This is a genomic window from Tamaricihabitans halophyticus, assembly GCF_004340875.1.
Lineage (GTDB): Bacteria > Actinomycetota > Actinomycetes > Mycobacteriales > Pseudonocardiaceae > Tamaricihabitans > Tamaricihabitans halophyticus.
Window position 1 is genome coordinate 572,527 of the sequence record NZ_SLXQ01000001.1, and the last position, 55,830, is coordinate 628,356.

General features: G+C 66.1%; 60 protein-coding genes and 1 riboswitch (2 of these 61 cut by a window edge). Of the genes, 34 read left to right on the top strand and 26 right to left on the bottom strand.

Going from position 1 to position 55,830, the window contains the following annotated elements:
• The 3 genes in view from EV191_RS02685 to EV191_RS02695 are tightly spaced (each overlapping or abutting the next) and all read right to left on the bottom strand, a layout consistent with a single transcriptional unit that may run on beyond the window.
• Positions 1–520, bottom strand: partial view of a hypothetical protein gene (locus EV191_RS02685; protein WP_132875175.1) — the 5' portion only. Its footprint begins 776 nt before the window's first position; the window shows 520 of its 1,296 coding nt (coding positions 1–520); its start codon is at positions 518–520; its stop codon lies off the left edge, out of view.
• On the bottom strand, positions 520–1,128 hold the full coding sequence (locus EV191_RS02690; protein ID WP_132875176.1) for a DUF3558 family protein: 609 nt from the start codon (positions 1,126–1,128) through the stop codon (positions 520–522). The genes EV191_RS02685 and EV191_RS02690 overlap by 1 nt, the downstream gene beginning before the upstream one ends.
• Positions 1,129–1,599, bottom strand: a complete 471-nt coding sequence (locus tag EV191_RS02695) for a hypothetical protein (RefSeq protein ID WP_132875177.1) — start codon at positions 1,597–1,599, stop codon at positions 1,129–1,131.
• Positions 1,600–2,221: 622 nt separating this feature from the next.
• On the opposite strand from EV191_RS02695, the gene EV191_RS02700 reads away from it, so the two are divergent.
• The 3 genes from EV191_RS02700 to EV191_RS02710 are packed head-to-tail and all read left to right on the top strand — an operon-like array spanning position 2,222 to position 6,313.
• Complete coding sequence (locus EV191_RS02700) at positions 2,222–3,025, top strand: phosphatidylserine decarboxylase (RefSeq protein ID WP_132875178.1); 804 nt, start codon at positions 2,222–2,224, stop codon at positions 3,023–3,025.
• 1 nt (position 3,026) lies between these two features.
• Positions 3,027–4,007 carry a CDP-diacylglycerol--serine O-phosphatidyltransferase gene (pssA, locus tag EV191_RS02705; protein ID WP_132875179.1) on the top strand — a complete coding sequence of 327 codons (981 nt, stop codon included), beginning with the start codon at positions 3,027–3,029 and terminating at the stop codon, positions 4,005–4,007.
• Positions 4,008–4,057: 50 nt separating this feature from the next.
• Positions 4,058–6,313, top strand: coding sequence for an AAA family ATPase (locus EV191_RS02710; protein ID WP_132875180.1), 2,256 nt, complete (start codon positions 4,058–4,060; stop codon positions 6,311–6,313).
• Between the two features lie 25 nt (positions 6,314–6,338).
• On the opposite strand, the gene EV191_RS02715 is transcribed toward EV191_RS02710, so the two are convergent.
• Positions 6,339–6,992 (bottom strand): LytR C-terminal domain-containing protein, encoded by a 654-nt coding sequence (locus EV191_RS02715; protein ID WP_132875181.1) that lies wholly within the window; start codon positions 6,990–6,992, stop codon positions 6,339–6,341.
• Positions 6,989–7,312 carry a DUF3263 domain-containing protein gene (locus EV191_RS02720; RefSeq protein ID WP_132875182.1) on the bottom strand — a complete coding sequence of 108 codons (324 nt, stop codon included), beginning with the start codon at positions 7,310–7,312 and terminating at the stop codon, positions 6,989–6,991. The genes EV191_RS02715 and EV191_RS02720 overlap by 4 nt, the downstream gene beginning before the upstream one ends.
• Positions 7,313–7,512: 200 nt before the next feature.
• On the opposite strand from EV191_RS02720, the gene EV191_RS02725 reads away from it, so the two are divergent.
• The 5 genes from EV191_RS02725 to EV191_RS02745 all read left to right on the top strand — a co-directional run bounded on the left by EV191_RS02725 (position 7,513) and on the right by EV191_RS02745 (position 12,560).
• Positions 7,513–8,085 carry a peptide deformylase gene (locus EV191_RS02725; protein ID WP_132875183.1) on the top strand — a complete coding sequence of 191 codons (573 nt, stop codon included), beginning with the start codon at positions 7,513–7,515 and terminating at the stop codon, positions 8,083–8,085.
• A gap of 176 nt (positions 8,086–8,261) precedes the next feature.
• Entirely contained in the window at positions 8,262–9,905 is a 1,644-nt protein-coding gene (gene thiC / locus EV191_RS02730; protein WP_132875184.1) for a phosphomethylpyrimidine synthase ThiC, read from the top strand.
• The gene (gene thiD / locus EV191_RS02735) at positions 9,902–10,744 is read left to right on the top strand and encodes a bifunctional hydroxymethylpyrimidine kinase/phosphomethylpyrimidine kinase (RefSeq protein ID WP_132875185.1); all 843 of its coding nucleotides are present in this window, start codon (positions 9,902–9,904) and stop codon (positions 10,742–10,744) included. Before thiC ends, thiD (EV191_RS02735) begins: the two co-directional genes overlap by 4 nt.
• 67 nt (positions 10,745–10,811) lie before the next feature.
• The gene (thiD, locus tag EV191_RS02740; RefSeq protein ID WP_132875186.1) at positions 10,812–11,657 is read left to right on the top strand and encodes a bifunctional hydroxymethylpyrimidine kinase/phosphomethylpyrimidine kinase; all 846 of its coding nucleotides are present in this window, start codon (positions 10,812–10,814) and stop codon (positions 11,655–11,657) included.
• Positions 11,658–11,759: 102 nt separating this feature from the next.
• Positions 11,760–12,560, top strand: a complete 801-nt coding sequence (locus tag EV191_RS02745) for an ion transporter (protein WP_424565432.1) — start codon at positions 11,760–11,762, stop codon at positions 12,558–12,560.
• Positions 12,561–12,569: 9 nt separating this feature from the next.
• Here the strand turns inward: EV191_RS02745 and EV191_RS02750 are convergent, their stop codons facing one another.
• From EV191_RS02750 to thiO, 4 genes are all read right to left on the bottom strand, one after another.
• Complete coding sequence (locus EV191_RS02750; protein WP_132875188.1) at positions 12,570–13,013, bottom strand: MarR family winged helix-turn-helix transcriptional regulator; 444 nt, start codon at positions 13,011–13,013, stop codon at positions 12,570–12,572.
• A gap of 134 nt (positions 13,014–13,147) precedes the next feature.
• Complete coding sequence (gene thiG, locus EV191_RS02755; RefSeq protein WP_132875189.1) at positions 13,148–13,903, bottom strand: thiazole synthase; 756 nt, start codon at positions 13,901–13,903, stop codon at positions 13,148–13,150.
• A 3-nt stretch (positions 13,904–13,906) separates the two neighbouring features.
• Entirely contained in the window at positions 13,907–14,107 is a 201-nt protein-coding gene (thiS, locus tag EV191_RS02760) for a sulfur carrier protein ThiS (protein WP_132875190.1), read from the bottom strand.
• Entirely contained in the window at positions 14,108–15,241 is a 1,134-nt protein-coding gene (thiO, locus tag EV191_RS02765; RefSeq protein WP_132875191.1) for a glycine oxidase ThiO, read from the bottom strand.
• Positions 15,233–15,344: riboswitch (TPP riboswitch) on the bottom strand. (Overlaps the previous gene by 9 nt.)
• A gap of 64 nt (positions 15,345–15,408) precedes the next feature.
• Between thiO and thiE the strand changes: the two genes are divergently transcribed.
• The gene (gene thiE / locus EV191_RS02770; protein ID WP_132875192.1) at positions 15,409–16,077 is read left to right on the top strand and encodes a thiamine phosphate synthase; all 669 of its coding nucleotides are present in this window, start codon (positions 15,409–15,411) and stop codon (positions 16,075–16,077) included.
• Between the two features lie 47 nt (positions 16,078–16,124).
• Here the strand turns inward: thiE and EV191_RS30890 are convergent, their stop codons facing one another.
• Positions 16,125–17,426, bottom strand: coding sequence for a hypothetical protein (locus tag EV191_RS30890; RefSeq protein ID WP_132875193.1), 1,302 nt, complete (start codon positions 17,424–17,426; stop codon positions 16,125–16,127).
• A 148-nt stretch (positions 17,427–17,574) separates the two neighbouring features.
• On the opposite strand from EV191_RS30890, the gene EV191_RS02780 reads away from it, so the two are divergent.
• Complete coding sequence (locus EV191_RS02780) at positions 17,575–18,522, top strand: threonine ammonia-lyase (protein WP_132875194.1); 948 nt, start codon at positions 17,575–17,577, stop codon at positions 18,520–18,522.
• A 12-nt stretch (positions 18,523–18,534) separates the two neighbouring features.
• Here EV191_RS02780 and EV191_RS02785 read toward each other — a convergent pair whose 3' ends face one another.
• Positions 18,535–19,287: a GntR family transcriptional regulator gene (locus tag EV191_RS02785; protein ID WP_132875195.1), complete on the bottom strand. Its 753-nt coding sequence runs from the start codon at positions 19,285–19,287 to the stop codon at positions 18,535–18,537.
• Between the two features lie 247 nt (positions 19,288–19,534).
• Between EV191_RS02785 and EV191_RS02790 the strand changes: the two genes are divergently transcribed.
• A complete protein-coding gene (locus EV191_RS02790) occupies positions 19,535–20,551 on the top strand; it encodes an SIS domain-containing protein (RefSeq protein ID WP_132876107.1) in 1,017 nt (338 codons plus the stop codon).
• Positions 20,548–21,495, top strand: a complete 948-nt coding sequence (locus tag EV191_RS02795) for an N-acetylglucosamine kinase (RefSeq protein WP_132875196.1) — start codon at positions 20,548–20,550, stop codon at positions 21,493–21,495. The genes EV191_RS02790 and EV191_RS02795 overlap by 4 nt, the downstream gene beginning before the upstream one ends.
• 5 nt (positions 21,496–21,500) lie before the next feature.
• Here EV191_RS02795 and EV191_RS02800 read toward each other — a convergent pair whose 3' ends face one another.
• Entirely contained in the window at positions 21,501–22,211 is a 711-nt protein-coding gene (locus EV191_RS02800; protein WP_243658719.1) for a DUF3159 domain-containing protein, read from the bottom strand.
• Between the two features lie 194 nt (positions 22,212–22,405).
• Between EV191_RS02800 and EV191_RS02805 the strand changes: the two genes are divergently transcribed.
• From EV191_RS02805 to EV191_RS02815, 3 genes are all read left to right on the top strand, one after another.
• A complete protein-coding gene (locus EV191_RS02805) occupies positions 22,406–23,239 on the top strand; it encodes an SGNH/GDSL hydrolase family protein (RefSeq protein ID WP_132875197.1) in 834 nt (277 codons plus the stop codon).
• Between the two features lie 147 nt (positions 23,240–23,386).
• Complete coding sequence (locus tag EV191_RS02810; RefSeq protein WP_132875198.1) at positions 23,387–24,133, top strand: OmpA family protein; 747 nt, start codon at positions 23,387–23,389, stop codon at positions 24,131–24,133.
• A gap of 8 nt (positions 24,134–24,141) precedes the next feature.
• Positions 24,142–24,432 (top strand): hypothetical protein, encoded by a 291-nt coding sequence (locus EV191_RS02815; protein ID WP_132875199.1) that lies wholly within the window; start codon positions 24,142–24,144, stop codon positions 24,430–24,432.
• 277 nt (positions 24,433–24,709) lie between these two features.
• Here the strand turns inward: EV191_RS02815 and EV191_RS02820 are convergent, their stop codons facing one another.
• The 6 genes from EV191_RS02820 to EV191_RS02845 all read right to left on the bottom strand — a co-directional run bounded on the left by EV191_RS02820 (position 24,710) and on the right by EV191_RS02845 (position 32,049).
• On the bottom strand, positions 24,710–27,529 hold the full coding sequence (locus EV191_RS02820) for an AfsR/SARP family transcriptional regulator (RefSeq protein WP_132875200.1): 2,820 nt from the start codon (positions 27,527–27,529) through the stop codon (positions 24,710–24,712).
• 503 nt (positions 27,530–28,032) lie between these two features.
• The gene (thpD, locus tag EV191_RS02825; protein WP_132875201.1) at positions 28,033–28,938 is read right to left on the bottom strand and encodes an ectoine hydroxylase; all 906 of its coding nucleotides are present in this window, start codon (positions 28,936–28,938) and stop codon (positions 28,033–28,035) included.
• Between the two features lie 104 nt (positions 28,939–29,042).
• On the bottom strand, positions 29,043–29,438 hold the full coding sequence (locus tag EV191_RS02830; RefSeq protein WP_132875202.1) for an ectoine synthase: 396 nt from the start codon (positions 29,436–29,438) through the stop codon (positions 29,043–29,045).
• Between the two features lie 63 nt (positions 29,439–29,501).
• Positions 29,502–30,752, bottom strand: a complete 1,251-nt coding sequence (gene ectB, locus EV191_RS02835; RefSeq protein ID WP_132875203.1) for a diaminobutyrate--2-oxoglutarate transaminase — start codon at positions 30,750–30,752, stop codon at positions 29,502–29,504.
• Positions 30,753–30,838: 86 nt separating this feature from the next.
• Positions 30,839–31,375: a diaminobutyrate acetyltransferase gene (ectA, locus tag EV191_RS02840; protein WP_132875204.1), complete on the bottom strand. Its 537-nt coding sequence runs from the start codon at positions 31,373–31,375 to the stop codon at positions 30,839–30,841.
• Between the two features lie 167 nt (positions 31,376–31,542).
• The gene (locus EV191_RS02845; protein ID WP_132875205.1) at positions 31,543–32,049 is read right to left on the bottom strand and encodes an ATP-binding protein; all 507 of its coding nucleotides are present in this window, start codon (positions 32,047–32,049) and stop codon (positions 31,543–31,545) included.
• A 204-nt stretch (positions 32,050–32,253) separates the two neighbouring features.
• On the opposite strand from EV191_RS02845, the gene EV191_RS02850 reads away from it, so the two are divergent.
• The gene (locus EV191_RS02850; RefSeq protein ID WP_243658799.1) at positions 32,254–33,057 is read left to right on the top strand and encodes an enoyl-CoA hydratase/isomerase family protein; all 804 of its coding nucleotides are present in this window, start codon (positions 32,254–32,256) and stop codon (positions 33,055–33,057) included.
• A 9-nt stretch (positions 33,058–33,066) separates the two neighbouring features.
• On the opposite strand, the gene EV191_RS02855 is transcribed toward EV191_RS02850, so the two are convergent.
• The gene (locus tag EV191_RS02855; RefSeq protein ID WP_165912793.1) at positions 33,067–33,915 is read right to left on the bottom strand and encodes a phytanoyl-CoA dioxygenase family protein; all 849 of its coding nucleotides are present in this window, start codon (positions 33,913–33,915) and stop codon (positions 33,067–33,069) included.
• A gap of 73 nt (positions 33,916–33,988) precedes the next feature.
• Between EV191_RS02855 and EV191_RS02860 the strand changes: the two genes are divergently transcribed.
• The 11 genes from EV191_RS02860 to EV191_RS02910 all read left to right on the top strand — a co-directional run bounded on the left by EV191_RS02860 (position 33,989) and on the right by EV191_RS02910 (position 43,581).
• The gene (locus EV191_RS02860) at positions 33,989–34,447 is read left to right on the top strand and encodes an Lrp/AsnC family transcriptional regulator (RefSeq protein ID WP_132875208.1); all 459 of its coding nucleotides are present in this window, start codon (positions 33,989–33,991) and stop codon (positions 34,445–34,447) included.
• Between the two features lie 110 nt (positions 34,448–34,557).
• Complete coding sequence (locus EV191_RS02865) at positions 34,558–35,349, top strand: ABC transporter ATP-binding protein (RefSeq protein WP_243658720.1); 792 nt, start codon at positions 34,558–34,560, stop codon at positions 35,347–35,349.
• Positions 35,346–36,197: an ABC transporter permease gene (locus EV191_RS02870; protein WP_132875209.1), complete on the top strand. Its 852-nt coding sequence runs from the start codon at positions 35,346–35,348 to the stop codon at positions 36,195–36,197. The genes EV191_RS02865 and EV191_RS02870 overlap by 4 nt, the downstream gene beginning before the upstream one ends.
• Positions 36,198–36,202: 5 nt before the next feature.
• On the top strand, positions 36,203–37,243 hold the full coding sequence (locus EV191_RS02875) for an ABC transporter substrate-binding protein (RefSeq protein ID WP_165912794.1): 1,041 nt from the start codon (positions 36,203–36,205) through the stop codon (positions 37,241–37,243).
• Entirely contained in the window at positions 37,240–38,445 is a 1,206-nt protein-coding gene (locus EV191_RS02880; RefSeq protein ID WP_132875211.1) for a CaiB/BaiF CoA transferase family protein, read from the top strand. Before EV191_RS02875 ends, EV191_RS02880 begins: the two co-directional genes overlap by 4 nt.
• The gene (locus EV191_RS02885; RefSeq protein WP_132875212.1) at positions 38,442–39,287 is read left to right on the top strand and encodes an HpcH/HpaI aldolase/citrate lyase family protein; all 846 of its coding nucleotides are present in this window, start codon (positions 38,442–38,444) and stop codon (positions 39,285–39,287) included. Before EV191_RS02880 ends, EV191_RS02885 begins: the two co-directional genes overlap by 4 nt.
• Positions 39,274–40,071 carry a cyclase family protein gene (locus EV191_RS02890; RefSeq protein WP_132875213.1) on the top strand — a complete coding sequence of 266 codons (798 nt, stop codon included), beginning with the start codon at positions 39,274–39,276 and terminating at the stop codon, positions 40,069–40,071. The genes EV191_RS02885 and EV191_RS02890 overlap by 14 nt, the downstream gene beginning before the upstream one ends.
• Positions 40,068–41,444: an MmgE/PrpD family protein gene (locus tag EV191_RS02895; RefSeq protein WP_132875214.1), complete on the top strand. Its 1,377-nt coding sequence runs from the start codon at positions 40,068–40,070 to the stop codon at positions 41,442–41,444. The genes EV191_RS02890 and EV191_RS02895 overlap by 4 nt, the downstream gene beginning before the upstream one ends.
• Before the next feature lie 73 nt (positions 41,445–41,517).
• Positions 41,518–42,192 (top strand): TetR/AcrR family transcriptional regulator C-terminal domain-containing protein, encoded by a 675-nt coding sequence (locus EV191_RS02900; protein WP_132875215.1) that lies wholly within the window; start codon positions 41,518–41,520, stop codon positions 42,190–42,192.
• Positions 42,193–42,367: 175 nt separating this feature from the next.
• Positions 42,368–42,697: a hypothetical protein gene (locus EV191_RS02905; RefSeq protein ID WP_132875216.1), complete on the top strand. Its 330-nt coding sequence runs from the start codon at positions 42,368–42,370 to the stop codon at positions 42,695–42,697.
• Entirely contained in the window at positions 42,694–43,581 is an 888-nt protein-coding gene (locus EV191_RS02910) for a hypothetical protein (protein ID WP_132875217.1), read from the top strand. Before EV191_RS02905 ends, EV191_RS02910 begins: the two co-directional genes overlap by 4 nt.
• 5 nt (positions 43,582–43,586) lie before the next feature.
• Here the strand turns inward: EV191_RS02910 and EV191_RS02915 are convergent, their stop codons facing one another.
• From EV191_RS02915 to EV191_RS02925, 3 genes are read right to left on the bottom strand one after another with little or no spacing between them, the layout of a single operon-like run.
• Positions 43,587–45,131 carry an AMP-binding protein gene (locus EV191_RS02915; protein ID WP_243658800.1) on the bottom strand — a complete coding sequence of 515 codons (1,545 nt, stop codon included), beginning with the start codon at positions 45,129–45,131 and terminating at the stop codon, positions 43,587–43,589.
• 5 nt (positions 45,132–45,136) lie between these two features.
• On the bottom strand, positions 45,137–45,685 hold the full coding sequence (locus EV191_RS02920) for a cupin domain-containing protein (RefSeq protein WP_165912795.1): 549 nt from the start codon (positions 45,683–45,685) through the stop codon (positions 45,137–45,139).
• Positions 45,686–45,725: 40 nt separating this feature from the next.
• Complete coding sequence (locus EV191_RS02925; RefSeq protein WP_132875219.1) at positions 45,726–46,730, bottom strand: fumarylacetoacetate hydrolase family protein; 1,005 nt, start codon at positions 46,728–46,730, stop codon at positions 45,726–45,728.
• Between the two features lie 177 nt (positions 46,731–46,907).
• Between EV191_RS02925 and EV191_RS30005 the strand changes: the two genes are divergently transcribed.
• Entirely contained in the window at positions 46,908–47,954 is a 1,047-nt protein-coding gene (locus EV191_RS30005; RefSeq protein WP_165912796.1) for a uroporphyrinogen decarboxylase/cobalamine-independent methonine synthase family protein, read from the top strand.
• 88 nt (positions 47,955–48,042) lie between these two features.
• Complete coding sequence (locus EV191_RS02930; protein ID WP_165912797.1) at positions 48,043–48,690, top strand: TetR/AcrR family transcriptional regulator; 648 nt, start codon at positions 48,043–48,045, stop codon at positions 48,688–48,690.
• A 35-nt stretch (positions 48,691–48,725) separates the two neighbouring features.
• Here the strand turns inward: EV191_RS02930 and EV191_RS02935 are convergent, their stop codons facing one another.
• Positions 48,726–49,628, bottom strand: coding sequence for an SDR family oxidoreductase (locus EV191_RS02935; RefSeq protein ID WP_132875221.1), 903 nt, complete (start codon positions 49,626–49,628; stop codon positions 48,726–48,728).
• A 75-nt stretch (positions 49,629–49,703) separates the two neighbouring features.
• Here EV191_RS02935 and EV191_RS02940 point away from each other — a divergent pair, with 75 nt between their 5' ends.
• Positions 49,704–50,333, top strand: coding sequence for a TetR/AcrR family transcriptional regulator (locus EV191_RS02940; RefSeq protein WP_165912798.1), 630 nt, complete (start codon positions 49,704–49,706; stop codon positions 50,331–50,333).
• 21 nt (positions 50,334–50,354) lie between these two features.
• Here EV191_RS02940 and EV191_RS02945 read toward each other — a convergent pair whose 3' ends face one another.
• Positions 50,355–50,822, bottom strand: a complete 468-nt coding sequence (locus EV191_RS02945; RefSeq protein WP_132875223.1) for a MarR family winged helix-turn-helix transcriptional regulator — start codon at positions 50,820–50,822, stop codon at positions 50,355–50,357.
• Between the two features lie 68 nt (positions 50,823–50,890).
• Between EV191_RS02945 and EV191_RS02950 the strand changes: the two genes are divergently transcribed.
• Complete coding sequence (locus tag EV191_RS02950) at positions 50,891–51,277, top strand: tautomerase family protein (protein WP_132875224.1); 387 nt, start codon at positions 50,891–50,893, stop codon at positions 51,275–51,277.
• Positions 51,278–51,309: 32 nt separating this feature from the next.
• On the opposite strand, the gene EV191_RS02955 is transcribed toward EV191_RS02950, so the two are convergent.
• Complete coding sequence (locus tag EV191_RS02955; RefSeq protein WP_132875225.1) at positions 51,310–52,491, bottom strand: MFS transporter; 1,182 nt, start codon at positions 52,489–52,491, stop codon at positions 51,310–51,312.
• Between the two features lie 100 nt (positions 52,492–52,591).
• Here EV191_RS02955 and EV191_RS02960 point away from each other — a divergent pair, with 100 nt between their 5' ends.
• Complete coding sequence (locus EV191_RS02960) at positions 52,592–53,227, top strand: CGNR zinc finger domain-containing protein (RefSeq protein WP_165912799.1); 636 nt, start codon at positions 52,592–52,594, stop codon at positions 53,225–53,227.
• A 29-nt stretch (positions 53,228–53,256) separates the two neighbouring features.
• On the opposite strand, the gene EV191_RS02965 is transcribed toward EV191_RS02960, so the two are convergent.
• Positions 53,257–54,663, bottom strand: a complete 1,407-nt coding sequence (locus EV191_RS02965) for a mannitol dehydrogenase family protein (RefSeq protein ID WP_132875227.1) — start codon at positions 54,661–54,663, stop codon at positions 53,257–53,259.
• A 109-nt stretch (positions 54,664–54,772) separates the two neighbouring features.
• On the opposite strand from EV191_RS02965, the gene EV191_RS02970 reads away from it, so the two are divergent.
• Together EV191_RS02970 and EV191_RS02975 are read left to right on the top strand one after the other, a co-directional pair.
• Positions 54,773–55,693: a DUF6772 family protein gene (locus EV191_RS02970; RefSeq protein ID WP_132875228.1), complete on the top strand. Its 921-nt coding sequence runs from the start codon at positions 54,773–54,775 to the stop codon at positions 55,691–55,693.
• Positions 55,690–55,830: the 5' portion of a hypothetical protein gene (locus tag EV191_RS02975; RefSeq protein WP_132875229.1), read on the top strand. It continues 192 nt past the right edge of the window; the window shows 141 of its 333 coding nt (coding positions 1–141); its start codon is at positions 55,690–55,692; its stop codon lies beyond the right edge, outside the window. Before EV191_RS02970 ends, EV191_RS02975 begins: the two co-directional genes overlap by 4 nt.

The window sequence follows — 55,830 nt, forward strand, 5'->3', positions numbered from 1 at the left end:
GGAACTGCGTGGGGGCTTGGAATCCGGTGTCGTCACTGAAATCCGAGTATCGCTGATACCGCTCGACGTTTTCCTGTGCTTTGGCGTTGTGCTCCGAAACCGCCTTCTCCGTATCGGTATCCCACGGAGTCATCGAATCCCACACACCCGTTTCCGGCGGGTTGTCCGGCAGGTCGTGCATGGAATTGACCGTTTGCGAGAACGACGCACCCTGATTCTCGTGCAAACTGTGCGTAATCCCCAACGAGTCGGAAGCCTCCGCGCTCCCCTGAATCAACGGTTTGGTGACCGAATTGGCTCCCTCGGCGGCCGAACCCTGCCAACCGGACTCAATCTTTCCCGCGACCCGCGCAATAATGTCGTTAACGTCGGTCTGTACCTGCTGCTGCTCCCGGGCAACCTCCCGCGCGGCGTCCATCGCGCCCGTGCCCGGGCCCGCTTTCAGGATCTTCGCCAGCTGCGGACCCGAAATCCCCGTTATCGCCGAAGCGAGCTGACCGAACAGTCCACCCTCACTCATCACGCACCCCCAGCCTTCCAGGTTTCCACAACCATCTCGACCACCCGCCGAGTCGCCACACAGGGATCCTCTTTGCCTTCCTTGTTCAACGACTGGGTGATACTGATCTGCACAATCGACTCATCCGTCACCCCAACCGCGACATCGCAACGAGTAATATTCTCAGGGTTGTCTGTGGCTCGAGCGACTAACGGATAGCCCCGGACCGGTTCCATTGGTTCAAAGTAGGCATGCTGGTCCCGGTTCGCGTACTCCTGCGCCATGCCCTTCGCGCCCTTAACGGTGTAGTACACGGAGACGGAGGCGACCCCATCCGACTTCCAGCGACACACCGGGCCGAAGATGTCGTCTTTCGCCTCGCCGGTGGTGTTCACGCCGAGATCGTCGAGTTGGGATACAGTCAATGAACTGCAAGGATCCTGCTCGAATTTCGCCAGATCTAGCGGATCTTGCACCTTTGGAACCTCGTCGCCAGGTTGCTCAGCCGCCGACGAACTCGGAGGATTCTCAGCCGTGTCCACCGGTTGGCCAGCTTCGGTCTGCGTACAACCCGCCACTGCAGTGGCACACACGGCCACCACACCCGCTACGGTCGCCGCTATTCGCACCTAAATTTCCTCTCCGGAATCACCGAACGAGCCCTTCGCGTCTTGCTCAGTCCTCAGATACTCCGGAAGCGCCTCTTCAACGGCTTTCAGGAAGGTCCGGACGACGTTGATTTGCTGCGGCAACGAGTGCTCGGCGTAATCCCGACCCGAGTCCTCCAAGATGCCAGCCACCTTGACGCTTGCTGGATCATCAGCCGGCGGCGTGATGCTCGCGAGGACACGCGCATTCTCCTGTAAAGGCTCAAGCTTATCCAGCGCCATGCGCAGATCGTCGCGGATGCTGATCAGGTCAGCTTCGCTGAACTCGAAATGCCCACCGGCCGGCTTCGGGTTACTCGCGTTCTGGCCGGAATGACCGAACGGGTTCAGCCCGATCGCCGCCCCCAACGCCACGCCAGCTGGACCACCAACAGCACCACCTGCGGCCGCACCAACGGCGGCCCCGGCAGCCGCACCAACCTCATCAGTCATACCCGTACTTCCTCCCGCACCCGCGCGATGGCGGACCGTAACCCCGTCATCACGCAAGCTACCAGCCCAGATCGGCGCCGTGGGGCAAAATGCTCGCCTTCGCATTCGACGATCACGCGCCCCGGTTAGCCGCGCAACTCCTACATTCCTAGCTATGCGGGAGCGAGATTCCTAGCTATGCGGGAGCGAGGAAGATCAGCTCCGGCGTCCCTCATCGGGGCGTAGACGATTCCCGCCGACTGCCAGCCGAGGCGCGCCACCGCAGGCGTGCGCCGCCCCGTGCATTCTCAGCGACCATCAGCATCGCGACGAAGGCCTGCCCGAAAAGCCGTACTCGGTCACGCAGTAGCCGCTCACCTCTCCCGCTGACTGCGCTGGCGTATTCCGAATGCGTTGCGCATATCGACGTACCGCGCCACCCTGCATGAACTCCGAGCAGACCGTCACCAGAATATTACGAACCGTGCATCGTCGTGCCGCGCCGAATGCGCCCTATCCACGCTGGCCGCTTTCTGGCGCTGACGGCGACTCGCGTAGCGTGTGCCGCGCTGTTTCACGGACAATGCGGTAGACGCCGCCGCACACCGGTAGGTGCGGCCCCGGAAGGCGGATCGACGAGTAGATGAGTTCTGCACCCAGTGGCGACTTGCCAGCTGACAACGATTCCTTCATCGATAAAGAAGGCATCGACAAAGAGCAGCCGCGGCCCGGCTCGCATCTAGGGCACCTTGTCCAGCTGAGCAAGGAGATGGTGCCACCGATGCACCCGGCTGGACGGCCGTTCGTACTCGGGGCCGCGCTCGGCACCCTGCTACTTCGCCGCTTCTCCCGGATCGCCGGCATCCTCGGCGCCATCACCACGGCTTGGGTCGCCTGGTTCTTCCGCGAGCCGCGCAGGGTCGCTCCGGAACGCGCCGGTGCCGTCGCCGCCCCGGCCGACGGCACCGTTGCCGAGATCGTGGACGCGCCCCCACCAGCCGAGCTGGGTATCGGCACCGCGCCGATGCGCCGGATCAGCGTCTTCCTCTCGGTATTCGACGTGCATGTGCAGCGCATCCCGATGACCGGCGAGGTCACCGATGTGCGGTACCGCCCAGGCAAGTTCCTCTCCGCCGATCTGGACAAGGCGAGCGAGGAAAACGAGCGCAACACCCTGCTGCTGACCACCGAAACGGGTGAACAGCTGGTCGTGGTCCAGATCGCCGGGCTGGTCGCTAGGCGGATTCGCTGCGACGTGGCGGCCGGTGCCCGAGTGGGGCGCGGCGAAACCTACGGCTTGATCCGGTTCGGCTCCCGGGTCGACACCTACCTCCCGCTGGACTCGCGCGTGCTCGTACACGCCGGACAGCGCACCATCGGTGGGGAAACAGTGCTCGCCGAACTGCCGATCACCGGAACCTCGGCGGCGAACGGGACGGATGGCTGAAATGGCCCGCACCGCACCGGGCGTACGACTACTGCCGAACGCGATCACCGTACTGGCGCTGTGCGCCGGCCTTTCCGCCGTACAGTTCGCGCTCGCCAACAACTACGAGCTGGCGATCGCGGCGATCGTAGTGGCCGCGGTGCTGGACGGGCTGGACGGCAGAATCGCCCGGCTGCTCGATGCGACCAGCAAGATGGGCGAGGAGCTGGACTCACTCTCCGATGCGGTGTCCTTCGGGGTCGCCCCCGCGCTGGTGCTCTATGTCTGGATCCTGCACGACTACCGGGTCGGCTGGATCGTCGCGCTGATTTTCGCGGTGTGCATGGTGCTGCGGCTTGCCCGATTCAACACCCTGCTCGACGACACCGAAAAACCGGTGTTCACCAAGGAGTTCTTCGTCGGCGTGCCCGCACCGGCCGGCGGCCTACTCGCACTGCTGCCGCTGATGCTGAGCATGCAGATCGGCGACGGCTGGTGGTCCGGTCAGATCGCCGTGCACGTGTGGACCATCGGGATCGCGATGCTGCTGATCAGCAGGGTGCCCACGCTTTCGGTGAAGACCGCGAAGGTGCCGGCGAAGGCGGTGGCACCACTACTGGTCGGCGTGGGGCTACTCGCCGCGGCGATCATCCAGTTCCCGATGACCGCGCTGACCATCGTGGCGCTGCTCTACGTCGCGCATATCCCGTACGCGGTGCGCAGGTACCGGTGGCTGGCCAACCACCCAGAGGTATGGGACGTACCACCGAAGGAGCGCAGGGCGATCCGCCGCAAGCGCAGCGCGAACCGGCTGGGGCTGCGTTCACCACTGCGTGGCCGGGTAGCCGGGGCAGCACGCAGGGCAGTACGCCGGCCACGGGGTAGGGAGCAGGCGCATATGCCGGAAACCACCGTGCGCCCAGGAGCCCAGCAGCCGGTAACCAGGGAACACAAGCGCCGCTCCTGGCGGCGGACCGGGCTGCGGCGCAACAACAACCCCTAGAGAACAACGCGGTCACGGGGCGCGCTCGCCAGCAGCGATAGGGTGGGCGCGTGACTTCCGCGCAGATCACGCTGACCGTACGGCACTCCCCCTCCGCAGTGGACACCCGACGCGGAGTGGTGCGGCTGCACCCCGAAGTACTCGACGCGCTTGGCCTGCGGCAATGGGACGCGGTGCGGCTGACCGGCGCCAGGGTGAGCGTGGCGCTCGCCGCCGAGGGCGACCCCGCCGGCGCCCCCGGCGTGGTACTCACCGACGACATCACCATGTCCAACGTGGGTGTCACCGAGGGCGGCGAACTGGTACTCGCGCCGGCCGACGTCCGGCCCGCGCAAACGATCACCGTGTCCGGCTCGCGGATGGCGAGCAAATCCCTTGCCCCGGAAACGGTCCGGCTCGCCCTGCTCGGCAAGGTACTCACCGTGGGCGACGCGGTTTCCCTGCTCCCGCAAGATATCGCGCCACCACCCGGCGCGGATGTGGCCGGCGCGCGCAGCAAACTCGCCGCAGCCGTCGGCGCGAGCTGGACCAGCGAGCTGCTCACCGTCACCACGACCGAGCCGGCCGATGCGGTCGTGGTCAAACCAACCACCGTGCTTGCCTGGCGCGACGGCGCCCGGACCGGCGAACAAGCCCGGCCAGCGCCACCCACGATCCAGACCCCCGCGCCACAGGCCAGCCCGGCCCAACCAATGACGGCCGCCGCGGCCGCACCGGCCGAGCCACCGCATCCACCCGTGCCACTGGCCGATCTGGTTGGCGCGCAGGAAGCCGCGCGCACGCTCATCGAATGGCTGGAACTCGCCTACCAGCACCCGGAACTGCTCGAAAAGCTCGGCGCGGCACCTCGACTCGGCGCGCTGATCACCGGCCCGGAAGGCGTCGGCAAGGCCACGCTGGTCCGCTCAGCCACGCACGCGAGCAACGCCGCACTGGTGGAACTCGCCGCGCCGACCCTCGCCTACCTCGAACCCAACGCCGCCGCGCGCCAGCTAGCCGAGATCGTCGCGCACGCCGTCAGCACCGCGAGCAACACGCCGACCGTGCTACTCGTGACCGATGTGGACGCGCTGTTGCCAGCCACCGACCCGCCACCGGTTGCCACGGCCGTGCTCGACGCGCTACGCGAAGCGCTGCGGACCCAGCGACTTGCCGTGGTCGCCACCAGCGCGCACCCGGAATCGGTGGACCCCCGGCTACGTGGCGTTGACCTACTCGACCGCGAACTCAGCCTGCCGCTGCCCGAAGCGAAGACCCGGATCGAACTGCTCCGGGTGCTACTCAGAGACGTACCCGTGGAATCCGATGTGGACCTTTCACTGGTCGCCGAGCGGGCGCCGGGGTTCGTCGCGGCCGACGTCATCGCGCTGCGCAGGGAAGCCGCGATCCGCGCCGCGCTGCGCCAGCGCGAGGCAGACCAGCCGCATATCGCCCAGCAGGACCTGCTCGGCGCGCTGGAAACCGTCCGCCCCACCTCGATGTCCACTTCGGACACCTTGCAGACCGGCGGCCTTGACCTGGACGATGTCGGCGATATGGCCGAGGTCAAACAATCGCTCAGTGAGGCCGTGCTCTGGCCGCTGCAGTACCCGGACTCGTTCCAGCGGCTCGGCGTCGATCCGCCACGTGGAGTGCTGCTCTACGGCCCGCCGGGGTGCGGCAAGACCTTTCTGGTGCGCGCGCTCGCCGGCACCGGCAAACTCAACGTGTTCTCGGTCAAGGGCGCCGAGTTGATGGACAAATGGGTAGGCGAGTCCGAGCGCGCCGTCCGCGAGTTGTTCCGGCGCGCTGCCGAGGCCGCGCCGGCAATGATCTTTCTGGACGAAGTGGACGCGCTGGCGCCGCAACGTGGCCAGTCAAGTGATTCCGGCGTCGCCGACCGTGTGGTAGCGGCGCTACTCACCGAGCTGGACGGGATTCAGCCGCGCAGGGACGTGGTGATCCTTGGCGCGACCAACCGGCCGGATCTGGTCGACCCTGCGCTGCGCCGGCCGGGCAGGCTGGAGCGGCTGGTCTACGTCCCGCCACCGGATGCCGAAGCACGGGCGGACATCCTGCGCGCCGCGGCGAAGAACACCCCATTGGGCGCGGATGTGCGACTGGACGAGCTGGCCGAAAGCCTGGACGGCTACTCCGCAGCCGACTGCAGCGCGCTGATCAGGGAAGGCGCACTGACCGCGATGCGGGAAACGCTGGATGCCGCGGAGGTCACCGCCGCACACCTGGCGACCGCAAGGGAAGCAGTACGCCCTTCGCTTGATCCCGCCCAGCTGGCCCAGCTCGCTGGCTTCGCGGACCGCCACTGACCGGTCGACCGACGAAGGCTGGCGGCTACTTCTCGCCTTCGTAGTTGCTCGTCACGATGACGATAACCCCGGACCCGGAATCCTTGATGCCGTCGAACCGAGGCTCCGCGCGCAACCCGAAGTTGAACGCGAGCTGTTTGGCCGCGGCCTCTTCCGAGGTGCCCGGCCGGAAGTAGGCGGTGCTCTCCGGAATCGTGCCGCTGCCGTAGTTACCCACCTGAGTAACGTTCCAGCCCGCGCCCCGGAAGTCGCTGGCCGCGTTGTCCGCCAGCCCCCTGATCGTGCTGTTGTTGTAGACCCGCAGCGGGACATCGGAATGCGCCCGCTGACCATCGCCACCGTTACCGGCTTGCTGGTCCGCCGCGGAGCCGTCCGACTCGTCCCCGTCGTCCTGCCCGCCGTTGCCACCATTGCCCTGACCATTCGGGCGCGACTCACTCGGGCTCGGTCGCGCCGACTCGTTCTCGCTCGGTGCGGTCGGCTTCGGCCCGTCCGATTCGGTCGCGCTCGGTGGCGCGGTAGCCGCCGGCGGCTGATTCGTCGGCGCCGCGGCATCCTCCGAATCGTCACCGCTGGTAAGCGCGGTGACGCCGCCGATGACGAGCGCGAGTCCAGCGATACCGAGCAGCACCAGGCCAGCGGCGCGGGCCGGACGCGACAACGCGGAAGGGTCAGTCATGTCAGCTCGATCCCCAACCTGCGCGCGACGCGCGTCCGCTGCCTGCTCGCCCGCGTCCGCCGCAATCGTTTGACTAGCATCGGGTCTGTCCGCACCGCTTCGGGCTTGTCCAGCAGCGCGTTCAGTACCTGGTAGTACCGGGTTCCGGAGAGGTTGAACCGCTCCCGGATCGCCTGCTCCTTCGCGCCCTGGTACCGCCACCACTGGCGCTCGAAGGCGAGGATTTCGCGCTCCCGAGTGGTCAACCCATCACTGGGCGCCTCATCGTGCGCCGATGGCAGCGGTTCACAGGACCGAGCCTCGGACTCCGCGAGGTCCATCTGGCTCCTTGGCGACGGTCGGGGACGGGTATCGGGTGAATCACACGAAGGTGATCCACGCGCGTCATTACACCACGTGACCCCGACAGAGCCAGCGTTATCCTCCGGCGCGTCCGGGTGACAACCTTCGCGAGTCACGCATACCGGCTGTTGACCAAGCGCCCGTTAGCCGCGGACCGTCGGGCACTACCCTTTCCGGTATGGCCGTACACCCCATCCGGATCGCCGGGGATCCGGTACTGCACCAGCCGACCCGCGAAGTGACCGAGTTCAACGACGAGCTGCGCACGCTCATCGACGATATGTTCGAGACGATGGAAGCGGCGAACGGCGTCGGGCTCGCCGCGAACCAGATCGGGGTGGACCTCCGGCTGTTCGTCTACGACTGCCCGGACGACACCGGCACGCGGCACCGCGGCCTGGTGGTGAACCCGGCACTGAAGACCGCCGAGATCCCGGAGACCATGCCGGATCCCGAGGACGATCTCGAGGGCTGCCTTTCGGTGCCCGGCGAGGGCTACCCGACAGGCAGGGCGAGCGAGGCAAGCGTCACCGGCTTTGACGCGCACGGCGCGCCGATCACCGTGGATGGCACCGGCTACTTCGCCCGCTGTCTACAGCACGAGACCGACCATCTGGACGGCTACCTGTACCTGGATCGGCTGATCGGCCGGCACGCAAGGGAGGCCAAGCGGATGCTCAAACGAAACAAGTGGGGGCGGCCCGGCCTTTCCTGGGATCCCGCGGACGCCAGCGATCCGCACCACGAATAGGCAAGGGAACCCGAAAGCGCCCTTGGCAGGACGGAACACGGTAGCTATCGTCGACGACGTCAACTGAACAACGCGGGAGCTCGCGCTATGGCGGGCTGAGAGGGTGGCTGGCGCCCAGCCGGTGCCACCGACCGCAAGAACCTGACCGGGTAATGCCGGCGTAGGGAGGCAAAGTCGTGACGGCACTTGACGATCGCTCCGTTCGTCCCACAATCACCACGGGCCCGATTTCCGGCTCGCACAAGGTTTATGTGGGCGCCGATCAGGTACCGCGGCGCAGGGTCGAGCTGACCAATGGCGAACACGTCGACCTGTACGACACCTCGGGCCCGTACACCGATCCCGAAGCCACCATCGATCTCCACAATGGACTACCGAAACGGCGCGCTGGCTGGATAGCCGAGCGCGCACCACTAGATGGCGCGGTGAGCCAGCTTGCCTACGCCAAAGCCGGGGTGATCACCCCGGAAATGCGATTCTGCGCGCAGCGAGAAGATCTGGACCCCGAGTTCGTTCGCGCCGAAGTCGCGCGCGGGCGCGCGGTGATCCCGGTTAACCGCAACCATCCTGAGTCGGAGCCAGCGATCATCGGGAAGAACTTCCTGGTGAAGGTGAACGCGAACATCGGCAACTCGGCGGTCTCCTCCTCGATCGAAGAGGAGGTGGAGAAGATGGTGTGGGCGACCCGCTGGGGCGCGGACACCATTATGGACCTGTCCACGGGCAAGCGGATCCACGAGACGCGCGAATGGTTGTTGCGGAACTCGCCGGTTCCGGTTGGCACGGTGCCGATCTACCAGGCGCTGGAGAAGGTCAACGGCGAACCGGAAAAGCTCTCCTGGGAGGTCTACCGGGACACCGTGGTCGAACAGTGCGAGCAGGGCGTCGACTACATGACCGTGCACGCCGGCGTGCTGCTTCGCTACGTGCCACTGACCGCCAACCGGGTAACCGGGATCGTGTCCCGCGGCGGTTCGATCATGGCCGCATGGTGCCTCGCGCATCACCGCGAGTCCTTCCTGTACACGCATTTCACCGAACTCTGCGAGATACTGCGGCAATACGATGTGACCTTCTCGCTCGGCGATGGCCTGCGGCCGGGCTCCATCGCGGACGCCAATGACCGGGCACAGTTCGCCGAGCTGGAAACCCTCGGCGAACTGTCGCAGATCGCACGGGACAACGACGTGCAGGTCATGATCGAAGGCCCCGGCCACGTACCGATGCACAAGATCGCGGAGAACGTCCGGCGCGAGGAAGAACTGTGCGGTGAAGCGCCCTTCTACACGCTCGGTCCACTTGCGACCGATATCGCGCCTGCCTATGACCACATCACCTCGGCGATCGGCGCGGCCCAGATCGGTTGGGCGGGTACCGCGATGCTTTGCTATGTCACCCCGAAGGAACACCTCGGGCTACCGAACCGGGACGATGTGAAAACCGGCGTGATCACCTACAAGATCGCCGCGCACAGCGCGGACCTGGCAAAGGGGCACCCGCACGCACAGGAATGGGATGACGCGCTTTCCAAGGCACGCTTCGAGTTCCGCTGGCACGACCAGTTCAACCTCGCGCTCGACCCGGACACCGCGCGTGCCTATCACGACGAGACGCTGCCGGCCGAACCAGCGAAAACCGCGCATTTCTGCTCGATGTGCGGCCCGAAATTCTGCTCGATGCGAATCACCCAGGACATCCGCGACTACGCCAACGAACATGGACTGTCCACTGTAGAAGCTATCGAAGCTGGTATGCGGGAGAAATCCGAGGAGTTCGCCGAGCAGGGCAACAAAGTCTATCTACCCGTGGTGAAACAATGACGGGCTATACGCCACCAACCGCGCTGACCATCGCCGGATCGGATTCCGGCGGTGGCGCGGGAATCCAAGCCGACCTGCGCACGTTCTTCGCCTGCGGGGTACACGGGATGACCGCGATCACCGCGGTCACCGTGCAGAACTCGGTTGGCGTCGAAGGGTTCTCGGAGATCCCCACCGACGTGGTAACCGCGCAGATTCGGGCCGTCACCGGCGATATCGGGGTGGCGGCAGCCAAGACCGGCATGCTCGCCACCGCCGAGATCATCCAGGCGGTCGCCGCCACCTGCCGGGACGTGGGGATCGGTCGCGCCGGGCAAACTCCGCTCGTGGTGGACCCGGTCGCGGCTTCGATGCATGGCGACGCGTTACTCAGGGCGGAAGCCCTGGAAGCGATCCGGGCCGAGTTGCTGCCGCAGGCGAGCCTGGTAACCCCGAATCTGGACGAGGTTCGGCTACTCACCGGGCAGGACGTGCACTCGGCGATGGAGCAGCGAGACGCGGCCGTCGCGCTGTATGCCCTGGGACCGGAATGGGTACTGGTCAAGGGCGGCCATATGCGCGATGACGAGAAATGCGTCGACCTGCTCTACGACGGCAGCGAGTTCGTGGAGCTCAGCGGTGCTCGCTACGAGACCAACAACACGCACGGCGGCGGCGACACACTGGCCTCGGCGATCACATCGGCGCTCGCGAACGGACTGGCCATGCCGGATGCGGTGCGCTTCGGCAAGCGATTCATCGAACGCAGCGTGGCCGAGGCCTACCCGCTCGGCCGCGGTGTCGGCCCGGTCTCGCCGTTCTGGCGGCTCCCGCCGACCAACGAGTTGTCGCCACCGTGAACGCGACATTCCCGACAGTTGCCCGGGCCGGCCGCGCTGGCCAGGCAGCGGCGGTGACACTGGAGGGATGACACCAGCCCAAGCACCGCCGGCCGCGCTGACCATCGCCGGCTCCGATTCCGGTGGCGCGGCCGGTTTACAGGCCGACCTCCGCACCTTCCTGACCTGCGGCGTGCACGGTCTGGTCGCGGTCACCGCGGTCACCGTGCAGAACACTCTCGGCGTGCACGGTCGCTCGGACGTCCCCGCCGATATCGTCGCGGGCCAGATCGAAGCGGTCGCCGCGGATATGGCCGTCGGCGCGGCCAAAACCGGCATGCTGGCTTCCGCGGAGATCATTGGTGCCGTGGCCGAGGCCTGCGACCGGGCGAATATTGGCGCTGGCGCCGAAATCCCGTTCGTCGTTGACCCGGTGGCCGCGTCGATGCACGGCCACCCGCTGTTCGACGAGGCCGGCCTGACCGCCCTGCGCGATCTGCTGCTCCCCCGCGCCACCGTACTCACGCCCAATCTGGACGAAGTACGGCTGCTCACCGGGATCGAGGTCAGCGAACGAGCGCAGATGCGCGCGGCCGCGGTCGAACTACATGCCCTCGGGCCGCGTTATGTGCTGGTCAAGAGCGGCCACCTGACGGCAGACGCGGAATGTATCGATCTGCTCTACGACGGCAGCGAGTTCGTGGAACTTCCCGGCCCTCGGCATGACACCATGCACACCCATGGCGCGGGGGACACGATGGCCGCCGCCCTCACCGCTGGCCTGGCACGGGGTATGTCCGTGGTCGATGCCGCCCGGTTCGGCAAGTGGTTCGTCGGCAACGCCGTGGCGCACTCCTACCCGATGGGCGCCAAGGTTGGCCCGGTATCCGCGTTCTGGCGGCTGGCCGAAGAAGATCAGCAGGCGACCGGATAGCGATCCCGCGCACGTCTGCGGGAAAAGCGCCGCGGCCGACGCGGCGGTCCCGCTACGATCACCCAGCCGGATCAGCACCGCACAGGAGACGTACGAGTGAGCATGCGCGAACGGGTACTCCGGTTCGTGGAGCATTCCGCATTTCAGCGGTTCATCATCGCGGTAATCATCGCGAACGCCGCCACGCTCGGGTTGGAGACCTCCTTCTCTACCGAGACCAGAACCGGCGAGCTACTGTTCGTCGCCGACCGGGTGGCCCTGACGATCTTCGTGATCGAGCTGGCGCTGCGGCTCTACGCACATCGCTGGCGGTTCTTCCGCGATCCATGGAGCGTCTTTGATCTGGTGATCGTGCTTATCGCGTTGGTGCCGGTATCCGGCCCGTTCGCGGTGATGCGCGCACTGCGGATCCTGCGCGTGCTGCGGCTGATCTCGGTGGTGCCTTCGATGCGCCGGGTGGTGACCGGGCTGCTCAAGGCGATCCCCGGGATGGCCTCGATCGCCGCGCTACTCGCCCTGATCATCTACGTCTCCGGGGTGATCGCCACCAAACTCTTCGGCGATATCGCCCCCGAGTACTTCGGCAACCTCGGCCAGTCGCTTTTCGCGCTGTTCCAGGTGATGACCGGCGAGGGCTGGCCGGATATGGCCGACGCCGTGATGGCTGAGGCACCGTTGGCCTGGATCTTTTTCGTCGGCTACATCCTGGTTTCCAGCTTCGCGGTGCTGAACCTGTTCATCGCGGTGGTGGTGAGCGCGATGGAGGAGCAGGTCACCGAGGAGGCAAGGCAGGAAGAAAACGTGCACGCCGCGGAGCACACCGCGCAGAACGAGCAGATCCTCACCGAACTCCGCGAACTCCGTGCCGAGCTGGCCGAGCTCCGCGTGCGGCGCCCGAACTAGCGCACTTCCTCAGCGCGGTTCGGGCTCGTCGGAGAGCAAGGCTTCGAGGGCGGGAAGCGCCGCGGCCAGCGCGTCGAGCTGCTCCGGCCGTAGCCGGTCCAACCGGTTGGCCAGCTCGTGAATCCTGGTCGAGCGCAGCCCGGAGACGATCCTCGCGCCCTCCTCGGTCGCGGTGGCCAGCCAGGCCCGCCGGTCCGCCGGATCCGGATCCCTGGTGACATACCCCAGCTCGACAAGGGAGGTCACGATGCGCGACATCGTGGCCGCGGCGACGCTTTCCTTGGCGGCCAGATCACCCAACCGCATCGACCCCTGGCTGGCCAACGTGGCCAGCGCGGAAAGCGAACCCTGCCCGGGCCCGGTGGTGACGGTCTGCCGAAGCGACCGGGTCAACCGGACAACGGCGAAATACAGCCGGTCGGTGAAGTCATGCTCGGCGTCCGACGTGGTCACAGCACGCCTCCCTAGGCTGCCTCGGGCGCCATCGGCACCACGGAACTACGAATTTGGTTCCCGAAGAATGCCAGACAGCCCACTCGATACCCCGCATCCGGGTGGTTCGACGCGTTGCCCACCTTGCTGACGCGTTACCTCGGCGGGCTCGAGGCCCGCGCCCAGAACCGCTGCGGGATCCGCCCCGCGCCCCTGGCAAGCCGGCCGGCGCGCACCCCATCGCGCATCGCCTCGGCCATTCGCTCCGGATCCTGCGCCCTGGTAACCGAGCTGGCCAGCAGCACCGCATCGCAACCAAGCTCCATCGCCAGCGCCGCTTCGGAGGCGGTACCGATTCCCGCATCGAGTACGACGGGAACGTTGGCCCTTGCCACGATCAGCTCGATATTGTGCGGGTTCCGGATGCCGAGCCCGGTGCCGATCGGCGAACCGAGTGGCATCACCGCGGCGACACCCGCCTCGGCTAGCCGCAGCGCGAGCACCGGATCGTCGTTGGTGTAGGCGAGTACCGTGAAACCGTCCTGCACCAACTGTTCGGCGGCCTCAAGCAGCTCCACCGGGTCGGGCAGCAGGGTCCGCTCGTCGGCGACGACCTCCAGTTTGATCCAGTTCGTGTCCAGCGCCTCGCGCGCCAACCGCGCGGTCAACACCGCCTCCGCGGCCGACTGGCAGCCCGCCGTGTTCGGCAGCGGCGTGATATCCAGCCTGCGCAACAGATCCAGCACGCCGGTGCCGCCCTCGGTATCGGCGCGGCGCATCGCCACGGTGGTCAGCTCGGTCCCCGAGGCCACCAGGGCGCGCTCGAGCACGGCGAGATTCGCCGCGCCCCCGGTGCCCATGATCAGCCTGGACGAGAACTTGCGGTCCGCGATCACCAATGGATCCGGCACGACTCAACCTCCCTGTACCGCGGTGAACACTTCGATCCGCGCTCCGTCTGGCACGTCGGTACTCGCCCATGCGGAACGCCGGACCAGCTGACCGTCGAGGGCAACGGCCACCCCGGAGTCCGGGTACCCGCGCTCTCGCAGGACGTCCTCGACCGTGCCGCCCTCGGCCAGCTCGACCTCGACGTCGTTCACTTTCGCCCGCATCTAGCCATCCTCCCTCGAACGACGCCAGCGCTCCGGACTTGCCGCGGCGACCGCCTCCGGCACCGGGACGCCAGCCAGATAGTCGAGTACCGCCGCCGCGGTGACCGGCGCGAGCAGCAGGCCGTTGCGGTGGTGCCCGGTCGCGGCGAGCACCCCTGGCTCCAGCCAACCGATCGTCGGCAGGTTGTCCGCACTGCCGGCCCTCGGCGCCGCGGCGCACTCGAGGAGTTCGTATTCCCGAATGCTCGGCAGTACCCGCTCGGCGTCCGCGAGCAGATCCCGCACACCGCCCGCGGTCACCAAGGTGTCGAAGCCGGCCTCGTACTGCGTGGCGCCAAGCACCAGCTCGCTGCCATCCTTGGGCACCAGATAGATCGGCCGAGCAGACACCGCGGCTCGTACCGTCCTCGCCGGTGGCGGTAGGCAGCCAGGGCGCGCCCGTAGCCGCAGGATCTCGCCCTTGAGCGGTCGCACCACGCCGGCCAATGCCTCGTGCAGGCCGGCACTCCATGCGCCAGCGGCAAGCAGCACCACCTCACAGTCCACACGGGAGCCATCGGCGAGCCGCACCGAGCCAGGGCCCACCGATTCGGCTGGCTGGGACCGAAAGACCACCCCGGCACCGGCCGCGGCCTTGCCGAGCGCCCGCAGCAACAGTTGCGCGTCCACCGAGTACTCGCCGGGAACGTGCAGTCCACTTCGGATGGCCGCCCCGACTCCCGGTTCCAGTGCGCGCAGCTGCCGCCCGGTCAACCGCTCCACCTGGCGATCCTGCGTAGCCAGATAATCAGCCAGTGTCGTCAGCTGCTCGCGATCCGCGCTGTCGTAGCCGACCAGTACGGTACCCTCGGCGCGCAGCCCGAGCTCGCCACCAACCGAGGCGAGCTCGGCCGCGAACTCCGGCCACTGCCGCAGGGACAGCTCGCCGAGCCGGAGGACGTCCTCCTCGCCCGGCCATGCCTCGCTGATCGGTGCCAGCATGCCGCCGGCAACCAGGGAAGCGCCATCGCCAGCGGCCGGATCGACCAGCGTCACGGCATACCCGGCGCGTGCCGCCCGCCATGCGGTGGCAAGACCGATCACGCCGCCGCCGACGATGGCAAGCCGAGTAGCGGTTTGACTCTGTTTTGACATTTCCCAACTCCCTGCGCCGGCATGACCCGGATCAGGTTCAACGGTCGGAGCCAGCAAAAGCTCCCTCTCAGCCCGGTCCCGCCAGGCTCCCGTGCACCACGACCAGCATAACGCGTCAACCGCGCGGAAGGCGAACACGCGCGAGCGCCCAAGGTAGGGTCGCGGGCGTGCCTGGATTGGACGCTACGCAGATCCGCCGCAAACTGGCCGACGCCCGGCTGTACCTGTGCACCGACGCGCGCACCGAGCGTGGTGACCTCGCCGAGTTCGCCGAAGCCGCGCTCGCTGGCGGGGTGGACATCCTGCAACTGCGCGACAAGTCGGCGGGCGCGCCGCTGGAAGCGCGTGCCGAGCTGGCCGCGCTGGAAGTCCTCGGCGAGGCCTGCGCCCGGCATGGCGCGCTACTCGCGGTGAACGATCGAGCGGATATCGCGCTCGCGGCAGGGGCCGACGTGCTGCATCTCGGGCAGGACGACCTGCCGGTATCGGTCGCCAGGCGAGTGGTCGGCGAGCACGTGGTGCTCGGCCGCTCCACCCACAGCGCTGAGCAGGCTAGCGCGGCCGCCACGGAACCGGGCGTGGACTACTTCTGCACCGGTCCCTGCTGGACCACCCCGACCAAGCCAGGCCGGCCAGCGGCCGGCCTGGACCTGGTGCGCGAAACCGCGGCCAGCGGCGCCACCCGGCCGTGGTTCGCCATCGGCGGGATCGACGCGGCCCGGTTGCCCGAGGTGCTCGCCGCCGGCGCGGACCGGGTCGTGGTGGTACGCGCGATCACCGAAGCCGAAGACCCCCGTGCGGCCGCCGACTGGTTCCGCACACGACTGCGGGGCTGAGCCTCGGTAGGCCCAGCCCCGCTTCGTTTCCCTGCTATCCAGTGCCGTCACTCGTTCGGCAACGGCCCCTGGTCCTGCTGCTGCTCCGGCTGTGGAGCTGGTTGCGGTGCCGGCTGGGGGTTCGGCTCCTGACCCTCGGTTGGCTCCGGCTCTTCGGTCGGCTGCGGCTCCTCGGTCTGTTCCGTTTCCTCCGGCGCCTCGCTCTGCTGCGGCTGCTGGTCCTGCTGCTCGGTCGGCTGCTCCGGCTGTTCGCTCGGCGTGCTGCCGTCCTGCGGCGCCGGCTGCTGCTGCTCGGGCTGCTGGTCGGTCGGTTCTGTCGAGTCGCCCCGGTTGAACATCCCGCCAATTGAGGTCCGCGAGTCGTTCCCGGAGATCGAGTTACCCGTGATGCCCTCAAAACCGGTGACAGCCAACATCGCGATCCCGAAGCCAAGCAACGCCGTCGCGATGATCAGCGGCCACTTGAGCTTCTTGGGCATCCGGCGCTTACCGTTACCCGGCTCCGCTAGGTCGGCTGTCTCCAGCGCGGTGGTCGGCTCCCCGCCGCGCGCGGCGGCGCTCGGCACCCCCGCCAACTGGCCCTGCTTTCCGACGTACTGCGTGGCCGCACCGAGGTGCTGCGTCTGGTCGGCACCCGGTGCCACCGGCCGGAAGACCCTAGTGTGCTCCGCGTCGGCAAGCGAACGCTGACCCGGCTGACGCTGCGTAGCCGAGTCGGCAGGAGATTGACGTTGGGTAGCCGGATCCACCGGAGACTTGCCAGTGACACCGGGCAGGGCCGTGGTTGGCGGCGGCTGCCCTGGCCCGCGTGGGGCGGTGCCCCGCTGGGTACCCGGTCCCCGCCACTGCTGTCCGTGCTGTCCTGGTTGACCCTGTCCTGGTATTGGCTGGCCCTGCCCTGGTTGACCGCTGCCAGGCAACGGCCGATACCCGCCCTGCCGCGGCGGATCCACCGGCGCCGCTACTCGGGTTCCGGGTTGCTGGCCGCCCTGCGCTGAACCCTGCGGGGCCGAACTCTGCGGGGCCGCCTTACTCGGCACCTTCAGGGTGGTGCGCACTGGCACCTTCGCGAGGTTGTCCTTGACCTTGTCCTTGGTGCGTTCCATGGACCGCTGGTAAAGCGAATGGCCCACGGTGGTGATCATGCTCGCCACACCCGCACCAAGCACCGTGCCGTACACACCGAGCAACGAACCGACGAAGGCAGCCGTGACGGCGGCAAGCGCGGCCGCCGTCACCTGGATCGGCGAAATGCCAATCTTTTCTGAAGTTTTCTCCTTCTCGCCGGCACTCTCGTCCGCCACATCAACGGCGCCGCCGGCTTTGTCCGTACGCATCTTGTCGTTCAACTCGCTGTCGGCACTCCTTCCCCTCCCGCCAGTCCTAACTGTTATGACGTTTTCCGAGTTCCCCGCGTTAGCAACAGGTGACCGCCGACACGGCGATGGTCCATAGTGGACAAATGCCCAGTTCCGGCGAATCGGGCACAATGGCATTGTGCAGCTAATTACCGTCGACGACATCACCGACGCGAGGGAACGGTTGGCCGGCATCGCCGTGCGCACCCCACTATTAAGCGTCCCAGAAAACTCCCGGAATCGCTTGTGGATCAAGCCAGAGAATCTGCAGCCGGTCGGCGCATTCAAGATCCGCGGCGCGCTGAACGCGATCGGCAAACTTCCCGAACCGGTGCGCCAGCGCGGCGTGGTGGCTTGGTCCAGCGGAAACCACGCACAGGCTGTCGCCTATGTGGCAAGGGAATTCGGCATTCCGGCGACAATCGTGGTGCCCGATTCGACGCCACGCATCAAGATCGAATCCACCCGCGCGCTCGGCGGTACGGTCGTCGAAGTACCGATGGCGGAGCGGGAATCCCGCGCCTACCAACTCGTCAGTGAACTCGGCGCGACGCCGATTCCGCCGTTCGACCATCCAGATGTGATCGCGGGGCAGGGCACCGTCGGCCTCGAAATCGCCGAACAACTGCCCGATGTCGACGTGGTCTTGATCCCGGTGAGCGGCGGCGGGCTCGCCTCCGGCATCGGCACCGCCGTACGAGCGCGGTGTCCCCGGGCCCGGATCTACGGCGTTGAGCCGGAACTCGCCGCGGACGCGGCGGCCAGCCTGCGCGCGGGCGAGTTGATCCGCTGGGCACCGGAGGACCGCGCCCGGACCATCGCGGACGGGTTGCGGGCCGAACCGTCCGAACTCACCTTCGCGCATCTGCGCAGCGTTCTGGACGGCATGCTCACCGTGACCGAGGAGGAGATTCGGGCCGCGCTCAAGCTACTGATCGAGCGGACCCGCACGATCGTGGAACCGTCCGGCGCGGTCGCCGCGGCCGCCTGTCTCTTCCACGGCGCCGAGCTGCCCACCGGGCAGACCGTGGCGGTCGCCTCCGGCGGAAACATCGACTCCGGCCTGCTCCGCGAGATACTGGACTGATCCGACGAGCGGTTACGGACGGTTCAGCGTGGTGACGAACTTGTAGCGGTCTCCGCGATAAACCGAACGTACCCACTCCACCGGTTTACCGCCGACGGCAAAGGAGTGCCGGGAAAGCAGCAGCGTCGGCATGCCGACGTCGGCCCCGAGCAGCTCGGCTTCCTCGGGGCCGGCCAAGGCCGTCTCGATGGTCTCCTCCGCATGCCCCATCTGGACGCCGAACTGCTCGCGCAGAACCTCGTAGAGCGAACCGCCCGCGCTCACGTACTTGCGCAAACCACGAAACCGCCCGGAAGGCAGGTGCGAGGTCTCGATCGCCATCGGCTCGCCGTCCGCCAACCGCAACCGGCGCATCCGCAGCATCTTCGCGCCGTTGCGCACCCCGAGCAGCTTCGCCAGCTCCCCCTCGGCCGGCTCCTCGGCGATATCGAGCAATCGAGAAGAGGGGCGTTTGCCTTGCGCGCGCATATCCTCGGTGTAGGAGGACAGCTGCAGCCGCTGCGCAACCTTCGGTTTCGCGACGAAGGTGCCCTTACCCTGCACGCGGTGTAGCCGCCCCTCCACGGTGAGATCGGCAAGTGCCTGGCGCACCGTGGTACGCGAGACATCGAAGGCGGAGGCGAGTGCCCGCTCTGTCGGAATCGGCGAACCGGGAGTCAGCGTCGCGATCAGCTCGACCAGGTGCCGCTTGAGCCGCCAGTACTTCGGCTCACGGAGCGTTCGCGCGCCAGCATCGGGCGTCACGGTGGTAGAGGCTTCCAGCATCGCTAATCTCCTCGACTCGACCGGCCAGCTGGACCACACCGACCCTTGCCAGCTTTCCGCGCTCCCGCCCAGGATGCCTTGCCAGTACCTCGGCGGGCGAAGAATGTAGGAAGAACGTGATTCGCGCTACGTCCGCCAGCCACGGTAGCATTGGTCTAGACCAAGCCATAGCAGTTACCGGGGCCGGTAGATACTTCTGAGGAGACCGATGACGAGCATTTCGCCCGATGTGACACCCGGTAAACACATGGCGGCGGAGATCGCCGAACAACCGGCCGTGCTATCCGGGCTCTACGCCAACCGGGCGGAGATCGCCCAGCTGGCCGAGGCGATTCGACGGCACCGGCCACGGTTCGCGCTGCTCGCCGCCCGTGGCTCGAGCGATCATGCCGCGCTGTACGCGAAGTACCTGGTCGAAGTGCTGCTCGGACTGCCGGCCGGTTTGGTGTCCCCGTCCACCATCACGCTCTACGAAGCCGAGCCGGATCTGCGCGATGTACTGCTGATCGCGGTCAGTCAGAGCGGCGGTTCGCCGGATCTGCTCGCGGTTACCGAAACCGCGCGGGCCAGGGGGGCGCTGACCGTCGCGGTCAGCAACACCGCGGACTCGCCACTGGCGAACGCCGCACAGTACGCGGTGCCGATCGGCGCGGGCACGGAAACCGCGGTGGCCGCGACCAAAACCTACTCGGCCACCCTGCTCGCGCTCTACCTGCTGATCGACGCGGTACGCGAGGGCACCGGCGAGCATGCGGCCGCGCTCGGCGAACTGGCCGAACAAGCCCTTACCGAATGCACCGGTCCAGTGGAGGAAGCCGTCCAGCGGTATCGCTTCGCCGATCGGATGGTGGCCTGCGCCCGAGGGTATTCCTACGCGAGCGCCTGCGAGTCCGCGCTCAAACTCGCCGAGACCAGCTATCTGCACGCGCGCGCCTACAGCGGGGCTGATCTGCTGCACGGGCCGGTGGCCGCGGTCGACCCGGAAACCGCCGTACTGGCCATCACCAGCGCCGGGCGTGGCGGCGCTGCCATGCACGAGGTGCTGGACACCGTGCGGCAACGCGGCGCGGACGTACTCGCGGTCGGCTCGGCGGCGACCCACGCGCCCGCGGCACAGCGCATCCCGCTGCCCGAATGCGCCGAGGAAGTGGCGCCGGTATTGGAAGTACTGCCCGCGCAACGGCTCGCGCTCGGGCTCGCCCTTGCCCGCGGATTCGATCCCGACCAGCCACGTGGCCTCAACAAGGTGACCAGAACCCGATGAGTTACGTACTCGGGGTGGACACCGGTGGCACCACAACCCGCGCGGTGGTCACCGATCTGGCCGGCACGGTGCTCGGCACGGGCCGATCCGGTGGCGGCAACCCGAACTCGCATGCCCCGGAACAAGCGGCCAAGCACCTCGCCGAGGCGATTGACGCCGCACTGCACGGCGTCGCAGCTCCCGCGGAGGTCGCCGCCGCGGTGGTCGGCATGGCCGGCACAAGCAAACTCACCGACCCGGCCGTCGCCAGTACGTTCGCCACCGCATGGGCCTCGCTCGGCTGCGAGGTCGATATCCGCACCGACGTCGAGGTCGCCTACGCCTCGGCGACCGCCGAACCGGACGGCACCCTGCTGATTGGCGGCACAGGTTCGATCGCCGGCCAGATCCGGACACGCCGGCTGATCCGCACGGTGGGCGGCTATGGCTGGCTACTCGGCGATGAGGGCTCGGCGTTCTGGGTTGGCAGGGCGGCAATCCGGGCAACGCTGCGCGCGCTGGAAACCGAGGACGCCTTGGGCGAGCTGGCCGGCAAGGTACTCGCCGAATCCGGGCTCGGCCCGGACGAGCCAATGGCCAGGCGCCGGCTGTGGCGGGAGCTGATCACCGCCGCCAATGCCCAGCAACCCATCCAGCTCGCCCGGTTCGCCCCGCTGGTGAGCACGGCTGCCGAGCAGGCGGATCCGGCCGCACTGGAGATCGTGCGCGAGGCAGGTGACGTACTGGTCCAGCTGGCGCTGGACGCGCGGGAGGCCGCGGAGTCGACCCCGGTGGTACTCGCCGGCAGTGTGCTCGGCCAGGACTCGCCGATCGGCCGGCGGGTCCGCACCGAACTGACCGGGCACGGTATCCGGGTGCTCAGTACCGGTGACGGGGTACGCGGCGCGGCGTGGCTCGCAGCGGTACGGATTCTCGGCGAGCAGGCGCCGCATCCACTCGGCTGAGCTGGCTACGGTGCGGGCCGTTCGGTCTCTTCGGACTCGTTTTCCTGGCGCCTGACTTCTGGGTCCTGGCCGGCGATCCGCGGGTGTCGCAGCCCCGGGTGGTCGGCGGGCAGTGTCGCACGCAACACCCAAGCGCTGATCGCGATGGTCACCGCGATCAGTGGCCAGGACAACGCCACCCTGGCCACCCCGAGCGCGACCACCTCACCTGCCCACCACAACGTCGCGTAGACCGCCACGCGCAGCGTGTACTGCACGAACACCCAGATCCAGCTGGCAAGACCGTATGCCCGCAGCAACGCCGGATCACGCCGCCAGCTGGTCTTCTGACCGAGCGCGAACCCCACTACTACGCCGAGCAGTGGCCAGCGCAACACGATGCTCGCCGCCCAGGCCAGCGCGCTCGCGATGTTCATCAGCAGCTGGATGAGAAAGAAGTCCTGCGCGCGTCCGGTGTAGAGCGCCAGCAGCGCGGCCGCGCACACTCCGGCCACGCTGATCAGCACGGCGCCCAGCTTGCCGCCGCGAACCAGGCGCAGAATCCCGATCACCAGACCAACACCGACCGCCGCGGCGGCACCAATCAGAATCGAGTTGCTCGCGAGCAGCCAACCGACTACAAAGGCCGCGGGCGGCAGGCTGGCGTCGAGCGCGCCCCGGCGCCCGCCGAGCAACGTGGCCAGCGAGTCATCGCGCTCCGTCCGCACCTCAGTCACGCCTCCTACCCTGCCTCATTTCGCGAAGGTTAGGCAGACCTAATTTGAACCGACCTGGCCCGCCGGAACCAACGGTGGCGTAGGTTCGATCAACGGGGGCATGCTGGGACATGTTTGGGAAGTCGTTGTTCAATCAGAGGGCTTTGCCAAACGCCCACGTTTGCGGTGCACAAACTGGAGGGAAAGGGGAGGACGTGCACGGCTGGGATAGCTATCTCGCGATCGGGGACAGCTTTACCGAAGGACTCAGTGACACTCTGCCAGATGGCAGTTACCGGGGATGGGCCGACCGCCTTGCCGAGCTGCTTGGCGAAGACAATCCGCGCTTTCGCTACGCCAATCTCGCGCTACGCGGCAAGATGCTGCGCGAGATCCTGGACGAGCAACTACCAATCGCGCTAGAGGTCAAACCTGACCTTGTCACGCTCTGCGCTGGCGGCAACGATGTGATCCTGCCGGGCAGCGATGTGGACGAACTGGCCGGCCTCTTCGAGGAAGGCGTGCGTTCGCTGCTCGCTGCCGGTATCGATGTACTCATCTTCACCGGGCCGGACCCCAAGGTGAGCCCGGTAGTGCGGCTCGTCCGGTCGAAGGTAGCGATCTACAACAGCAACCTGCATGCCATCGCCGAGCGACACGGGGTACGCATCGTCGACCTGTGGTCGATGAGCGTGCTCAGCGATCGGCGCGCGTGGAGCGACGATCGGCTGCACTTCACCGCGGAAGGGCATCGCAGGATCGCGCTGCGCACGGCCGAGGTACTCGGCCTTCCGGTCAAGGCGGACTGGCGGGAGCCATGGCCGACAGTGCCAGAGGACAACTGGATGGCACTGCGCCGCCGGGACCTGGAGTGGACCCGCGAGCATCTGATCCCGTGGATTCGTCGCCAGCTACGCGGTGAATCGATGGGTGACGGGCTGACGCCGAAACGCCCCGAGCTTGCCCCGCTGATCAGCCGGCAAGGAAACCGATGGCGCCCACTGGGCGAACCCGCGGCATGTCCGGAGCCCCGTTCGCCGCAAGGGTGAGCACAGATGTGCTAACCATCCCCCGCACGAGCGGTAAAGTTTCGAATATGTGGTGTCTCTCACATCATCTCTCACCGCTTCGGCTCATACCATCGTGTGTCGCCGATCGTGTAGACGCGCGCATGCAGAGAGGTGGTATCGATCTAGATGGAGGATCCGATCACCACCCAGCGGTTGCGCGATGCCGCTAAGGCGAAGCGCGGAACGTGGGTGGCCGCTGGTGTACTGACCGTACTGACCACCGGGTTATTGGCCAGCGTCGTGAACTGGTGGGAGCAGGACACCATCGAAGCGGATCTGATCAGCCGAACCCAGCTCGCGCTGCGGGACAACGGGATGGCCCCGGAAGGTGTCTCCTTCGACGGGCGCGAGGCCACGCTGTATGGCTCGCTCGCATCGGACCAGGACGCGATCGCCGCGGTGCGCGGAGTTCCCGGTGTTCGCTCGGTCAACGCGGACGGGGAGCAATCCGAATACCACTCCTCCGCGGTGGACACCGATGAGCCGAAGGTGTCCACCGCGCTCGGCGGCAGGGTTATGGATGTGTCCGTACTGCGCGGCAGGGTAAGTCAGCTCCAGGCCGAGCAGCCGATCTTGTTCTCCCCGGACAGCACCGACGTCTCGGCCGAAGGGTTGCGCACCATCGACGGTGTCGCCGCGCTACTCAAGGAGAACCCGCAGGCAAAGGCGGAGGTCGCGGGCCACTCGGCGAACGAGAGCGGGGCGAGCGAATCGAATGTCGCGCTCGCGGCGGACAACCGGGCGAGCGTGGTGTTCGACCTGCTTGTCGAACGCGGCGTGCCGGTCGATCAGCTGACCGCCGAGGGTTACGCCGATACCCAGCCAATGGAGACCCCGGAAACCAGCAGGCGCGTCGAGATCATCGTGCGTTAGGAGAGAGCATGCTCTGGCTGTTAGGCGAGATCTGGGTGTGGTGCCTGATCTCGTTCGTGCTCGGGGGACTGGTCAGTGCACTGGTGTTCATCGGGCCAGCCAAACGGCGGATGGCGGCGGCGCTACTGGAAGAACGCCGGCGGCACACCGCGCCGCATCGCCAACCGCCGCAACGCCAGCAACGATCGGAACACCCCCGCCAACCCGCTGCGCATCGCGCACCCGAACAGGAACCGCCGGAGCGGATCCAACAGCCGCGGGTAGCGCTGCGCTACCCGCAACACGACTACGACGAGTAGAGCCGCTGGGCCGATGTCGAGTCGCCCGGACTTCGGCTCTCCCCCACGGAGTCGACGAAGGCAACACGACATCGGCCGCGAAACGATTCAGCGCTGCGTGCCGATCCGCCACGCCACGGTAAACCGGCCGCGCCCAAACCGCTGTGGGCCAGCCTCGCATGGAACGCCCCAGACGCACTAAACAACGGCTAAACGCCACCGATGAGACCGCTGACCTTAACGACTGCGGACACGCATAGTCACCGCAAGAACCTCAACGAACGCGCTGCCCGCGCGCTCACGAACGTTTCTCTCTTTCGGCCAGCCGGTCAAGCACCTCGGCCAGCGCGGCACGCGCGGTAGCCGCACCAGGCGCATCGGCCCGCTGGTAGCCGTCCACGCTCAGTTCCAGCTCGTCCCGGGCGGCCGCCAGTTGCCCGCGATCCCGTAGTGCCCTGCCGAGCACCTCTCGCGCGAAGGCGGCACCGAGCACCACGCCCCGCTCCACTGCCAGTTCAAGCGCTTGCCGAGCGTGTTCCTCGGCCGCATCGAGCTGGCCAACCTCGCCGTACAGTTCGGCCAGATTGGCCAGGGCGAACACCTCGAAGCCGCGATCACCAATCAGCCGGTACAGCTCGAACGCGGCCCGCTGCGTCTCGATCGCTTCGGTGCGCTCCCCCAACTCCCGCTGCACCTGCGCGACGTTGTTCAGCTGGTTGGCCTCCGCCACCTGATCACCGAGCCGTCGCGCGTGGCGCAGCGCCTGCCGGTAGCCGGAGATCGCCTCGACATGCCGCCGCTGGCCATACCAACCGGAAGCGAGCAAGCTGGCACCCGCGAGGCTGAGCCGGTCGTCCACGCTGATCTCCAGAATCCGTTCGGCTAGCGGCAATATCTCATCGGCGCGAGCGAATCTGGACAGCAGGACGCCCATGCTCACCAGCATCCAGCCTTCCCCCTCGGGGTCGCCCGCCGCGCGTGCCGCGTTCAGCCCGGTCCGCAAGATGGCCTGCCAGTCATCCCGCTGCGCCCGGATCGCCCGAAAGGTGTGCGCGTACCTGGCGAGCCGCCAGACCTCGGCGCCAAACCCCTCGGCTGCCCCCGCGGCCAGTACCGCGTGCAGATTCGCCCACTCCGCCTCGAACCAGCCGAGTGCACTGTCCTGCGAGCCCAGCTCGGGCAGGGTGAGCTGGTTGACTCGGTCCGCTTCGGTCAGTGGATCGGTGGGTGGTCGCAACTGCCGGCGCGCGGTATCGGCCGCGGCGAGGTAGTAACCGAGCACGTTGCCGAGCACCTGGGTCCGTTCGGTCGCGGCCAGCTCGATGGTGGCCACTTCACGTGCATAGAGCCGGACAAGATCGTGCATCCCGAAATGGGCCTCGCCGATCGGGGCGATCAGATTGTGCAGCACCAATCCCGGCAGCAACGCGGTCACGGTGGAGATCGGCAACCCAGCGGCGGCGGCGAGTGCGGGCGCACTGATCGTGACGCCCGGCAGGCAGCCGAGTACCTGGAACAGCCGCGCGAGCCCAGGGTCGAGTCCGCGATAGCTCACCTCGAGCGCGGCCGCGATGCTCGCGTCCATCCCTTCCACCGCAAGCCCGGCCAACCGCGCGCTCTCCTCGGAAAGCTCGGTGACCAGCTCGGCCGCCCGCTGCCCACGCCCGGAGGCCAGCCGAGCGGCCACGATCCGCAGGGCGAGCGGCAGATAGTCACACAGCTTGGCGAGTTCCGCGCCAACCAGTCCCACGTTGTCCACTTCGGACAAGTTGCCGAGCAGCCTGATCGCGTCGTGTACGGGAAGCGGCTCGAGCGGGTAAAGCTGGGCCATATCCCGCGCGACCAAGCCGTCCAGCCGCACCCTGCTGGTCACCACGGTGAGCGAGGAAGGCCCGGTCGGCAGCAGCGGCCGGACCTGTGCCGATTCGCGCACATCATCAAGCACCACGAGTACCGAGCGTTCGGCGAGCAGCGAGCGGTACAGCGCGACCCGGTCATCCTGGTCTTCCGGGATGTCCTCGGCGGGCACACCGAGCGCACGCAGAAACTGGCCGAGCACTTCCTGTGCGGCCACCGGCTCCCGATCAGGGGTGAACCCGTGCATCCGGGCGAACAGCTGACCATCGGGGTAGCGCGCGGCAGCCTGCCAGGCCCAGTTGACCACCAGTGCCGTCTTGCCAACGCCGGCGATGCCACTGACCACGCCTACCGTGCTGGCCGCCGAGGGCAATCCGGCCAACCAGTCGAGCTCGGCGGCGCGGCCAGCGAAACCGGGCATCGGTGCCGGCAACTGCGCCGGTTTGACCACGCCGATCCGTGGCGTGATGGCGGCTTCCTGTTCCGCGGTCGGCCGGTCGAGCTCGTCCCGCAGGATCCGCTCGTGCAGTTCCCGCAATGGATGCCCTGGATCGATACCGCGCTCGGCGCGCGCCCGCCGGGCAAACCGCTGGTATTCCTCGAGCGCGTCCGATCGGCGCCCGCTGTGATACAGCGCGCGCAGCAGTAGCCCGTGCGACTGCTCGCGGAACGGATGAGTGCGGGTGAGCTGTCGAAGCTCGGTCACCAGCTGCTGGCCGCGACCAAGCTCCAGTTCGGCCGCGATGCGCTGCTCCTGCATGGCCAACCGCAGTTCGTCCAGCTCCGGGGCGCGCGCGTGTGCCGGCAGGTCCGCGAGCGCAGGCCCGCGCCATAACGCGAGCGCCGCACCGATCAGCTCGGCGCGTTCGGCCGCCGGCGCGGACTGGGCCCGATCCAGCATGCCGCGCGCGAGGTGCAGATCGATCCGATCCGGATCAACCACCAGCTCGTAGCCGGGCGCCCTGGTGAGAATGCGCGCCCCCACCTGGTCGTCGGCTGGAATCGCCTGGGTCAGCTTGCGGCGCAGCCCGGAGACGTAGCCGTGCACGATGGTTCGCGCGGTATCCGGTAGCTCCGCTGCCCACAACCGATCGATGATCTCGTCGATCGGCACTACCTCGTTCGGCCTGAGCAGCAGTGCGGCAAGCAGTCCGCGCATCCCTGGGCCGCCGAGCGAAACCGGCCGAGCACCGTCCAGCAGCTGTACCGGGCCGAGCACCCCGAAGTACAGCCGGGCGGATTGCGACGACGATGACCGCAAAGGCGAGCGCTCCTCCGGGCGGATCCGGCACCCGACCGTCCTGCCAGCGATCGGTACTCCCACACCCCTGGTGGCTAACTGAAACGTTGCTAAACAAGCTACGGGTCGGGCTGCGCCGGGTGTGCCCGAATCGGTTGGTCAGCGGGCAATGCCATCCGGTTGGCCTAACCCCATCAAAACAGCATGCCACCCGCACCGCCCCAAACAAGCGGATGTGATGGGCCAGATAGCCGAAACCCCGTGTCGCCTGTTCCCGATACAGGCGACACGGGGCCAATTCGTCCCGCACACGCAGGTGCGGCCAGTTTGACCAACAGCACTTCGGGGTTACCCCGAGCGGAAGCCCCGACCTGCTCTTGATCAGCTACCTGCGGGCCAGCCCCGCGGCAGCGAAACCAAGATAACAGACGGCGCACGCGTCGTGACGTTCGCATCTGGTCACGATGTCCTTGCGCTCAAACGATTCCGGACATCACGGGCGAGCGACCGGCAGCGCGGACCGGTCAGCGAGTGAGCGCAGTGAACTCCCGGCTGGCGATGTATTCGGGGCGCGGTTTTCCCGCGCTGAACGGCTCAACCAGGGTATTCGCCACGCTGTTGAACACCAGGAAGATGTTCGAGCGGGGGAACGGGGTGATGTTGTTGCCGGATCCGTGCATGAGGTTCGAGTCGAACAACAACGCGGATCCGGCCGGCCCGGTGAACTGCTCGATGCCGTGATCGACCGCGAGCATGGTGATCTGGTCCTGCTTGGGTATCCCGAACTCCTGTTCCCGCAGCGATGCCCGGTAGTGCTCGTCCGGCGTTTCGCCCGCGCAGGGCAGAAACATCCGGTGCGAGCCGGGCATCACCATGAGCCCGCCGTTGAACGGATAGTTGTCGGTCAGCGCGATGGAGATACTTACCGCGCGCGGTGCCGGCATCCCGTCCTCGGCGTGCCAGGTCTCGAAATCCGAATGCCAGTAGAACCCTTTCCCCTGGTAGCCGGGCATGTAGTTGACCCGGGTCTGATGCAGGTAAACCTCGGAGCCGAGGAGCTGCCGTGCCCGGTCGAGCACCCGGGGATCACGCGCGAGTTCGGCGATCAGCCCACTGAGCTTGTGTACCTCGAAGATGGACCGCACCTCGTTGGCCGACTTCTCCGCAATGACCCGATCGTCCCGCTTGAGTTCGGGGTCCTTGCAGAGTCGGACGAGTTCCTGCCAGTAGGCCTGTACCTCGGCGGGACTGAGCAGTCCTTCGACGATCGAAAACCCCTTGGCCTCATACCCGGCCAGGCTGGCCGCGTCGATCGGACCGTCGGCTTCGGTCGACCACACGGTTGGATCCGTGCGCTCGATCGGCCGATTGGCCGCATAGGCTGGGATCCTTGTCGGGTAGCGATCCTCAGTCCTGGTTGCCAGGGTCATCGTTGCGCTCGCCTCCTCGAATCACACAGTTTCTCTGGTTAGCTTGTCAGCGCCCCACTCCCGCGTGTCCTCGGAAAAGTTCGCTCACCTGATCCGCATCAGGATCAGGCCGTCTCCTCGACGATGAGCGGGTAGACGCCGTTCTCGTCGTGAACCTCACGACCGGTCACCGGCGGGTTGAACACGCAGACGCACTTGATCTCGGTGCGCGGGCGCACCTGGTGCTTGTCGTAGTTGTTCAGCAGGTACAGCGAGCCCGGCTTGAGCTCGTGCACCTCGCCGGTGGCCTTGTCCTCGATCTCACCCTCGCCCTGGGTGATGAACACGGCTTCAATGTGGTTCGCGTACCAGAAATCGTTCACCGTGCCCGCGTACAGCGTGGTCTCGTGCACGGAGAAGCCCACGCCTTCCTTCGCCAAGATGATGCGCTTGCTGCGCCAGTTCTCGGTCTTGATGTCGGCGTCGGTGTCCTCGATCTCGGCGAGGGTACGAACGATCACTTCTCACTCCCGTAGGTAGTCAGGGCCGGACTGGGCCGGCCAGTAGACAACTGCCACCCACTATTAACGCAGCACGGTGCGAACGGCCTCAACGAGGATGGTCATTCCTTGCTCGACCTCGTCTTCGCTGATCGTCAGCGCCGGCATCATCTTGACCACTTGGCCCTCCGGCCCGGAGGTCTCCATCAGCAGACCGCGCTCGAACGCCGCCTTCGCGACCCGGTCGGCGAGCTCACCGGAGGCCAGCTCGAGGCCTCGCGCCAAACCCCTGCCCTTCGCGGTCAGTTCGGCCGAGGGGAACTCGCTGACCAGGTCATCGAGGGTCCTGGCGATCTGCTCGCCCTTGGCGAGGGTCGCCTTCTCCAGGGTGTCATCGGTCCAGTACTCGCGCAGCGCGGCGCCGGCCGCGACGAAGGCGGGGTTGATGCCGCGGAAGGTGCCGTTGTGTTCACCGGGCTCCCAGACGTCCAGCTCCGGTTTGAACAGGGTGAGCGCGAGTGGCAGGCCGTAGCCGCCGATGGATTTGGACAGGCAGACGATGTCGGGCTGGATGCCAGCCGGTTCAAAGCTGAAGAACGGGCCGGTCCGGCCGCAGCCCATCTGCACGTCGTCGACGATCAGCAGGATGCCGTGCTGTTTGCACAGCTCGGAAAGGCCCTGCAGCCACTCGATCCGGGCCGCGTTGATCCCGCCCTCGCCCTGCACGGTCTCCACGATCACCGCGGCCGGTTCGTTCAGCCCGCTACCGCTGTCCTCGAGCAGCTTCTCGAAGAACAGGAAGTCCGGGGTCTGGCCGTCGAAGTAGTTGTCGTACGGCATCGGGGTGGCGTGCACCAGTGGGATTCCGGCGCCACCGCGCTTCATCGAGTTCCCGGTGACCGAAAGCGCGCCAAGCGTCATGCCGTGGAACGCGTTGGTGAAGTTGATCACCGACTCCCTGCCGGTCACCTTGCGCGCGAGCTTGAGGGCGGCTTCGACCGTGTTCACCCCGCCAGGGCCGGGGAACATCAACCTGTAGTCGAGGCCCCGTGGCCGCAGCAAGACCTCCTGTACCGACTCGAGGAAGTCCCGTTTGGCCGTGGTGTGCATATCGAGGCCGTGGGTGATCCCGTCCCGCTCGATGTAGTCGAGCAGGGCCCGTTTGAGCACCGGGTTGTTGTGCCCGTAGTTGAGGGCACCCGCGCCGGCGAAGAAATCCAGATATGCCCGGCCATCCTCGCCATAGAGCCAACTACCGACCGCGCGATCGAATACGACCGGCCAGCTCCTGCTGTAACTACGTACTTCGGATTCCAGGGTTTCGAAGACGTTCACAATACTCCGTCCGATCACATGCGAAGCTTTATATTTCTTTAACGACACGCCGGTGGCCATGGGCACACGGCGGCACTAGTCCGCAATTAGGCAGCGCCGCCCAACGGTCCGATTCGATAGAGGTTCTCCGGCTCGTGCTCATCCGGAAAATCGGTAGCCGCGAACAGCATGGTGCTGTCCAGCGAAGCATTCCAACGTTTCGCGAATGAGCGGAACAACCGAATCGATGCCTCGTTGTCTGGCGTGATGGTCGTCTCGAGGTAGCGGATGCCAGCGCTGGTCAACCGCTCGAACAGGGCGTCCAGCAGGGTTGCGGCCAAGCCTCGGCCACGTTGCGTCGAATCCACGGCTACCTGCCAGACGACTGCCGTATCCGGCGCGCTCGGCCGTCGATAGCCCATTACGAATCCAACTGCCACGCCGTCTACCTTGGCGACAACCGAAGTGTCCGCAAAATCATGGCACCACAACAGATACGCGTAAGATGAGTTGAGATCAAGCTTCTGGGAATCACGGGCGATTCGCCAGAAGGCCGCCCCATCGGCCCTGCTGGGTGTTTCGATTACCGCCGGCCGAACATTGGGTTTCTCTTCTTCCGCGCCGCCGGATTGCTTTTCGGACATGTCAATACAACATAACAGAGTATTGGCATTCGCTCAGTGGACCAGCTCACTATTAGCGGAGCTACCTGGGGCTTCGAAAAAACCCGCGTGACGAGGGCGACATGAGGGTACCGATCAAGACCCTGCGCATGTTATGGGTTTCTTGAGCGCGTATGTCTCTTCGTGACTCAGATACCGTGCCGCGGCTCGTGCCGGTTCAGTCCGGTCAGCACCCGCTGCATGACCTGCGGATCGGCGTCCGCGGTTGGCGGGCCGGCGGCGGTGGACTTCTGCGCGCGCCGCGGCAGCGATACCTCGCCGGCCGAGACCCCTGTCGGCAGGGGCAGTTCACACCACATCAGCTTGCCGCCGTGATCCAGCGTCACGATATCGGTATGCCGCCGAGGCATCTCCGATTCCGGCACTGGAACCCTGCCCAGCTCATCGCCTTCCACTTCGATCGCGAGGTGGTCATCGCGCAACCGCAGGCGAACAGAAAGGATCGCCGAACCGGTCGAACCGACGCTGCGGCAGGCGGCCGCGATGAGACTTCGGGCGGTCGCCATTGCCTCGTCGAGCAGCGGTTTCAGCTGCCATTCGGCGAGCGTGAAGCGAACGAACATTTCCATACAGTTCACGGCGCTCGGCGCCGCGACCAGGCGCAGATCGTCGACCTGTGCGGTCCGGGTACTCACCGGCAATCCTTCCCGTCGCCGACCACCAATCGGGTGCTGATCCTCTCGCGCTCCGCATTGCCCGCCAACCCCGGGGTACCCCGACTGAGCGCGCCAGAACGCCAACCACTCCGACTCAACGGTGTCTATCCCCTGGTCGAATGACGGATGCGACCGATGCGCACACAATGAGTAGCCACTGCCAATAGGTACCCTTTACCGGTGATGCCGGATCAACGCAGCGCCGAGGCTGATCGTGAAGAGACCGTCCGAGCCGCGCGAGACGGGCGCGTGCTCTACATCGAGCTCAACCGGCCGGCCAAGCTGAACGCACTGCGACGCGTTGAGGTCGACGCCCTCACCGCGATCCTGCGCGAGCCTGGTGACGTGCGCGCCGTGGTGCTTGCCGGCGCTGGCGGCCGGGCGTTCAGCGCGGGTATGGATGTGGCGGAGTTTCTCGCGCTCGATCAGCGAACCGCGCGCGATTTCATCACCGCGCTGCGCGATCTGATCCACACGGTACGCACCCTGCCGGCGACCACCATCTGTGCGATCGACGGACATTGTCTTGGCGGCGCTTTCGAACTCGCGCTCGCCTGCGATATCCGTGTTGTGACGACGCGATCTACCTACGGGCTACCGGAAATCAAACTCGGCATCCCATCGGTGATCGACGCGGCGCTGCTCCCACAGTTCATCGGGCTCGGGTTCGCCAAGGAGATGATCATGACGGGCGATCTCTACCCGGCGACCGAACCGCGTGCCGCGGCGCTCGCCAACCAACTCGTGGAACCCGACCAGCTGACCGAGCAAGTGAGCACCTTTCTGTCCACAGTGTCCGGTCACACGAGCACCGTGCTCGCCGCACAGAAGCGTATTTTCGAAGACTGGCAGAACAACGGGCTCACCGTGGCCGCACAGCGCAGTATCGAAGAGTTCGCCGGAGTGTTCGCGCAACCGGACACCCACCAAGCACTCGCCAGCTACCAGCAGAACCTGCGCACCTCGCCCCCACCGCAAGATCCCTAAAGAACGCGGTTACGGGACCACTGGGACACCGGTGGATCGTGGGTATCTCGGGAAGAACGCGTCGTGCAGGGTGTCATCGCCGGGTAGCTGGTAACGGCGATAGATGTAGCCGCCGGCCGAACCCGCGAATCGGGTCTCGCCAGGGACAAGATGCGCCGCAAGGGTGTGCCGCCAACTGGCCGTTCGCAGCGAAGGTCCCGCGCCATGCCACACATTGCCGTCGTGGAACACCACGGTTCCGGCCGGCACGACCAACTGCACGACATCTGGCGGAGTGATCCCGGCGGCAGCCGCGGCCGCCCGCATCCGCGCGCGATGATCATTACCCGGATCATGAAAATCGGCCGGTAGCTCGGTGGTTGGCCAGCGATGCGAACCGGGCACATACTCGAGCGTCGCGGCATCCGCGTGGGTGTCATCGAAGGTCATCCAGCAGGTACTCATGGACGCGGGGCGTAGATAGTCGATAAAGGAATTGTCCTGGTGCAGCGCGGATGCCCGCGCTTCCGGCGGTTTGATCCAGATGGTGTCCTGCCCCAGGCAGGCATCGGCCCAGCCATTGAGGAAACAGATCCACGCGCCAACCCAGGGACTTCGCACTATCGCCGCGATTTCCGGGTCGGCCTTCCATGCGTTGGCCATATGCCGGGTGGCCTCCGGCAAGCTCAGCCCCTCCCGCCAGTACCACTCATCCGGAAAGATTCCGGTCGGAAATCGTCCTTCGAACAGGCCGGCGAGCCGATCGCGCGCCCATTCGCACTGGGCCGCGCTGAACACCGGTTCCATGATGACGAAGCCGTCCCGGCGAAAGTGGTCCCGCGCGGTGTCGGCGTCGTCCCAGCTGACAATCGGATGCATGAGCGAAACGCTACGATATCCTCGCCATAGATCCCCCAAAGCCCGAAGATCCTTCGAAGGATACTGAGTAACTATGGAACTCTCCCAGAAAGATCTCGACATACTCGCCGCGCTTCAGGAGAACTCTCGGTTGACCAACCGGGAACTCGCGGCACGGTGCGGCTCGGCGGAATCAACCACATACGAACGCGTCCAGCGCCTGGTTCGCGCTGGCGTGATCACCGCCTTCACCGCCGAGGTGGACCCGGCCGCGCTCGGCCGCCCGATGCAGGCGATGATCGCCGTCCGGCTGCGACCGCAAACCGAGGAAGTAGTGCAACGTTTCCTGCACACCGTGCTGGACGATCCCTGCATCCTGGACGCCACGGTGATCTCAGGCGAGATCGACGTACTGCTCCGCGTCGCCGTCAGCACCCCCGAGCAGCTGCGCACGTTTGCCTGGCGAAAAGTCACCTCGGCGCGAAGCGTCCAGTCGATCACGACGCATCTCGTCTACGAATACCGGCGTCGCCCAGTCTGCATGTCGACATAGCGCTGCGCGCACCGTCAACGCTGAACCGACGAACCCCTGGAACGCGCATACTCTTGCGCGCCATACGGCTTACCGTATAGCTTACGGCAACCGACTTTTGAGGAGTTGTCGTGTCAGAAGGATCAGCGTTGATCAGTTTTCGGGGCATCGCCAAACGGTTCGAGCACGACGGGTCGATGTTCACCGCGGTCGAGGACGTGCAGCTCGATGTCGCGCCCGGGGAGTTCTGTTGCGTGGTCGGCCCGAGCGGCTGCGGTAAGTCCACCCTGCTGAACATGTCCGCCGGCCTGATGGAGCCCTCGGCGGGGACCGTGCACTACGCCGGCTCCCCCGTGCCCAAGCCGAACACCAAGGTCGGCTACATCACCCAGAAAGACAATGTCCTGCCGTGGCGAACGGTATTCCGGAACGTCGCGCTACCGCTCGAGTTGCGCCAGGTGGACAAGGCCGAGATCCGCGAACGGGTTTCGGCCATGCTCGATCTCGTTGGCCTCACCGGATTCGCCAAGGCCTACCCCCGTCAGCTATCCGGCGGTATGCGCAAACGCGTCGCCCTCGCACGCACCCTGGTTTACGAGCCGGAAGCCATTCTCGCGGACGAACCCTTCGGCGCGCTGGACGCGCAGCTCAAAACGATCCTGCAAGCTGAGCTACGCCGCATCTGGGAACGCACTGGAACCACGTTCATTTTCGTAACCCACGACATTGGCGAGGCAATCACCCTCGGCGACCGCGTCGTCGTCATGTCCCAACGTCCAGGCCGGATCTCCATGGTGTGCGATGTGGACATTCCGCGACCGAGGGATGTCTTCAAGGTCCGCTTCGACGCGCGCTATGCCGAACTTTTCGAACAGCTGTGGTCCGCACTTTCCGACGAGGTGGAACAGGAGCTGGCCTCATGAGTATCGCGGCAACCGAGAACCCCCTTACCGAGAACGAAGCGAAGGCGCGACGCACCGCCGCGGAAACCGCCGAGGCCAGCAAGCTTGCCGCCGCCCGCCGCAAACGCGGCACCGCGGTCTGGCTCACTCGAATAGTCCTATTCGGACTCGTCGTTGGCGGCTGGGAGTTCGTCTCCGGCAACCTGATTGACCCGTTCTGGATATCCAGCCCGAGCGACACCGCGGCGCGACTCGGCGAGTGGATGGGTGACGGAACACTCTGGCTGCACAGCGCGGCGACTCTGCAGGCGATGGCGCTTGGCTTCCTGGTTGGCGCCACCGGTGGTGTGGTACTCGGCTTCACCCTCGGTAGGTCCAAGTTCGCGTCCGATGTGCTCAACCCGTTGATCATCGCGATGAACAGTTTGCCGAAGCTGGCTCTTGCCCCGCTGTTCATCCTCTGGTTCGGCGTCGGGTTGGAATCCAAGGTCGGGCTCACCGCCGTGGTGGTCTTCTTCCTGGTGTTCCACAACAGCTACTCCGGCGCACGCAATGTCGATCAGGAACTGCTCGATGTGGTCGCGCTGATGGGCGCGCGCGGCAGGGACAAACTGTTCAAGGTCATCATTCCCTCGGCCGCGACCTGGGTGTTCACCGGGCTACGCCTGGCCGTGCCCTACTCCCTGATCGGCGCGGTGATCAGCGAGATCACCGCATCCAACGAAGGCCTTGGCTACCTGCTCAAACGATCCGCGAACACCTTCGACACGGCCGGCACCTTCGTGGCGATCGTCGTGCTGATGGTCGTCGCCGTGGTCATCAACTTCGCGGTCAGCCGAGCTGAGCGCTATACGAGTCGATGGATGTGAGGACAATGAAGCCCTTATCCCGAGCTTTCGCGGCCGGACTGAGCGCCGCCGCACTGATCGTGCCGCTCGCGGCCTGTTCCAGCCCCGGCGAGCAAGCCCCGACAACAGGGCCATGCGCGGGTGAATCGTTGCGAGTCAGCCAATCCACTTCAGACAGTCTGCTGTACACGGCGGATGCGGTTGCGCAGGACAAGGATCTCTACGCCGAACAAGGATTGCAGATCGAAACGATGTCGCTCGGCGGCGGTTCCGAAGCGATCCAGGCACTTGTCGGCGGCAGCGTGGACGTGACCATCTCGGCGCACCCAACGGTCATCTCCACCCGCGCCGAGGGCGGACCAGTGGTTTCCTTCGCCACCCTGATGGACGATTTGCTCTTCGATCTCGGTATGAAGTCCGAACTCGCCCCGGCCGAACGCGACGAGGAATCGGTACTGAATGCACTGCGGGGTAAGCGAATCGGCGTCACCTCCGCGGGTAGCGCCTCCGATCAGGCGATCCGTCATATGGCCAAGCAGGCGGGCATGAACCCGGAAAGCGACTTCGAGATCGTGCCTACCGGCGGCGCGGCGGAGATCACCGCTTCCTTCGCCAACGGCGGTATCGACGCCTACCTGATCTCACCACCGGCTTCCCGGATCGCGGCGGACAAGGGCGACGGCGAGATCGTGCTGAATCTCGCCCAGGGTGAAGCTCCGTCCACTGAGAACATCATGTGGTTGACCGCGCTCACCAACGAGGAAACCCTCGCCGACCGCCAGTCCGCGCTCGGCTGCTACGCCACCGCACTGCAGAACGCCATGCAGCTCATCAAGAACGAGCCCGAAGAGGCGAAGCAGGTCGTCCGGGACGAGTTCGAGCAGATCACCGACGAACAGTTCAATGACGCCTTCGACCAGGTGGTTGAGGCAACGGCGGACTCCGTCGCGGTCGACCCGGAGCTCGCGGACGCCAGCTTCGATTTCGCCACGACCATTGGCGGCAAACTGAACATCGACTCGGCCAAGACCTACACCACGAAGGTTACGGATCAGGTGGTCAAGTGAGCGAGCCGAATCCAACGAGCGGGGCTCCCGCGCTCGACGGGATCAAAGTACTGGATATCGCGACGCTGTTTGCCGGCCCGTTCGCGGCTACCCTGCTCGCCGATCAGGGCGCGGACGTGATCAAGATTGAGCATCCACGGGGCGATCCGGCGCGCGGCCACGGGCACACCAAGGATGGCGTGCCGCTGTGGCACAAGATCCTTTCCCGCGGCAAGCGGTGTACCACGCTGAACCTGAGTACCCCGGAAGGCAGGGACATCTTTCTCGAGTTGGCCCGCGATGCCGATGTGGTCATCGAGAACTTCCGGCCGGGAACCCTGGAACGCTGGGGGCTCGGCTGGACGGAACTCCAGGAGGTCAATCCCGGCCTCGTGCTGTTGCGCACCACCGGGTTCGGCCAGTACGGCCCCTATCGCCGCCGCCCCGGATTCGGCACGCTGGCCGAATCGATGAGCGGATTCGCGCATATCACCGGGGAAGCGGACGGCCCGCCGACGCTGCCGCCGTTCGGGCTCGCCGATGGGATAGCGGCGATCTCCGGTGCCTACGCGGTGCTCACCGCGCTCACCGCGCGAAACCGCACCGGCCAGGGGCAGGTGATCGACCTGGCCATTTACGAGCCCATCCTGACCGTGCTCGGTCCGCAGCTTGTCGACTACGACCAGCTCGGCATCGTGCAGCAGCGCACCGGTAACCGCAGCGTCAACAACGCGCCGCGAAACACCTACCGCACCAGGGACGGCAAATGGCTGGCCATCTCGACCAGCGCGCAAAGTGTCGCCGAGCGAGTGGTGCGCCTGGTCGGCCGGCCGGACCTTGCCGAACAACCGTGGTTTGCCTCCGGCGGGGAACGCGCGAAGCACGCCGACGAGTTGGACGAAGCCGTCGGCTCCTGGATCGAGCAACGCGATGCCGAGGACGTGCTGGCCGCTTTCGAGAAAGCCGAGGCCGCGGTCGCGCCGATCTACAGTGCCTCCGATGTGGTGACTGACCCACATTTCCAGCAGCGCAGCATCGTTCGGATGGCGGATGACGAACTCGGCGAGGTCGCGATGCAGGGCTTGCTGTTCCAACTGTCCGAAACGCCAGGCCAGATCCGTTGGACCGGCCCGAGGCTCGGCGCGCATACCGCCGAGATCCTTGGCGAACTGGGTATGGACGAACCGAAGATCGCCGCGCTGCGCGAGCGAGGAGTGCTATGAACCGGCGCCGCAGCTGGCTCTACGTACCGGCCACCCGACCTGAACTCGTCCCCAAGGCGGTCGCGACCGGAACGGACGCGATCGTCGTTGATCTGGAAGACAGTGTGCCGCCAGCAGCTCGACCTGGCGCCAGGAGCACGGTCGCCGACCTCGCCCGCACCGAGTTCGGTGCTCCGCTCTATGTACGGATCAACTCGGTCGAGGACGATGGACTCGCCGATCTACGTGCGCTGGCCGGTAGCCGGATCAGTGGTATCCGGTTGCCGAAATGCGCCGATCCCGGTGCGGTCGCCGAGGTCGGGCAGCTGCTCGCCGAGCTGGTACCGGAAGCTGAGCTGCACCTCATCGTGGAATCCGCGGCCGGCATGGAACGACTCGGCGAGCTACTCACCGCGCATCCGGCCGTCGCCGGGATCGGGCTCGGCGAAGCTGATCTCGCCGCGGATCTGCGGTGTGACACCGAGCTGCTCGACTGGTGCGCGAATCGCCTGCTTATCGCAGCCCGTTCGGCTGGCAAACCGGTCGTCCAGAGTGTCTATTCTGATCTGTCCGATTCGGATGGACTACGCACCACAACCGAGACGGGCAAGGCCCGAGGCTACCTGGGGCGCTCGTGCATTCATCCAATGCAGGTATCCATCGTCAACGCAGTGCATACCCCGAGCGCGGCCGAGGTCGATTCGGCGCGCGAGGTCATCAGGGCGGTCACCGAAGCCGAGCGGTCTGGCACGGCCACGGTGGTAATGCCAAACGGTCAGTTCGCCGATCGCGCGATGGTCCGCGCTGCGCGGCGGGTACTGGCGCACGAACCAGCGAAAGCGAGCGGTGATGTTGATTCTTGACGCGGTATCGTCCGGTACGACCGTCTACGACCTCGGTCAACCACTGGATAACCGCACGCCTTGCTCCCCGAACCATCCCGGATTCAAGATGGCACTCATCCGCCGCCACGGCGACGCGGTCCGGCCTAGCGGGCTCTCCGGCGCGAATGAGCTGATCTCCACCGGTGGTCACGTCGGCACGCATATGGACGCGCTCTGCCATGTCGCGATGGATGGCAAGTTGCACGGTGGCACGGACGCCCACGAAGCCAGCGTTGGCGGGAAGTTCGCCGTGCATGGCATCGATACCGTGCCACCGGTACTCGCCAGGGGTGTGCTCTTTGATGTACCGACCACCCTTGGCGTGTCTCGTTTGGACCCCGGATACGGCATCACCGCCGAGGATCTGGCGCGAACCGCCACCGCACGGCTACGCGAAGGCGATGTCGCACTGATCCGCACTGGTTGGCCCCAGCTATGGGACGACGCCGCGTCCTATGTGGGCACGGGAACCGGGGTCCCCGGGATCGAGATCACCGCGGCGGAATGGCTGCTAGAGCAGGGGGTTCGCGCGGTGGGCGGGGACACCATCGCCTTCGAGCAGATCACCGCGCAGGAAGGGCACGGGCACCTGCCAGTACACGGCAGGGTGCTGTACGAGGCAGGGGTAAACATCATCGAAGTACTCAATCTGGAAGAGATCGCGGCCGCCGGGCTCACCGAGTTCCTGTTCGTCTGTAGTCCACTGAAGATCGTCGGCGGCACGGGTGCGCCGGTTCGGCCGCTGGCGGTGGTCGACGCATGAGCGAATCGACGCAGAGCACCAAGCTTGCCGGCTGGGCGCTAGGCGCGGCCAAGTCCGATCTTCCGGAGGATGTGCACCAGTACGTACGAAACTCCATTCGGGACACCGTCGGCTGCATCCTCGCCGGCGCGAACGAAGACGCCACCCGCAGCGCGGCGCGCCTTGCCGCCAGGCGGGCGATCGATGCCGAAGCGCTGGCGCTGGTACTCGGCACCGCGGCACACGCGCACGACTTCGACGACGTCCAGGTGCCCACACTGGTACATCCCAGCTGCGTGATCGTGCCTACCGCACTGGCGCTCGCCAGGGAGTATCGCGCGGCGCCGATGTACGCGGCGATCGCCGCGGGGCAGGAAACCAGCCTGCGGGTCGGCACCGCGTTGCTGAACGCTGACGGGACGAACTCGATGCTGTTCGAACGCGGCTTTCATCCCACGCCGATCTGCACCACGATCGGCGCGGCGATCACGGCTGGACTCGTGATCGGCCTGTCCGAGGCGGAACTCGCGCACGCGGTCGGCATCGCCGGCAGCCTCGCGAGTGGGATCCTGGAAGCGAACCGGACCGGTGGCACGATCAAGCCATTCCACGCCGGCTGGTCCTCGGCCGCCGGTATCCGCGCGGCCTATGCGGCGCAGTGCGGGTTGACCGGCCCACCGACCGCCATCGAAGGGCGATTCGGTCTGCTGCATGCCTTCGGCGGCGCGGAGTTGGCTGCTCGCCCGCTCGGTGACCCCACCAGCGAGGGTTGGTTGCTGCCCGGCACGTTCACCAAACCGTATCCCACCAACGGGTTCACCCACCCGGCCATCGAGGTCGCCGTGCAGTTGCGCGAACAGGGTGCTCGCGCCGAAGAGCTGGCCAAGCTGGTAGTCGGCGTGGCCCGGCAGGTGCTACCCACGATCGCGGAACCGAGGCAGGCAAAACTACGGCCGAACACGCCGTATCACGCCCGCTTCTCCGGGCCGGTGACCGTCGCGCTCGCGCTGCGTGGCGGTGGTGGTCTCGGACTTGCTCTCGCTGACTTTCCGGACGAACTGCTCGCCGATGCGGAGCTGCTTTCGCTCGCCGAGCGCATCGAGGTAGTCGGTGATGACTGGGCGAGCGACCGGTTCCCGGAACGGCTCAGCGCGACCGGCGAGTTCACCAGCCATACCGGTGCGCGGTTGCACACCAAGGTGGCGGTCAGCAGGGGCGGCCCGGAGCGCCCGCTCACCGAGGCGGAGCACCGGGCAAAGTTCGATGCGAACGCGACCGGCGTACTTCCGGCCGCTTCGGTCTCGGCGCTCGCCGAACTGCTGGCTGCCGAGCGTGGCGCGGCGGTGGACTCGCTGGTGGACCTGGTGCTTGCCGCCTTCCCGGAATGCGCCTGATCCGCGCGCACCGCTTCGACCAGCGCCAACCCGATGACGGATACTGAGGGCACCACGAGCACGGGGGTGAGTAATGAACGAGGACAACGGCACAAAGGCGGCGCGGAAACGACGGCCCCGCAAGTCGTTGTCCCCGGAACAGGTCGTGGACGGGGCGATCACGCTGATCCAGCGCGAAGGGATCGACGCGCTCAGCATGCCGAAACTCGCCGAAGAGTTGGATTGCGGCGTGATGACCGTCTACGGCTACGTCGCGAACAAGGACGACCTGCTCGCCAAGGTCACCTCGCGGCTGGTCGACGCGCTGCCGCTGGATATCTCCGGCGAGCCTTCCTGGGATGACGCGCTCCGCCGGTACTGCATCGCGTTGCGCCAGCGGATGCTCGAGTTCCCCACCCTCGCGCAGCTGTTGATCAAGCGACGGTTGTGGAGCCCGAGCATGGCCGATGTGATCGAATGGCTGCTCGATCGGATGGCTTCCGCCGGCTGGCGGCCGGATGAGGCGTTGCGGGCCTATCGCGCCGCGCAGACCTACACCCTGGGTTTCGCGGTGTATGAGGCGGAGCGTACGCAGACCCACCCGTATCGCGAACACGAAACCTGGTGGCGGCAGACGCTGGCTGATCTGCCGCCTGAGCAGTATCCGCGGTTGAACGAAGTTGCCGAGTTCCTGCCGCGCGGCGCGCTCGAGGAGCAGTACCACTGGGGTCTTGAGCGGTTGATCGGTGGGATAGCCGAGCAGCGATAGCCGACAAGGCTAGCCGGCAGGGCCGATTCCGGATTTCCCGTAGTACCCCCGTACTCGCGCGCGAATATGCCTGGGTACACCGGGTCCGGCGCGAGTGTGCGCTACTCGGACCTGAGCACGCGGTGCGGCACGCTGAGCGAGGACAGGGGACACAGGCGAAATCAGGGGACAAAGCGTGACCGGTTACGACGTCAGAACCTCCGCATTACGCGAGGCCGCGCTGAACCTACGGGCAGCCGGCAAAGACGTGGATGCGGCACGGCAGAAAGCCAGCCAAGCGGAAATCACCCCGGAACCCGAACCAGACTCGTTCTGGTCGGTCCCGACCGAATCCACCAACGCCTTTGGCAACACCCTAGGTTTCGCAACAGTCGGGCATGCCTACGCCACAGCACAGGAATTGGTCCGCACCCAGATTGTGGAACTGTTCGAGGAAACAGTAGCGATGGCGGACGAGTTTTCCGCTTCCGCCAAGGACTACGACGATTCGGACCAGCTGCCATGACAGGGCTGCCGGACATCCAGCTAGCCAACGAGGACACTCTTACCGATCGTGGCCCGCTGCTCGAAGGTATCGGCGATGATCTGCGTGGAGCGGCCGAAGCGGTACTCATTGCCTTCGATGCCCTGTGGTTTGCCGAGTACGCCGTTGGTCTAGGGATGGGCTCGTATGGCGACCATCTTGCGGCGGCGCTGGAGACCGAACAGCGTCGCGCGATGGTTCCGTTCCGGGAGCTGTCCAGCGCGGATGAAGCGGGACTCAGGGAGCTTGGCGAGCGGTTGCGGGAGTGCTTGCTAGCCCTCAGCGATAATGTGCAGGACGCACAGCACAAGGACGATATCGACTGGCCGCAGCGGGTCACCGATGCGCGCGGCTACATATCTCCAGAGAATTGGGAAGGCAACGCCGGCGCGAACGCACGACTCCGGCTGTCGAACCTCGGTGACCGATACGTCAACTGCACCTCGCTCGCCAGCTCCACTCTTGCCGTGGTCGTGGACGCGCGAGCCACGATTGGCACAGCAAAACGCGATCTCTGCCAGCTGGCAGATGATTTCGTGTCCGCGGCGGAAAGCTACGCGGAAAGTAAGTCGTCGGAGCGCGGGATATCGTTCGGGGAAGTGTTCACCGACGCTTTTATCGGCGCGCTCGGCGGACTGATCACCGGCGGACCCCGTGGCGCTATTGAGGGAGCCGTGACGAGCTCCGCCGAAACGATCATCGGCGGCGGGCAGGAGGAGAACACCGATCTCTCGGGCCAGTCACTCGAAGAGATCGTCGAGTCCTTCCAGATCGGCGCGGACAACATCAGGACCGGCGTTCGGGATTCCGCCAGCGAGATCGTTGAGAAGATCGTGCAACAGGTGAACCTGGTGGAAAGCGCCTAGCCCGGTTACCAGCCTGGCCAGCTCTGCCGGAGTGCCTTCTTGTCCGTCTTGCCGTAGGCGGTGGTCGGCATCGCCGGCAGCCGGCTGATCGCCTTCGGTCGCTTGTACGCGGCGAGTTGCGCGCGACAGTGTTGCTGTATCGCCGCTTCGTCGAGCTCCTGCCCAGTGGGGACGGCGAAGGCGACGACGGCTTCACCCCAGTCCGGGTGCGGCACACCGACGACCGCGACCTGCTCGATACCCGGGTACTCGGCGAGGACGTTCTCCACCTCGGTGGTGTAGACATTCATCCCACCGGTAATGATCACGTCATTTACCCGGTCGAGCAGGTAGACATACCCTTCGCTGTCCATCCTGCCGATATCGCCGGTATGCAACCAACCACCGCGTAGCGTTTCGGCTGTCTTGTCCGGAAGGTTGAAATACCCGGACATCACATACGGCGCACGCGCGACGATCTCCCCTGGCTCGCCGGCCGGCAGCCGGTTCCCGGCGTCATCGTGCACCTCGACCTCGGCAAGCAGTACCGGCTGCCCGCAGCTGGTCAGCCGTTCCGGCCTCTCTGGATCGTGATCGTCCTTGCGCAGTCTGGTAAGGAAGTTTGGTGCTTCGGACTGGCCGTAGAGCTGCATGAACACCTGACCGAACCGGCGCAGTCCTTGTTCCAGTCTGTCCAATGTGATTGGTGCGGCGCCGTAGAGCAGCGTGCGCAGCGCGGAAAGGTCCACGTTCCGTCCTTCCGCGCGATCCAGCAACCGGTAGATCATGGTGGGGACCAGGAAAGTGAAGGTGACCCGATCCTCGGCGATCCGCCGCAGTACCAGGTCGGTGTCGAACCGGCGTTCCAGGAAGACCGTCGCGCCGCGCAACAACGCGGTCTGCGCGAGGAAACCCGCCGAATGTGGCAACGGCGAGGTGAGCAGCACCCGTTCGGTTTCCCGCATCCCGGTCTCCACCAGGTGCGCGAGCATGTTGTTGGCCAGCGTGCGCTGGGTGTGCACCACGCCCTTTTGGTTCCCGGTGGTGCCACCGGTGTACAGGATCAGCCCGATATCCTCCGGTGCTGCCGCGGCATGCTCAACCGCTCGGTCCGATGGTTCGGCGAGCATCCGTTGCCAGGAGTCGGCTTCAGCGTGCTCAGCTGACTCGTCCACGGTGATCACCATGTGCAGGGCAGGCGCCGCACTTGCCCGCACGGCCGGCAGCATTCCGGCGTCCGCGATCGCGACGGCCGCACCACTGTCCCGCAGGATGTAGTCGATCTCGCGTGCCGCGAGCTGATCGTTCAACGGTACTTTGCCCGCACCGCACCGGATCAGCGCCAGGTCGGCCAGGACATACTCGATCCGGTTCGACATGGCTAGCGCTACCAGTACTCCCGGCCGCACACCGCGCCGGGCGAGCGCATTCGCCAGAACGTCCACCTGATCCGCAAGCGTGTGGTAGCTCCACCGGACGCCGTCGACCACCACGGCTTCCCGCGCGCCGTGCCGGGCGAGGACGCCGTCGAACATTCCTTGCAGCGTTGGGACTCCGGACGGATTATCCACTGTGGTCAACCGAGGACGGTGGGACGCGCGCCGTCGACGAGTACCGCCGCAAGCACGCAGGGTTCGGTGCCCCGGTTGACCCAGGCATGGTCGGTGCCCTGCTGGATAATGCAGTCACCCTGGCGCAGCAGCGTTTCGCTGCCATCGCCCATCAACATGGTCATCTCACCGGAGATCACCACGAGGTAGTCGATCGAGTCGGTCCGGTGCATACTCGGATGCTTTTCTCTTGCCTCCGCGTCTGGCTTGTTCGTGCTGCCCATCGCTTCGAAGACCTTGTCGGTGTCCATCCCGTCGAGGTCCTGCTCCGGCGGGATCTGCACTACCCGGAACAGCGTGCCCTGTGGCGTCGGGTCGTGCCGCATCGGTCGGGCTCGGTCCGCCGCACTGTTCATGTCCACTGGGGACTCATCGGTCGACCAAAGTTCGGTGCTACCCGCCTCCGACCAGCCGGGGAACTCCAGTGTCTCGGTCGCGGTGCCGTCGAACAGGATTGTCGCCGCGCCGTCGGGGCCATGTCCGGTCACGATCCGCCGGATGGGTCGCAGTGCCATATCAGTACTCACCTCACCGTCGGCCAGCTGTCGCTGGCGTTCACTTGCCGGGAACCTGAAATCGCGGAGCGCCTTGATAGCTGGGCAGCCCCGCGGTCTGCCGTGCCGGTTGCCCGACCTGGTTGCGCAGTACGCCGATCCCGCTTGCTTCGAGTTCGACCACATCGCCTGGCTGGATCCAGCGATCCAGTTCGGCACCGCAGCCACCGCCCACCGTGCCGACAGCCAGAAACTCGCCGGGGTAGACATCCTCGCCGTAGGACGCCCAGGCGAGCACTTCGGCGAAACTGTACTGCCGGTTCGCCGTCGTCCCATGTGACCAGACGGCGCCGTTCACCCGTGCGGTCAGCTCGATCGCGTACTCGTCGATCTCGTCCATGGTCACTACCACCGGCCCGAGAACATTACAGAAATCCTTGCCCTTTGAAGGACCGATTCCCATACTCATCTCGAAGAACTGGATATCCCGCGCACTGACATCGTTAAACAGGGTCACCCCGCCGATCCGCTCCGCGGCCCGTTCCGGGCTGAGATCACGGCCGCCTGTTCCGACGAAGAACCCGATCTCCAGTTCATAATCCAGTTGGTCGGTGTAGGCCGGCCATGGGATGACCTCGTCGGGGCCGATCACCGAATCCACATTGCACTGATAGCAGATCGGCATCGCGCTGAACGCGGGCGGAACCGCGACCCCGGCGCCGGTGGCATGCTGCTGGTAGGTCAGATAGTCCCGGATCCGGCGCGGCCGCATCGGCGCGAGCAGCTGAACCTCCTCCGGCGGGAAGATGACCAGATGCGCGGCCGAACCGGCCAACCGCCCAGCTTCGCGCGCCGCGAGAACCGCGCCAACCACGTCCTCGGCCAGCTGCCGCGCGGCGCTACCGCCAGCGAAGAACGCGCCGAGATCCCCGAGTACCGCGCGGTCCACCTCTGCGGCTGGCGAGCCAAGCAATTCGGCAGCGGCGCGCAGATCGATCAGGCCTTGGTCGGTCACCGCGCCGAGGCGGGCAACGCCGTCCGGACGCGCAAATGTCGCAAGCTTCATCGCATGCCTTTCCGAACGCCTAGACTGTACTTCAGTACAACTTCCCTTGAAGCTATAGACACTTAGCAACGTCGTCAACACCTGCAATTCGACCAGGATTCAGAAAACGCCTGCTCGAACGGCTTTGTAGACTGAGGTACAGTGTTGTATCAAAACCTCAGCAATCTGGGAGCTGTCATGACCAACGATGTTCGTGCGCAGGGTGTCCATTTCGTCGGCACCATTCCACTGTCCGATGCCGAAGAGGTCTTTCGAACCGTCACCAGGTACGTCGGTGATCGAATTGACCGGCTGCCGGACGGCGAGACCGGAAGCCGGTCGCACTGGGTCTGGATCCAGGTTCCGCTGCTGCACCAACATCCCGACCTGGAAATAACCACGGTCGACGTGCCCCGAATCGGCAAGCTGGAACTGGTGGGCTTCCGCGACGGGGTAAACCCGGATCAGCTGGATCTCGGCAATATCGGCTACGCGGATTTCGCGATCGAGTCGTATGCCACCTTCGCGCGGTTGAAAGCCGAGGGAGTGATCGCGCCACAGGTCCGGTTCCAGGTGAACCTGCCCACCCCGGCGGCGATCTGTTCGATCAGCACCCTGCCCGACGCGTCCGCGCAGATCGAAGCGGCCTACACCAGGGCCATGCGCCGCGAGATCGGACGGATCCTGGACGCCATCCCGCATGACGAACTAGCGATCCAGTGGGACACCTGCCTGGAACTACTGTGGGTGGAGGGCTGGGGTGACGTACCGACGTGGTTCGAAGGCGATATCTGGTCGGCCGTGGCCACCCGGATGGCCGCGCTGAGCGCGCTGGTCCCCGCTGATGTGCAGCTTGGCTTTCACCTTTGCTACGGCGACTTCCAGCATCGCCGGCAGGTTGACCTCGATGATGCGGGCACGCTGGTGGATCTGGCGCATCTGCTTGTGGACAACGTCGATCGGCGAATCGATTTCCTCCAGCTGCCGGTGCGTGGCGATATCGACCCGGCCGGTTACCTCGCGCCGCTTGCCAACCTGCGGCTTGCCAAGGAGACCGCGCTCTACCTGGGACTGATCACCGATCAGGGCGGACTCGACGGCGCGCGCGAACGGGTTCGTGCCGCCAGGGAGCACGTGGCCGAGTTCGGGGTGGCGACGGAATGCGGGATGGGCCGCAGGGAGCCCGAGGCGATTCTCCCGTTGCTGGAGATTCACCGCGATACGAGCGCGCCCCGCGTCAGCTGACCTACCCTCGAACGGGTTCGCCCCACCCGACGTAGGATTGATCAAGCTGCCACGCCGGCAGTGCGACAGCAGCCGAGGGGGTGTGCTCGTGACCGCGGAGGAACAGGAACTGGGCCGGGCGGAACGCAAACGCCTCCAGACCCGGGAACGGCTGTATCACGCGGCGGTCAGCTTGTTCGCGGAGCACGGCTACGACGCGACCACGATGACCGATATCGCCGAGCACGCGGATACCGCGCGGGGAACGGCCTTCAATCACTTCCCGACCAAGGGTGCGTTCACCCTCGAATGGACCAGGCGCCGCACGCAGGAGGCCGCCATGGTCACCAGCAGCACGCTTTCCGAGGACATCGGCACGATCCCGCGAATCCGCGCCTACTTCGCTTACCTCGCTTCGGTGAACGAACGGGAGCGGGTGCTGACCAGGAATATGTTAAAAGGTTGGCTGCACGCCGAAGGACCGTTGCAGGAGGATAGTCCCTGGCTGAGCCAGGAGCTGACCACCTGGATCGCAACTGGGCAGGACACCGGCGAGATCGCACCCTCGGTGGATCCGCGCGCCGCGGCGAATCTGCTTCGGGACGGCTACCTCGGGGCGCTGTATCGCTGGGTGCGCGAAGGTGACGAGTCGCCAGACCAGCTCAACACCGAGATCGCGAAGGCGGTCGATCTTGTCCTGGCCGCGCTCGCCGTCCGCCCTGGCGAAGGCTCGGCAAGCGCGGCCGGACCCCGATGAACTCGCTAACCTAGCGAACGCGGTTCGCGTGTTCGCTAGGCGGTGCCGGAACGAGAACGCATGGCCTGGCCGAGCGCATCATCGTAGGAGCTGGCTTCGCTTGGCATCGCGGCAAGAATGTCCTTGGTGCGCGCTTCGAGAGCCGCGGCGGCAAGCCGGTCGGTCGGGATGTACAGGCGATCCCGCTGAATCCCGTCCACCACCATCTCGCCCACCGAGTCGATGTCTCGGCCGTACGTGGCGAGCGCGTAGTCGCCGACTCCAGCCAGCTGGGCCAGCCGCTCGCGAGCTTCGGCGGGCAGCACGCTTTCCGGGCTCGCGTTGAGGCTGTTACTGCCCACGTTGGTGGCGACCATCCCCGGGATCAGCACGCTCGCCCCGATCTCGCGCTGCTCATCGGCGAAGCCGCGACGCAGCGCCTCGGTTAGCCCGATAACGGCGAACTTGCTCGCGTGGTAGGTGTATCCGGAGCTGCGCTCGGGAAAGACCACCAAGCCGGCCGCCGAAGCCGTGTTGACGATATGGCAGGGGCCGCCGCGCTCGAGCATCCTCGGCACGAACGTGGTTACCCCGTTGTTCATGCCCTCGAGGTTCACGCCGAGCACGTAGTCCCACACCTCGTACCTGATCTCCTGGGAGATCGTCTGTAGTACGCCGATGCCCACGCCGGCGTTGTTGACCAGCACCGAGACCGGGCCGAGCTGGCGTTCGGTCGCCTCGGCTGCCGCCTGGAACGCCTCGCGATCACGAACATCCAATTCGACGGTCAGGACCTCGGTCTTGCCGCCGAGTTCAGCCTCAGCCGACCGCAGTGAATCCCCGTCGATATCCGCGAGCGCCAGCCGCACGCCTTGGTTCGCGAGCGCCCTGGCGATCCCCAGACCGATCCCCTGCGAACCGCCCGTGATGAAGGCGGTGTCACGGTGGGTTAGTTCCATACTTACTCCATAATTATAGTTACTCTAATTATGGAGTCGATACTATCCTGTCTCTGGTCGGGATACGATCTCGGCATGACCAGCAGTGGCCTTCGCGAACGCAAGAAGCAGCGGACCAGGCGCGCGTTGATCGAGACCGGGCTACGACTGTTCGCCGCGAACGGGTACGACGAGACGACGGTTGCCGATATCTGCGCGTCCGCCGAGCTCTCCCAAGCGACCTTCTTCGTGCATTTCCCAGCCAAGGAAGACCTGGTCTTCGCGGACCAGCCGGAACGCGCGGCCGCGATGCGCGAGCTCATCGCGGGCAGGGAGCCCGGCGAATCGCTGCGCACACTGCTGCTTCGCGGGGTCGATCTGCTCGGGGTGTCCGGGCGCTGGACGATCCCCCAGGACGACGACCTGGTCGCGGTGCGCGCCCAGCTGATCACCAGCGTGCCCGCGCTACGCGCCACCGCGCTGCGGCGAATGTTCGACATCCAGGCGGAGTGGGCTCAGGCGCTGGCCGAGGCGTTTCCGGACGAACTCGACGAGCTGGATGCGCATGCGGTGATTGGGGCGCTGGTGGGAGCCGTGGTCAGCGCCGCACTTGCGAACATCCGCCGGGGCGCGGAGGCATCGTCCATGCCGGAGGTCATCGCCCGCGCGGCGGGTCGAGCACTGGACGGCATCTCGCCAGCTGCCACCCAACCGCAAGATCCCTAAAGATTGCGATCCGGGGCGCGCTCAGGAATCCACTTGCTCGGTCGCCACGGCAAAGGACGCCTCGTAGGCGAGCAGCGTATCGATCACCGTACGGCGCTGCGCGGCCGTCAATGGCGCGACCGCTTCCCGCCAGGCGCGCGCGCCAGGTGACAGCCACTGCGAGACGGCTGGCCGGCTCGCCGCGCTGATATCGATGATGCGTCGCCGCCGGTCGGCGTCGTCCTCGTGTCGCTCCAGGACGCCTTTGCGGCTGAGATCGTTGACGAGCAGGCTCGCGGTCGTTGCGGCGATGCCGAGCTTTTCGGCCAGTTCCTTGACCGTTTGCGGGCCATCCAGCAGGAGCACGGACAGCAGCGACAGATGCCTGGGGGCGAGATCTTGTGACCGCAACTGCTCAGGCGGCGGTAAGCGCTTGATCCTGCCAACCAGCCGTGGCATGAGCAGCATCAGCTCCCGGACGGCATCGTCCACGGGTTCACGCGTTGACATCCGCATACCTTCAAATTATCTTTGTTTACAAAGCTATTTTGTTTTAATGGCAAGCCATTGGAGGACTCGTGCCACATCTGACTGTCTACACGCTCGAAGAAGACCTGGTTGATCGGGAGTCCGACCTGATCGAGGCGCTGACCGAAGCCGTCGTCGCGGTGTACGGGGAGTGGGCACGCGAAATCGCCGTGGTGCAGCTGATCGGAGTGCCCGCGGGCAGGTGGGGTATCGGCGGGAAGCCGGCGCAAGCCCCGGCGCCGAGCGTGAAGTTTGGCATCAAGGAGGGCGCGTTCCATCGTCCGGACTCGACGGAGATCGTGTCCGGGCTGGTATCCGGCGTTACTGAAGCGATCGTCGGCGTGCTCGGCGAACGCGTCCGCCCTGGGGTGACCGTCGAACTCGTCGGCACTCCGGATGGACGGATGGGCATCGGCGGCGCCTTGCCAGCCGCATAGCCGTCGGGGCATTGGCGGGTCGCGCTTCGGGATCAACCCCGGCGGAGCGCGGCAACGCAGCTGGCCAGTGCCAGTATGGCGGCGAGTCCGAACACGGCCGGATAGCCGGCACCGGCGACGAGGCCGCCAGCGATCCCAGCGACCACAATGGACAGATCGAGGAAAGAGGTCACCGCCCCCAGTGTCGCGCCACGCTCAGCCACGGGCGTCGACTCGACGGCAATCACCGCGAGGCTGGGGTACAGCATGCTAAACCCGCCGCCCGCGACGATCGCGCCGATGGCCACCATGACCAGGTTTGTGCCGACCGCGATCAACACGAGTCCGCCGGCCTCGGCGATCGCGGCCGCCAAGATCACCGTTGTCGCGCCGACGCGATCGGGCAGCCAACCACCCGCGAGGCGGACAGCGACATAGGCGCCACTGAACAGCGCGAGCAACATGGCGCCGTTGCCGATCCCGCGCTCGGCCATCGCCAGCGCGCCGAAACTCATCACGCAGGCGTAGCCGAATCCGCCCGCGCCAAGGGCCAGCCCTGGCAGGATCGCGCCACGGGGCATCAACTGGCGCGAGACGGGCTCGGCACTCGGCCGCCCGGATACCGCCCGCAGCGTCGGGGAAAGCAGCAGCAGGAGGGCGAGTCCCGGCAGGAATGCGGCGGCTAGCCACGTCCAGCTGAATCCACCGAACCGGTATGCGAGCTCCCCAAGCACTGGGCCAGCGGTAAGGCCGCCCCACATGGCCAGCCCGTACCAGCCGATCACCCTGCCGCGCCGTTCGGCAGGGGCCAGGGCGACGACCCAGACCGAGCCGGCGGTCATCACCAACGCCTCGGCAACTCCGGTCGCCAGCCGCGCGATCATCAGTACGGTGCCCGTTCCCAGTGGGAGCAGGTATGCCACGCCCGCACCCATCGCGACCAGCGAGCCGACCGCGATAACGCCCCGTGCGCCGCGCTGCTGCGCGATACGCCCACCGACCGGGCGCGACAGCAGCGCGACCACCGAAGTCACGGCGAACGCGATCCCGACCAGCGTGGCCGCCGAGCCGACTCCTGATTCGGCGACGAACCGTGGAATCACCGGGACCACGGCGCCGATCGCCAGGAAATTGCAGCACACCGCGGCCGCCACGGCGGCACAGGCGATCGGCCAACTCGGCGTGCGCCGTTCCCGTTGGCCCAGGTCGGCAGCCACTTCAACGTCGTGCGCCATGGCGCAACCTCCAAGCTCGACAACTACCGCCAAAACGAAGATAGACGGTGGATGGATGTGTGTATACCATCAAAACCGCGTTAGGCGGAAGGGGCTGGGGATGAACGAGCGGGAACCGGTCTTCCCCGAGCTGATCGGGGGCGCACGCTGTCTTGATCTGGCGAATACCGTCGTTCCCCGCCGACCACTGCCCGGCACCGAGCAGGTTGACCGGATACCCGATTACCGCGAATGCGTGAACTGGGCGGCATACGCGGGCTTTCTCGAGCCCGACGCCGCGCGGCAGCTCAAGCAGGTTGCGCAGGCGGAACAGGCAGCCGCGGCCGAGGTGCATGGTCGCGTCCTCGCGCTGCGCGAGGCCATCTACGAGACCTACGGAGCCATCGCCGACCATCGTCCAGTGCCGCCGGAAGGGCTAGCGGCGCTTCGGGACTTTTACAGCAATGCACTGGGTCGGGCGGAACTCGACACCACCGAAAGCGCTCAGGTTCTGGAGTGGACCTGGGCCGACGACGCCCTCGAAACTCCACTGTGGCGTTTCGCCGCGTCCGCTATGGACCTCGCCCGCACGGGTCCGCTCACCAGGGTGAAACGGTGCCCAGGCGACGACGGCCAGTGCGGCTGGCTCTTCCACGACCTCAGCAAGAGCGCGACCCGCCGCTGGTGCAGCATGAACATCTGCGGCGGCCGAGTGAAAAGCAGGCGCCAAGCCGCCCGCCGCCGCACCACCAGCTGACACCACGGACAGGTGTGCACCTAGCTCGGTCAGCTGCGCTCGTACACGCGGTACGCGCGCTGGAAATCGGCGGCGAAGCGAGCGTCGTCGATCAGGTCGCCAAACCATTCGCGGTTCGCGAGGAAGCTCACCGGATCGGCGTCAACAGTACGCAGCGCCGCCCCGAGTCGTTCGGCCTGTCGATCATTGAGCGAGTTCCCGGCGCGAAGCTCTCGCGCGGCGCGAACGGCCCACGCGGCGAGCACGCCGGCAGCCGCCGGGGCGGGCTTGCCGGCCCGACTCAGTTCCGCCGCGACGGGCACCAGGAATTTCGGTAGCCGATCGCTGGTGTCAGTGGCCAGCCGGTCGAGCGTATCCCGAATATGCGGATTGGCGAACCGCTCCACAAGCTGACTCATGTACTGCCCGAGATCGATGCCTGGCACCAGAGGCAGCGAATCGAGCGCCTCATCCGCCATGTAGCGCCGAACGAGCCCAACAACTTCCGCATCGGCCATGGCTTCATGTACGTAGCGGTGGCCGCGCAGCAGCCCGACATGCGCCATCGCCTGATGACTGCCGTTGAGCAGTCGAAGTTTCATCAGCTCGTACGGCCCAACGTCGTCGACAAGCTGCCCGCCAACGCCTTCCCAAGCAGGCCTACCAAGCGGGAAATCATCCTCGATGACCCATTGGGTAAACGGCTCGCAGACGACTGGCCACGCATCGTCGATACCGAACACATCGCGCACCAATGCGCGTTCGGCATCGGTGGTCGCTGGGGTAATCCGGTCCACCATACTGTCCGGAAAGGACACTGTGCGATTGATCCAGTCAGCGAATTCCACACCGTAAGCCAACCGCGCGAAAGCCACGAGCGCACGGCGGGTGACGCCGCCATTGCCAGGGATGTTGTCACAGGAAACCACGGCGAACGGCGGTATCCCTCGAGCGCGCCGCAGGTAAAGCCCAGCGGCGAGAATGCCGAAGACCGTGCGCGGGTACGGCGCGTTCACATCGGCGACTATGTCCACATTGGCCGTATCGAATTCACCGGTAACGTCGGAAGTGTTGTACCCGCCCTCGGTAATGGTCAACGAGACAACCCGGATCCGCGGATCCGCCAGGTATTCCCGCACGCGTTCAGGTTCGGACGGCGCGTGCAGGAAGTCGATGATGGCGGAGATCCGCGTCGCCACCTGGTGACCGTCCGCGCCGAGTTCGACGAGCGTGTAGCTGAAATCCTGCGCGCGCAGGATCTCGCCCAGCCGCGCGTCTTGCGGAAACAGGCCGACTCCGATGATGCCCCAGTCCACCGCCTCGCCCTTGCGAAGTAATCGATCAAGGTAGGCCGCCTGGTGCGAGCGGTGAAAGTTGCCGACCCCGAAATGCAGAATCCCCGCGGTGACCGCACGGCGGCCGTAGGCAGGCGCGTACATACCGCCACTGTCGTTCATCGGCACTCCTTGGCATCACGTTCCCGGCTGGCCGGGCTTGACGTACGGTCGCCTCTATGGTCATGATAAATCGATTGTTCACACATAGAGTTACCCTTTGAGATGAGATATGACAAGCACTGGGTTCTTCGACCCCCTGCCGCGCGTTCTGGTCACGGATGACTTCGATCGCGGCATGAGTGGATGGCTCGACCTGCGTCCGAATTTTGTCGCCCCCGGGTTCCGCGAGCATTCCGACGATATCGACCTGATCCATTGGGGTCCGACGATGCTGAGTTCAGCGACGTTCGCGTTCGGCGGCACGCATGGGTCCGCACAGGGCACCTATTCACTCAAGATATCCAGTCGGGCCGCCGCGGCGGCGCCGGACCAGCCGCCTGCTCCCGGGTCAATGGGACTGGCCATCAAGCGACTCGCCGTCCCGCCAAGGACCCGGCGGGTGCGGATCGAAGCGCTGGTCGCTTACAAGGCCGAGCAGGATCGGCCCGGTCTTGGCGTTAACGACGTGCGCGCCTTCGGTCTCTACGTCGACCTACAGGACGAGCTACATCGCTATATGCCGGGCGTGCGGTACGTGAACGCCGTTGCCGGTAAACCGGTGCGGCGCTGGCAGTTCTACAGTCCGACCGACGTCACCGACGAGCAATGGAGTTACGGCGCGGATGGCTGGCACAAGGCGGGAATCGACCCACAGTGGTTCGGAGCTCGGCAGGGTGACGGATCCACCGTTGCCACGACCTGGTTCGCCGACGGTACGCAGCACCTGATCTACAACGAATCCGACGACAAGCTGAACTGGACACCCCTATCGCTCACCGTGAACCTGGAAACCCGGGCGTATGAGGAGTTCCGGGTAGGGAACCGGCGGCTGAGTTTTCCCGTGGGTGCACATCCGACGCTGGCCCCGGCGTACAACGATATCGAGGGACTGCTCAACCCGGTGTTCTTCGTCGAGGCGGACACCGATCGTCGGGTCTCGCTGTTCGTGGACTCCGTCGTCATCTCGGTGGAGACAGGAGAACAGTCGTGAAGAACTTCTACACCTCCGTCGTCGAACTACGCCAGCGCTTCGATGCCGCCGTCGAGACGCATCCGTACGAGTGCGGTTGGGCGGACGAGGCCATCTTCTTCGTCGAAACGCACGATTTCTCGCCAGGATCAAGGCTT

What these genes read in the sequence shown, in the direction of transcription:
- EV191_RS02695 (WP_132875177.1), bottom strand. Translation starts at nt 1,599, where the DNA reads ATGACTGATGAGGTTGGTGCGGCTGCCGGGGCCGCCGTTGGTGCGGCC.
- EV191_RS02700 (WP_132875178.1), top strand. Translation starts at nt 2,222, where the DNA reads ATGAGTTCTGCACCCAGTGGCGACTTGCCAGCTGACAACGATTCCTTC.
- pssA (WP_132875179.1), top strand. Translation starts at nt 3,027, where the DNA reads ATGGCCCGCACCGCACCGGGCGTACGACTACTGCCGAACGCGATCACC.
- EV191_RS02715 (WP_132875181.1), bottom strand. Translation starts at nt 6,992, where the DNA reads ATGACTGACCCTTCCGCGTTGTCGCGTCCGGCCCGCGCCGCTGGCCTG.
- EV191_RS02720 (WP_132875182.1), bottom strand. Translation starts at nt 7,312, where the DNA reads ATGGACCTCGCGGAGTCCGAGGCTCGGTCCTGTGAACCGCTGCCATCG.
- EV191_RS02725 (WP_132875183.1), top strand. Translation starts at nt 7,513, where the DNA reads ATGGCCGTACACCCCATCCGGATCGCCGGGGATCCGGTACTGCACCAG.
- thiD (WP_132875185.1), top strand. Translation starts at nt 9,902, where the DNA reads ATGACGGGCTATACGCCACCAACCGCGCTGACCATCGCCGGATCGGAT.
- thiD (WP_132875186.1), top strand. Translation starts at nt 10,812, where the DNA reads ATGACACCAGCCCAAGCACCGCCGGCCGCGCTGACCATCGCCGGCTCC.
- EV191_RS02745 (WP_424565432.1), top strand. Translation starts at nt 11,760, where the DNA reads ATGCGCGAACGGGTACTCCGGTTCGTGGAGCATTCCGCATTTCAGCGG.
- thiS (WP_132875190.1), bottom strand. Translation starts at nt 14,107, where the DNA reads ATGCGGGCGAAAGTGAACGACGTCGAGGTCGAGCTGGCCGAGGGCGGC.
- thiO (WP_132875191.1), bottom strand. Translation starts at nt 15,241, where the DNA reads ATGTCAAAACAGAGTCAAACCGCTACTCGGCTTGCCATCGTCGGCGGC.
- EV191_RS02785 (WP_132875195.1), bottom strand. Translation starts at nt 19,287, where the DNA reads ATGCTGGAAGCCTCTACCACCGTGACGCCCGATGCTGGCGCGCGAACG.
- EV191_RS02790 (WP_132876107.1), top strand. Translation starts at nt 19,535, where the DNA reads ATGGCGGCGGAGATCGCCGAACAACCGGCCGTGCTATCCGGGCTCTAC.
- EV191_RS02795 (WP_132875196.1), top strand. Translation starts at nt 20,548, where the DNA reads ATGAGTTACGTACTCGGGGTGGACACCGGTGGCACCACAACCCGCGCG.
- EV191_RS02810 (WP_132875198.1), top strand. Translation starts at nt 23,387, where the DNA reads ATGGAGGATCCGATCACCACCCAGCGGTTGCGCGATGCCGCTAAGGCG.
- EV191_RS02815 (WP_132875199.1), top strand. Translation starts at nt 24,142, where the DNA reads ATGCTCTGGCTGTTAGGCGAGATCTGGGTGTGGTGCCTGATCTCGTTC.
- thpD (WP_132875201.1), bottom strand. Translation starts at nt 28,938, where the DNA reads ATGACCCTGGCAACCAGGACTGAGGATCGCTACCCGACAAGGATCCCA.
- ectA (WP_132875204.1), bottom strand. Translation starts at nt 31,375, where the DNA reads ATGTCCGAAAAGCAATCCGGCGGCGCGGAAGAAGAGAAACCCAATGTT.
- EV191_RS02850 (WP_243658799.1), top strand. Translation starts at nt 32,254, where the DNA reads ATGCCGGATCAACGCAGCGCCGAGGCTGATCGTGAAGAGACCGTCCGA.
- EV191_RS02855 (WP_165912793.1), bottom strand. Translation starts at nt 33,915, where the DNA reads ATGCATCCGATTGTCAGCTGGGACGACGCCGACACCGCGCGGGACCAC.
- EV191_RS02860 (WP_132875208.1), top strand. Translation starts at nt 33,989, where the DNA reads ATGGAACTCTCCCAGAAAGATCTCGACATACTCGCCGCGCTTCAGGAG.
- EV191_RS02870 (WP_132875209.1), top strand. Translation starts at nt 35,346, where the DNA reads ATGAGTATCGCGGCAACCGAGAACCCCCTTACCGAGAACGAAGCGAAG.
- EV191_RS02875 (WP_165912794.1), top strand. Translation starts at nt 36,203, where the DNA reads ATGAAGCCCTTATCCCGAGCTTTCGCGGCCGGACTGAGCGCCGCCGCA.
- EV191_RS02885 (WP_132875212.1), top strand. Translation starts at nt 38,442, where the DNA reads ATGAACCGGCGCCGCAGCTGGCTCTACGTACCGGCCACCCGACCTGAA.
- EV191_RS02890 (WP_132875213.1), top strand. Translation starts at nt 39,274, where the DNA reads ATGTTGATTCTTGACGCGGTATCGTCCGGTACGACCGTCTACGACCTC.
- EV191_RS02895 (WP_132875214.1), top strand. Translation starts at nt 40,068, where the DNA reads ATGAGCGAATCGACGCAGAGCACCAAGCTTGCCGGCTGGGCGCTAGGC.
- EV191_RS02900 (WP_132875215.1), top strand. Translation starts at nt 41,518, where the DNA reads ATGAACGAGGACAACGGCACAAAGGCGGCGCGGAAACGACGGCCCCGC.
- EV191_RS02910 (WP_132875217.1), top strand. Translation starts at nt 42,694, where the DNA reads ATGACAGGGCTGCCGGACATCCAGCTAGCCAACGAGGACACTCTTACC.
- EV191_RS02920 (WP_165912795.1), bottom strand. Translation starts at nt 45,685, where the DNA reads ATGGCACTGCGACCCATCCGGCGGATCGTGACCGGACATGGCCCCGAC.
- EV191_RS02925 (WP_132875219.1), bottom strand. Translation starts at nt 46,730, where the DNA reads ATGAAGCTTGCGACATTTGCGCGTCCGGACGGCGTTGCCCGCCTCGGC.
- EV191_RS30005 (WP_165912796.1), top strand. Translation starts at nt 46,908, where the DNA reads ATGACCAACGATGTTCGTGCGCAGGGTGTCCATTTCGTCGGCACCATT.
- EV191_RS02935 (WP_132875221.1), bottom strand. Translation starts at nt 49,628, where the DNA reads ATGGAACTAACCCACCGTGACACCGCCTTCATCACGGGCGGTTCGCAG.
- EV191_RS02940 (WP_165912798.1), top strand. Translation starts at nt 49,704, where the DNA reads ATGACCAGCAGTGGCCTTCGCGAACGCAAGAAGCAGCGGACCAGGCGC.
- EV191_RS02945 (WP_132875223.1), bottom strand. Translation starts at nt 50,822, where the DNA reads ATGTCAACGCGTGAACCCGTGGACGATGCCGTCCGGGAGCTGATGCTG.
- EV191_RS02955 (WP_132875225.1), bottom strand. Translation starts at nt 52,491, where the DNA reads ATGGCGCACGACGTTGAAGTGGCTGCCGACCTGGGCCAACGGGAACGG.
- EV191_RS02960 (WP_165912799.1), top strand. Translation starts at nt 52,592, where the DNA reads ATGAACGAGCGGGAACCGGTCTTCCCCGAGCTGATCGGGGGCGCACGC.
- EV191_RS02965 (WP_132875227.1), bottom strand. Translation starts at nt 54,663, where the DNA reads ATGAACGACAGTGGCGGTATGTACGCGCCTGCCTACGGCCGCCGTGCG.
- EV191_RS02970 (WP_132875228.1), top strand. Translation starts at nt 54,773, where the DNA reads ATGACAAGCACTGGGTTCTTCGACCCCCTGCCGCGCGTTCTGGTCACG.